At 73.1% G+C, this 57215-nt stretch carries 53 protein-coding genes and 1 riboswitch (2 of these 54 cut by a window edge); of the genes, 9 read left to right on the top strand and 44 right to left on the bottom strand.

From position 1 onward, the window contains the following. The 6 genes from BQ6202_RS03550 to ispG form a co-directional block, all read right to left on the bottom strand. Positions 1-867, bottom strand: partial view of a vWA domain-containing protein gene (locus BQ6202_RS03550; RefSeq protein WP_143143623.1) — the 5' portion only. It extends 123 nt beyond the left edge of the window; only the first 867 of its 990 coding nucleotides appear in the window; the start codon lies at positions 865-867; its stop codon lies beyond the left edge, outside the window. Next, complete coding sequence (locus tag BQ6202_RS03545; protein ID WP_072313066.1) at positions 858-1379, bottom strand: hypothetical protein; 522 nt, start codon at positions 1377-1379, stop codon at positions 858-860. Before BQ6202_RS03545 ends, BQ6202_RS03550 begins: the two co-directional genes overlap by 10 nt. Continuing rightward, entirely contained in the window at positions 1366-2232 is an 867-nt protein-coding gene (locus BQ6202_RS03540; protein ID WP_234946094.1) for a DUF58 domain-containing protein, read from the bottom strand. Before BQ6202_RS03540 ends, BQ6202_RS03545 begins: the two co-directional genes overlap by 14 nt. Positions 2233-2261: 29 nt before the next feature. Further along, positions 2262-3269: an AAA family ATPase gene (locus tag BQ6202_RS03535; RefSeq protein WP_072313064.1), complete on the bottom strand. Its 1008-nt coding sequence runs from the start codon at positions 3267-3269 to the stop codon at positions 2262-2264. A gap of 82 nt (positions 3270-3351) precedes the next feature. After that, the gene (locus BQ6202_RS03530) at positions 3352-4593 is read right to left on the bottom strand and encodes an MFS transporter (protein ID WP_234946093.1); all 1242 of its coding nucleotides are present in this window, start codon (positions 4591-4593) and stop codon (positions 3352-3354) included. Positions 4594-4598: 5 nt separating this feature from the next. Continuing rightward, positions 4599-5741, bottom strand: a complete 1143-nt coding sequence (ispG, locus tag BQ6202_RS03525) for a flavodoxin-dependent (E)-4-hydroxy-3-methylbut-2-enyl-diphosphate synthase (RefSeq protein ID WP_072313062.1) — start codon at positions 5739-5741, stop codon at positions 4599-4601. 174 nt (positions 5742-5915) lie between these two features. On the opposite strand from ispG, the gene BQ6202_RS03520 reads away from it, so the two are divergent. Then, the gene (locus tag BQ6202_RS03520) at positions 5916-6866 is read left to right on the top strand and encodes a ribonuclease HI family protein (protein ID WP_072313061.1); all 951 of its coding nucleotides are present in this window, start codon (positions 5916-5918) and stop codon (positions 6864-6866) included. Positions 6867-7080: 214 nt separating this feature from the next. On the opposite strand, the gene BQ6202_RS03515 is transcribed toward BQ6202_RS03520, so the two are convergent. Next, positions 7081-8409: a M50 family metallopeptidase gene (locus BQ6202_RS03515; RefSeq protein WP_072313196.1), complete on the bottom strand. Its 1329-nt coding sequence runs from the start codon at positions 8407-8409 to the stop codon at positions 7081-7083. A gap of 46 nt (positions 8410-8455) precedes the next feature. Here BQ6202_RS03515 and BQ6202_RS03510 point away from each other — a divergent pair, with 46 nt between their 5' ends. Beyond that, on the top strand, positions 8456-9049 hold the full coding sequence (locus BQ6202_RS03510) for a hypothetical protein (RefSeq protein ID WP_083586914.1): 594 nt from the start codon (positions 8456-8458) through the stop codon (positions 9047-9049). A gap of 7 nt (positions 9050-9056) precedes the next feature. Here BQ6202_RS03510 and dxr read toward each other — a convergent pair whose 3' ends face one another. Both dxr and BQ6202_RS03500 read right to left on the bottom strand, forming a co-directional pair. Beyond that, entirely contained in the window at positions 9057-10172 is a 1116-nt protein-coding gene (gene dxr / locus BQ6202_RS03505; RefSeq protein WP_083586913.1) for a 1-deoxy-D-xylulose-5-phosphate reductoisomerase, read from the bottom strand. Continuing rightward, positions 10169-10669: an OsmC family protein gene (locus tag BQ6202_RS03500; protein ID WP_072313060.1), complete on the bottom strand. Its 501-nt coding sequence runs from the start codon at positions 10667-10669 to the stop codon at positions 10169-10171. The genes dxr and BQ6202_RS03500 overlap by 4 nt, the downstream gene beginning before the upstream one ends. 47 nt (positions 10670-10716) lie before the next feature. Here BQ6202_RS03500 and BQ6202_RS03495 point away from each other — a divergent pair, with 47 nt between their 5' ends. Then, positions 10717-12051, top strand: coding sequence for an aminotransferase class III-fold pyridoxal phosphate-dependent enzyme (locus tag BQ6202_RS03495; protein ID WP_072313059.1), 1335 nt, complete (start codon positions 10717-10719; stop codon positions 12049-12051). Further along, complete coding sequence (gene ald / locus BQ6202_RS03490) at positions 12051-13163, top strand: alanine dehydrogenase (protein ID WP_072313058.1); 1113 nt, start codon at positions 12051-12053, stop codon at positions 13161-13163. The genes BQ6202_RS03495 and ald overlap by 1 nt, the downstream gene beginning before the upstream one ends. On the opposite strand, the gene BQ6202_RS14860 is transcribed toward ald, so the two are convergent. The 10 genes from BQ6202_RS14860 to BQ6202_RS03440 all read right to left on the bottom strand — a co-directional run bounded on the left by BQ6202_RS14860 (position 13130) and on the right by BQ6202_RS03440 (position 30538). Continuing rightward, positions 13130-13723, bottom strand: a complete 594-nt coding sequence (locus BQ6202_RS14860; RefSeq protein WP_072313057.1) for a hypothetical protein — start codon at positions 13721-13723, stop codon at positions 13130-13132. The two genes, ald and BQ6202_RS14860, sit on opposite strands and share 34 nt — an antisense overlap. A 44-nt stretch (positions 13724-13767) precedes the next feature. Then, entirely contained in the window at positions 13768-15819 is a 2052-nt protein-coding gene (locus tag BQ6202_RS03480) for an FtsK/SpoIIIE domain-containing protein (RefSeq protein WP_072313056.1), read from the bottom strand. A 106-nt stretch (positions 15820-15925) separates the two neighbouring features. Further along, positions 15926-18079, bottom strand: a complete 2154-nt coding sequence (locus BQ6202_RS03475) for a transglutaminase-like domain-containing protein (protein ID WP_072313055.1) — start codon at positions 18077-18079, stop codon at positions 15926-15928. Further along, positions 18076-19254, bottom strand: a complete 1179-nt coding sequence (locus tag BQ6202_RS03470; protein ID WP_072313054.1) for a DUF58 domain-containing protein — start codon at positions 19252-19254, stop codon at positions 18076-18078. The genes BQ6202_RS03475 and BQ6202_RS03470 overlap by 4 nt, the downstream gene beginning before the upstream one ends. A 60-nt stretch (positions 19255-19314) precedes the next feature. Continuing rightward, entirely contained in the window at positions 19315-20265 is a 951-nt protein-coding gene (locus tag BQ6202_RS03465; RefSeq protein ID WP_072313053.1) for an AAA family ATPase, read from the bottom strand. Between the two features lie 17 nt (positions 20266-20282). Beyond that, positions 20283-26003, bottom strand: coding sequence for an Ig-like domain-containing protein (locus BQ6202_RS03460; RefSeq protein WP_072313052.1), 5721 nt, complete (start codon positions 26001-26003; stop codon positions 20283-20285). Then, a complete protein-coding gene (locus tag BQ6202_RS03455; RefSeq protein ID WP_072313051.1) occupies positions 26000-27370 on the bottom strand; it encodes a serine/threonine-protein kinase in 1371 nt (456 codons plus the stop codon). Before BQ6202_RS03455 ends, BQ6202_RS03460 begins: the two co-directional genes overlap by 4 nt. Then, positions 27370-28212, bottom strand: coding sequence for a PP2C family protein-serine/threonine phosphatase (locus BQ6202_RS03450; RefSeq protein WP_072313050.1), 843 nt, complete (start codon positions 28210-28212; stop codon positions 27370-27372). Before BQ6202_RS03450 ends, BQ6202_RS03455 begins: the two co-directional genes overlap by 1 nt. A gap of 58 nt (positions 28213-28270) precedes the next feature. Next, complete coding sequence (locus BQ6202_RS03445) at positions 28271-29455, bottom strand: NAD(P)/FAD-dependent oxidoreductase (protein WP_072313049.1); 1185 nt, start codon at positions 29453-29455, stop codon at positions 28271-28273. A 9-nt stretch (positions 29456-29464) separates the two neighbouring features. Further along, positions 29465-30538 carry a DUF4192 family protein gene (locus BQ6202_RS03440; RefSeq protein ID WP_072313048.1) on the bottom strand — a complete coding sequence of 358 codons (1074 nt, stop codon included), beginning with the start codon at positions 30536-30538 and terminating at the stop codon, positions 29465-29467. Positions 30539-30683: 145 nt separating this feature from the next. On the opposite strand from BQ6202_RS03440, the gene BQ6202_RS03435 reads away from it, so the two are divergent. From BQ6202_RS03435 to BQ6202_RS03425, 3 genes are all read left to right on the top strand, one after another. Beyond that, entirely contained in the window at positions 30684-32423 is a 1740-nt protein-coding gene (locus BQ6202_RS03435; RefSeq protein WP_072313047.1) for a gamma-glutamyltransferase family protein, read from the top strand. A 194-nt stretch (positions 32424-32617) separates the two neighbouring features. Next, positions 32618-33535 carry an LCP family protein gene (locus BQ6202_RS03430; protein WP_159433608.1) on the top strand — a complete coding sequence of 306 codons (918 nt, stop codon included), beginning with the start codon at positions 32618-32620 and terminating at the stop codon, positions 33533-33535. A 111-nt stretch (positions 33536-33646) separates the two neighbouring features. After that, entirely contained in the window at positions 33647-34714 is a 1068-nt protein-coding gene (locus BQ6202_RS03425) for an LCP family protein (RefSeq protein WP_072313045.1), read from the top strand. 24 nt (positions 34715-34738) lie between these two features. Here the strand turns inward: BQ6202_RS03425 and BQ6202_RS03420 are convergent, their stop codons facing one another. The 15 genes from BQ6202_RS03420 to prmC form a co-directional block, all read right to left on the bottom strand. Further along, positions 34739-35692: an aldo/keto reductase gene (locus BQ6202_RS03420; RefSeq protein ID WP_072313044.1), complete on the bottom strand. Its 954-nt coding sequence runs from the start codon at positions 35690-35692 to the stop codon at positions 34739-34741. Between the two features lie 59 nt (positions 35693-35751). Continuing rightward, positions 35752-36111, bottom strand: a complete 360-nt coding sequence (locus tag BQ6202_RS03415) for a TfoX/Sxy family protein (RefSeq protein ID WP_072313043.1) — start codon at positions 36109-36111, stop codon at positions 35752-35754. Positions 36112-36163: 52 nt separating this feature from the next. Further along, positions 36164-36901, bottom strand: a complete 738-nt coding sequence (locus BQ6202_RS03410; protein ID WP_072313042.1) for a YaaA family protein — start codon at positions 36899-36901, stop codon at positions 36164-36166. After that, positions 36898-37158 (bottom strand): F0F1 ATP synthase subunit epsilon, encoded by a 261-nt coding sequence (locus tag BQ6202_RS03405; RefSeq protein WP_072313041.1) that lies wholly within the window; start codon positions 37156-37158, stop codon positions 36898-36900. The genes BQ6202_RS03410 and BQ6202_RS03405 overlap by 4 nt, the downstream gene beginning before the upstream one ends. Then, positions 37158-38615 (bottom strand): F0F1 ATP synthase subunit beta, encoded by a 1458-nt coding sequence (atpD, locus tag BQ6202_RS03400; RefSeq protein WP_442855756.1) that lies wholly within the window; start codon positions 38613-38615, stop codon positions 37158-37160. Before atpD ends, BQ6202_RS03405 begins: the two co-directional genes overlap by 1 nt. A gap of 24 nt (positions 38616-38639) precedes the next feature. Next, positions 38640-39524: a F0F1 ATP synthase subunit gamma gene (locus BQ6202_RS03395; protein WP_072313039.1), complete on the bottom strand. Its 885-nt coding sequence runs from the start codon at positions 39522-39524 to the stop codon at positions 38640-38642. Positions 39525-39547: 23 nt separating this feature from the next. After that, entirely contained in the window at positions 39548-41182 is a 1635-nt protein-coding gene (atpA, locus tag BQ6202_RS03390; protein ID WP_072313038.1) for a F0F1 ATP synthase subunit alpha, read from the bottom strand. Between the two features lie 26 nt (positions 41183-41208). Then, positions 41209-41994, bottom strand: coding sequence for a F0F1 ATP synthase subunit delta (locus tag BQ6202_RS03385; protein ID WP_072313037.1), 786 nt, complete (start codon positions 41992-41994; stop codon positions 41209-41211). Beyond that, the gene (locus tag BQ6202_RS03380) at positions 41994-42539 is read right to left on the bottom strand and encodes a F0F1 ATP synthase subunit B (protein WP_072313036.1); all 546 of its coding nucleotides are present in this window, start codon (positions 42537-42539) and stop codon (positions 41994-41996) included. Before BQ6202_RS03380 ends, BQ6202_RS03385 begins: the two co-directional genes overlap by 1 nt. Positions 42540-42546: 7 nt before the next feature. Next, positions 42547-42786, bottom strand: coding sequence for an ATP synthase F0 subunit C (gene atpE, locus BQ6202_RS03375; protein WP_072313035.1), 240 nt, complete (start codon positions 42784-42786; stop codon positions 42547-42549). A 40-nt stretch (positions 42787-42826) separates the two neighbouring features. After that, positions 42827-43654, bottom strand: coding sequence for a F0F1 ATP synthase subunit A (atpB, locus tag BQ6202_RS03370; RefSeq protein WP_072313034.1), 828 nt, complete (start codon positions 43652-43654; stop codon positions 42827-42829). 165 nt (positions 43655-43819) lie between these two features. Then, positions 43820-44281, bottom strand: a complete 462-nt coding sequence (locus BQ6202_RS03365) for a Cg1360 family ATP-synthase-associated protein (protein WP_083586905.1) — start codon at positions 44279-44281, stop codon at positions 43820-43822. Next, on the bottom strand, positions 44278-45486 hold the full coding sequence (locus tag BQ6202_RS14540; RefSeq protein WP_083586902.1) for a glycosyltransferase family 4 protein: 1209 nt from the start codon (positions 45484-45486) through the stop codon (positions 44278-44280). The genes BQ6202_RS03365 and BQ6202_RS14540 overlap by 4 nt, the downstream gene beginning before the upstream one ends. A 4-nt stretch (positions 45487-45490) precedes the next feature. After that, positions 45491-46177 (bottom strand): L-threonylcarbamoyladenylate synthase, encoded by a 687-nt coding sequence (locus BQ6202_RS03355; RefSeq protein ID WP_072313033.1) that lies wholly within the window; start codon positions 46175-46177, stop codon positions 45491-45493. A 25-nt stretch (positions 46178-46202) separates the two neighbouring features. Continuing rightward, positions 46203-47069, bottom strand: a complete 867-nt coding sequence (gene prmC / locus BQ6202_RS03350; RefSeq protein ID WP_072313032.1) for a peptide chain release factor N(5)-glutamine methyltransferase — start codon at positions 47067-47069, stop codon at positions 46203-46205. A gap of 275 nt (positions 47070-47344) precedes the next feature. On the opposite strand from prmC, the gene cysK reads away from it, so the two are divergent. Together cysK and epsC are read left to right on the top strand one after the other, a co-directional pair. Then, complete coding sequence (cysK, locus tag BQ6202_RS03345; RefSeq protein WP_072313031.1) at positions 47345-48274, top strand: cysteine synthase A; 930 nt, start codon at positions 47345-47347, stop codon at positions 48272-48274. A gap of 6 nt (positions 48275-48280) precedes the next feature. Continuing rightward, on the top strand, positions 48281-48835 hold the full coding sequence (gene epsC, locus BQ6202_RS03340) for a serine O-acetyltransferase EpsC (RefSeq protein WP_072313030.1): 555 nt from the start codon (positions 48281-48283) through the stop codon (positions 48833-48835). Between the two features lie 28 nt (positions 48836-48863). Here epsC and BQ6202_RS03335 read toward each other — a convergent pair whose 3' ends face one another. The 10 genes from BQ6202_RS03335 to thrC form a co-directional block, all read right to left on the bottom strand. Beyond that, a complete protein-coding gene (locus BQ6202_RS03335) occupies positions 48864-49244 on the bottom strand; it encodes a DMT family transporter (protein ID WP_072313029.1) in 381 nt (126 codons plus the stop codon). After that, complete coding sequence (locus tag BQ6202_RS03330; RefSeq protein ID WP_072313028.1) at positions 49241-49555, bottom strand: DMT family transporter; 315 nt, start codon at positions 49553-49555, stop codon at positions 49241-49243. Before BQ6202_RS03330 ends, BQ6202_RS03335 begins: the two co-directional genes overlap by 4 nt. Positions 49556-49565: 10 nt before the next feature. Further along, positions 49566-49629: riboswitch (guanidine-III (ykkC-III) riboswitch) on the bottom strand. 153 nt (positions 49630-49782) lie between these two features. Then, positions 49783-50265 (bottom strand): P-loop nucleotide/nucleoside kinase family protein, encoded by a 483-nt coding sequence (locus BQ6202_RS03325; protein ID WP_072313027.1) that lies wholly within the window; start codon positions 50263-50265, stop codon positions 49783-49785. A 29-nt stretch (positions 50266-50294) separates the two neighbouring features. Next, positions 50295-50540, bottom strand: coding sequence for a PLDc N-terminal domain-containing protein (locus BQ6202_RS03320; protein WP_072313026.1), 246 nt, complete (start codon positions 50538-50540; stop codon positions 50295-50297). A 9-nt stretch (positions 50541-50549) separates the two neighbouring features. Next, a complete protein-coding gene (locus BQ6202_RS03315; RefSeq protein WP_159433607.1) occupies positions 50550-51542 on the bottom strand; it encodes an MFS transporter in 993 nt (330 codons plus the stop codon). A gap of 5 nt (positions 51543-51547) precedes the next feature. Beyond that, complete coding sequence (locus BQ6202_RS14535; protein ID WP_143143620.1) at positions 51548-51817, bottom strand: hypothetical protein; 270 nt, start codon at positions 51815-51817, stop codon at positions 51548-51550. A 7-nt stretch (positions 51818-51824) separates the two neighbouring features. Further along, complete coding sequence (gene prfA / locus BQ6202_RS03310; protein ID WP_072313025.1) at positions 51825-52907, bottom strand: peptide chain release factor 1; 1083 nt, start codon at positions 52905-52907, stop codon at positions 51825-51827. A gap of 1 nt (position 52908) precedes the next feature. Next, positions 52909-55179 (bottom strand): transcription termination factor Rho, encoded by a 2271-nt coding sequence (rho, locus tag BQ6202_RS03305; RefSeq protein ID WP_083586890.1) that lies wholly within the window; start codon positions 55177-55179, stop codon positions 52909-52911. 156 nt (positions 55180-55335) lie between these two features. After that, entirely contained in the window at positions 55336-56295 is a 960-nt protein-coding gene (gene thrB / locus BQ6202_RS03300; RefSeq protein WP_072313024.1) for a homoserine kinase, read from the bottom strand. Continuing rightward, positions 56292-57215 carry the 3' portion of a threonine synthase gene (thrC, locus tag BQ6202_RS03295; RefSeq protein ID WP_072313023.1) on the bottom strand. It continues 153 nt past the right edge of the window, so only the last 924 of its 1077 coding nucleotides appear in the window; its start codon lies off the right edge, out of view; the stop codon is at positions 56292-56294. Before thrC ends, thrB begins: the two co-directional genes overlap by 4 nt.

The following is a 57215-nucleotide window of genomic DNA, read 5'->3' as shown; positions in this document are numbered from 1 at the left end:
GATCGCGTTCACGCGATCGACGATCTGCGGCACGGTCTGCGCGAAGTCGAGCGGGAAGTAGGCGCCGCCCGAGCCCTCGGCGACCTCGCGCAGCTCCTGCGACTCCATGTCGCCGCCCCAGTCGAAGGGGTTGATCGCGTAGACGCGCACCTCGTGGTCGACGGCGAGCTGCCCGGCCTGCGGCAGCGAGTAGATCTGCTGACCGTTCACGACGTTGTCGGTCGCGAGGATGATCGAGCGCGGCCGCTCGCTCGCCTCGAGGTCGGCGAAGTCGAGCACGCACGAGGCGAGCCCGTCGCCGACGAGCGATGCGCCGAGGCCGCTCGCGGTGCCGGCGAGGTAGTTGAACTGCTCGTCGGGGCCCAGCGTGCCCTCGAGCGCGCGCTGGTAGCGCCCGAGCTGCGCCGCGATGTAGTCGTAGTCGCTCGTGAGCGGGAAGGACATCACGCTCGACGCGTCGAAGATGCGCATGCCGATGCGCTCGCCGTCGAGCTCGGCGGCGATCTGCTGGTAGACGCCCAGGATCTCGGCGTCGACGTCGACCATGGAGCCGGAGACGTCGAGGCACAGCACGATGTCGCGCTTGTAGTCGTCCTCCTGGTTGGCGTGCACGCCCGAGGGCCGCGACGCGACGGTGCCCGCGATGCCGGCGCCGACGATGGAGAGCAGCAGCGCGCCGCCGATCCAGAGCCGATAGCGCAGGAGCGCCCCTCGGAACGCCGCGAGCCCCGTCATGCGGTCGACGTGCGCGACGGGGAGGCCGCGGTCGCGCCTGTGCCGCGGCAGCCAGAGGCCGAGCCCGGCGAGCACGAGGGCGACCACGACGACCGCGCCGAGCAGCCAGGGCCACAGCAGCGTCACATCCACGTCGACACCACCTGTCGGGCGGCGGCGATCGCGGCATCCGGGTCGTGCTTGGCCGCGCGTCGGAAGGAGGAGGGGTAGTACTGCGAGACCGCGCCCTCGACCGAGGGCAGGTCGGCCTCGCCGAGGTCGCGCAGCGTCATGACCTCGGCGACGACGCCGGTCGACTCGTGCGCGAAGAAGCGCAGCACGAGGCTCAGCCGCTGCGAGAGCCGTCGGGCGTCGAGGTCGCCCGCCTCGTGCTCGGCCGCGACCTCGTCGATCATCGCGAGGTACTTCTCCTTGACGCTGCGCACGTCGATCGGCACGGGCGGCGGCGGCGGGGGCGTGAGGATCCCGCGCGGGCGGGTCCACAGCCACGCGAAGGCGTAGGCAGCCGCCACGAGGAGGATGGCGGAGGCGCCGAGCACCCACCACGGCCAGTAGCCGAACGGGCCGTAGGTGTCGGGCGCCGGCAGCATCGCGAGCTCGGCGGCGAGCGAGGGCCGCGCGCCCGCGAGGTCAGCGCCGCGCACGTCGGTGCCTCTGCAGCAGCGCGAAGAGCGAGCCGATCGCGGTCTCGGAGGAGGAGATGCGAGCGGATGCGATGCCGAGCGACCGCAGGCCGGTCTCGAGCCGCTCCCGCCGCTCGGCGATCGCGCCGTCGAAGGCCCGCTGCAGGCCTCGGTCGCGGCGCAGGAATGCCGGCAGCCCGACACCCGTGTCGACGCCCACGAGCTCGTCGAGCGCTCGCCCGCGCGCCATGAGGTCGGCATCGCCGATCGACAGCCACAGCACCTCGTGCCGGGTGTGCAGGCGACCCAGGTGCACGTCGAGGTCGTGGGTGTACGCGACGTCGTCCGCCACGACGACGATCAACGACCGTCGGCGCATCCGCCGCACCGCGTGCTCGAGCACCGCCTCGAGGTCGGAGGGCGGGCCGTCGAGCGCGATGGCCTCGTCGATGCGCCGGAGCATCAGCTCGAGGTGCGACTCGGAGCCGCCCTCCGGCATGTCCTGCCGCCGATCGGCGTCGCCCATCAGCAGCGCGACGCGGTCGCCGTGCCGCGTGGCGAGGTAGCCGACGATGCCGCTCGCGAGGATCGCCAGATCGCGCTTCGACTCCCCCGATTCGGCCGTCGCCGCCATGTTGCGGCCGGAGTCGACGACGAGCAGCACGTTGTGCTGGCGGGCGGCGATGTAGCGCTTGATGAGCGGCACGTGGCTGCGGGCCGTCGCCTTCCAGTCGATGTCCTTGACCTCGTCGCCCGGCTGGTACTCGCGCAGGTCGTCGAAGTCGTGGCTGCGCCCGTGGTGGATCGAGGCGTACTCGCCGTCGAGCAGCTCGAGGGTGCGGCGGTGCGCGTGGATCGACATGGTCGTCTTCACCTTCCGCAGCCGTCGCTCCATCGTGCGCCCTACGGGGTCCGGACGGCGCCGAAGATGGCGTCGATGATCTGCTCGCTGTGCACGCCGTCGGCCTCGGCCTCGTAGCCGAGGATGATGCGGTGACGGAGGATCGCGTGCCGCAGGTCCTTGACGTCCTCGGGGATCACCCAGTCGCGCCCCTGCACGAGCGCCAGCGCGCGCGATGCCTGGGAGAAGGAGAGCGAGCCGCGCGGGCTCGCGCCGTACTCGATGTAGCCGGCGAGCTGCGCGCCGATGTACTCCTCCGCGTGCCGCGTCACGTACATCAGCTGCACGACGTAGTTGGTGATCGCCTGGTCGACGTAGACGCGCTTCACGAGCCCCTGCAGGAACCGCACGTCGTCGAGCGTGGCGACGGGCTCGCTGTGGCCCGCCTCGAACACCCCGGCCTCGGCGCGGCGCACGATCTCGGCCTCCTCGGTCGGCGAGGGGTAGTTGAGGATCTCCTTCAGCAGGAAGCGGTCGAGCTGAGCCTCCGGCAGCGTGTACGTGCCCTCCTGCTCGATCGGGTTCTGCGTCGCGAGCACCAGGAACGGCGAGGGCAGCGGGTGCGTCTCGCCGCCGATCGAGGTCTGGCGCTCCTGCATCGCCTCGAGCATGGCCGACTGCGTCTTCGCGCTCGAGCGGTTGATCTCGTCGAGCAGCACGAAGTTGGCGTGCACCGGGCCCAGCTGGGTGCGGAACTCGGCCGTGTGCTGGTCGTAGATCTGCGTGCCGACGATGTCGCTGGGCAGCAGGTCGGGGGTGCACTGGATGCGGTGGAACGACGCGTCGACGGCTCGCGCGAGCGTCGCGGCTGCGGTGGTCTTCGCGAGCCCGGGCACCGACTCCATGAGCACGTGGCCGCCGGTGAGCAGCGCGACGAGCAGCGAGCGCAGCAGCTGGTGCTGGCCGACGACCGTCGACTGGAAGGACTGCTCGATCGAGCGGATGATCGCCTTCGCCCGCTCCAGCTCCTCGGGGGTGATGGGATCCCTTCCGGGGACTGCAGTGATCACGCGTGGCTCCTTGCGCTCGGTCGCCGCACTCGCGGTCGCTGGTCGGTCTGGCGGTGCTCGATCTGGCGGGGTCTCGCCCCGGTCACGGTACCTGCTCCTGCGAGGCGCTCGCTGGAGGAGCACTGAGCACGACGGGCGCACGAGTGGCGAGGACGGCCGCCACGACGAGCGCCGCGATCACCGGCAGCATCGCCGCGTTCAGGCCCGCGTAGCCGACGAGCCCGAGCACCGGGCCCGCGAGCGCGCCGGCGCTCGCCCCGGCGAGCCCCATCGCGAGGTCGCTGCGCCCCTGCAGGGCCGGGCGGAGCTCTGCGGCGACCGCGCCGGCGACGAGCGTCGAGCCCGCCACCGTCGTGGCGCTCCAGCCGAGGCCCAGCAGCGCGAGCGGGATGGGCGCGAGGTGCGAGTCGAGCGACAGCCCCGTGAGCACGGCGGCGGTCAGCAGCGCGGCGCCGCCGATGGCCACCGTGCGCGCGCCGATGCGGTCGGTGAGCCAGCCGAAGACGGGCGAGAGCGCGTACATGCCGGCGGTGTGCGCGCTCATCGTCAGCCCGATCATCGTGAGCCCATGGCCGTGGTGGCCGAGGTGCACCGGGGTCAGCGCCATGACGCCGACCATGACCGCCTGCCCGCAGGCGATGGTCACGACGGCGGCGAGCGCCCGCGGATGCCGCAGGAGCCGCAGGCGCGGCACCGCGCGGTCTGTCGCGGCCACGAGGCCGCGCGCGGTCAGCAGCGGGTCGGGCCGCAGCCCGAGCCACAGCAGCAGGGCGGCGAGCACGAGCGCCGCGGCGGAGATCAGGTAGGCGCCGACGAGGTGCGGGAGCCCGAGCGCCGTGCCGAGCGCGTCTCCCGCCGGGATCAGGTTGGGGCCGACGATGACGCCGATGGTCGTCATCCACACCACGAGCGAGAGGTCGCGTCCGCGGCGCTCTGGCAGGGAGAGGTCGGTGGCGGCGAAGCGCGACTGCAGGTTGATGGCCGTGGACGCGCCGAGGATCAGGAAGCCCGGAAGCACGATCCAGGCGCTCCCGAGCGAGCCGCCGAGGGCGAGGGTGAGCGCGCCGACGAGCGCGATCAGGGCACCGGAGGTGAGCGAGATCCGACGACCGCGCCGGGCGGCCAGCCGCGCGAGCGGCACCGCGAGCAGCGCTCCGCCGAGCGTGAGCATCGTGGCCGCGAGGCCGGCGAGCGCCGGATCCCCCGTGACCTGCTCGACCAGGAGCGAGCCGACGCCGAGCGCCACGCCGTTCGAGAGGCCGCCGAGGGCCTGCCCGGCGGAGAGGACCGTGAGGGTGCGGCGCTGCACCGCCCGCAGATCCACGGGCGTCAGGCCGTCACGACCTCCGCCTCGCCGGCGGGGAGGCCCTCCTCGTCGGCGATGCGGCGGGCCTCTTCGATGAGCGTCGCGACGATCTCGGACTCCGGCACGGTCTTGACGACCTCGCCCTTGATGAAGATCTGCCCCTTGCCGTTGCCCGAGGCGACCCCGAGGTCAGCCTCGCGCGCCTCGCCGGGGCCGTTGACGACGCATCCCATGACCGCGACGCGCAGCGGCACCTGCACGTCCTTCAGGCCCTCGGTCACCGCATCCGCCAAGGAGTAGACATCGACCTGGGCGCGGCCGCAGGACGGGCACGAGACGATCTCGAGCTTGCGCTCCCGCAGGTTCAGCGACTGCAGGATCTGCATGCCGACCTTGATCTCCTCGACCGGCGGGGCCGAGAGCGAGACGCGGATGGTGTCGCCGATGCCCTCGGCCAGCAGGATCGCGAAGGCGGTCGTCGACTTGATGGTGCCCTGGAAGGCCGGCCCGGCCTCGGTGACGCCGAGGTGCAGGGGCCAGTCACCGCGCTCGGCGAGCATGCGGTAGGTCTTGACCATCACGACCGGGTCGTTGTGCTTGACCGAGATCTTGAAGTCGTGGAAGTCGTGCTCCTCGAACAGGCTCGCCTCCCAGACGGCCGACTCGACGAGCGCCTCCGGCGTCGCCTTGCCGTGCTTCTGCAGCAGGCGCGGGTCGAGGCTGCCCGCGTTGACGCCGATGCGGAGGCTCACGCCAGCCGCCTGCGCGGCCTTCGCGATCGCGCCGACCTGATCGTCGAACTTGCGGATGTTGCCCGGGTTGACGCGCACGGCGGCGCAGCCCGCGTCGATCGCCTGGAACACGTACTTCGGCTGGAAGTGGATGTCGGCGATCACCGGGATCTGGCTCTTCTTCGCGATGATGTGCAGCACATCCGCGTCGTCCTGGCTCGGCACCGCGACGCGCACGATGTCGCAGCCGGTGGCCGTGAGCTCGGCGATCTGCTGCAGCGTCGCGTTGATGTCGGTGGTCTTCGTCGTGGTCATCGACTGCACGGAGACCGGTGCGTCGCCGCCGACGAGGACCTTGCCGACCTTGATCTGCCGGCTCTTGCGACGGGGCGCGAGCGTGAGCGGCTCGGGCTTGCCGAGGTTGATGGCTGCCATGCCAGCAAGCCTACGCGGCGCGGCTATGGACCGGCGCCGGATCGCCGACCGCGAACCGTCGGGACGGCCCTCCGACCGGATGATCCGGTCGGACAGCGCTCTGACCGGTTGGCGGTCGGCGGCGCGCGTGCCACGAGGGGCGGCGGCGACGCGCCAGGCTGGCAGGATCGACGGGTGATCACCGCAGCGGCAGACGGCTCCTCCCTCGGCAACCCCGGACCGACGGGCTGGGGCTGGTACATCGACGACGAGCGCTGGGCGGCCGGCGGGCAGCGGCAGGGCACGAACAACATCGGCGAGCTCAAGGCCGTCGTCGACCTGCTGCAGCAGACCGAGGGGCTCGACGAGCTGCTCATCCTGTGCGACAGCCAGTACGTCATCAAGGCGATCACGCAGTGGATGCCCGGCTGGAAGCGCAAGGGCTGGAAGAAGGCCGACGGCAAGCCGGTCATGAACCGCGAGCTGATGCAGGAGCTCGACGCGCTCATGAGCGCGCGCAAGGCCTCTGGCTGCGTCGTGCGCTTCGAGTGGGTGAAGGGCCACGCCGGCCACCCTCTCAACGAGGCCGCCGATCGGCTCGCCAACGGCGCCGCCGCCGCCTACCAGCAGGGCAAGGTGCCGGATGCGGGGCCCGGCTTCGGCGGTGTCACGCGCGCGGGTGCGCCGGCCGCCGAGGCGGCCGCCGCCTCGCCGCTCCCCCCGACGGTCGAGGAGCGCTCGGCCGCAGGCCGAACGCGTCACGAGACCTCCGCGCCCGACCTCTTCGACGGCTTCGACTTCCTCACCGACGCACCGGTCGAGGCCGAGGTCGTCCGGCTCGAGCGCTCGCTGCTCACCGACGCGGTGCGCGGCGACCCGGCGTCGGTGGCTGCGCTGCTGCACCCCGAGTGGGAGGAGATCGGCGCATCCGGCCGCCGCTGGTCGCGCGACGACCTGCTCGCCGAGATCGCTCCCCTGCCGCAGCCGGTCGAGCTCGAGGTGCTCGCGACGCACGAGCTCTCGCCCGACGCGCTGCTGCTCGTCTGGCGCTCGGTGAGCGCGGAGCCGGCGCTGCGCTCGTCGCTCTGGGTGCGTGCCGGCGGCCGCTGGCGGCAGCGCTTCCACCAGGGCACGCGCGAGCAGTAGCGCGGCCGCGCACGGAGGGAGGCGCGGAGGCGCCACTCAGGTGCGGGAAGCGCCACTCAAGTGCCGGAAGCGCCACTCAGACGCGGGAGGCGCCACTCAGACGCCGGAAGCGCCACTCAGACGCCGGAAGCGCCACTCAGACGCGGGAAGCGCCACTCAGACGCGGGAGGCGCCACTCAAGTGCCGGAAGCGCCACTCAGAGGCGGGGGCGGGGTCAGCCGCCGAAGACGCTGATGGGCTTGACGATGTCGGCGTAGATCAGCAGGGCGCTCATGACGCCGAGCACCGCGGTCACGGCCAGCGTGACCGGCACCCACTTCGCGGTGTCGAGCGGCGTCGCCACCCGGCCGCGCAGGCGCGCCCAGCCGCGACGCACCGCATCCACCACCGCGCCGAGGATGTGGCCGCCGTCGAGCGGCATGAGCGGGATGAGGTTGAAGACGAACAGCGCCACGTTCAGGCTCGCGAGCAGCTGCACCATGGCGCTGATGCGCTCGAGGATCGGCACCTGGTCGAGGGCAGCGATCTCGCCCGCCATGCGGCCGACGCCGACGACCGACATCGGGCCGTTCGGGTCGCGCTCCTCGGTGCCGAAGGCGGCCTCGGCCACGTCGACGAGCCGCTGCGGCAGGCTCAGGATCATCTGCCCGACCCGCACGACGTTGTCGCCGACCGCGGGCAGCACGGCGCTCGCGGGCTGCTGCTCGACCACGTACTGCGGGCCGACGCCCACGAAGCCGACCGTCTCGGTCACGCGCTCACCGCCCGACTCGACGATCCGGCCCAGGTCGTCGACGACGTAGCGCTCGCTCGCGAGCGGCGTGATCTGCAGCGTCAGGCGCTCGCCGCCGCGCTCGACCACGACCGGCACCTGCTGCCCCGCGAGCTCGCGCACGGTGCTCTGGATGTCTGCCCACCGCTCGGTGGGCTGGCCGGCGATCGAGACGATGGCGTCGCCCGGCTCGATGCCGGCCTCGGCGGCGGGCGCGAGCGGGTCGCCGCTCTCGCAGTCGGTCCGGTCGGCGGATGCGGCGATCACGCACTCGGAGACGCTCGAGATGGTGGTCGAGGGCACCGCGATGCCGAAGCCGCAGAGCACCACCGCGTACAGCGCGACGGCGATCACGAGGTTCATGAACGGCCCGCCGAACATGATGATCACGCGCTTCCAGGTCGCGAGCCGCCAGAACGCCCGGTGCTCCTCGCCCTCATCGATGGTGTCGGCGCTGGAGTCCCGCGCATCCTGCACGAGCGTGTCCAGGAAGCCCGTGGACGCATCCCGCGACTCCCCGCCGGGCTTGAGCGGCGGGAACATGCCCGACATCGAGATGTAGCCGCCCAGCGGGATCCACTTCATGCCGTACTCGGTCTCGCCGCGGCGGAACGAGAAGATCGTCGGCCCGAAGCCGATCATCCACTGCCCGACGCGCACGCCGAAGAGCTTCGCGGGCCACAGGTGCCCGAGCTCGTGCAGGCCGATCGAGACGGCCAGGCCGACGACGACGACGAGCACGCCCGCGGTGAAGAGGAGGACGGCATCCATCAGCGGCAACAGTAGTGCCATAGGCGATGTGCCTACGCTGGCTGGCATGTCGACCACCCGTGAGCGCGTGCCGCGCACCGCCTCGAACGGGCGCGGCATCGTGCTCGGCGCCCTCGGCCTGCTGCTCGTCGTCGTGCTCGCGTGGGTGGTGACGCGGCCCGCGCCCGATCCCGTCGCGCAGACGGCGCACGTCGAGGGTGAGCTGCCGCGCGCTGTGGCCGGCTGGGATCGGGGGCAGCTCGCGAACGCCGCGATCGTCATGCAGGCCGGGCGCGACCTGGGGCTCGGCGAGCGCGACGTGCGCATCGGCGTGATGACCGCGATGGGCGAGTCGAGCCTGCGCGTCGTCGACCACGGCGACGATGCCGGGCCCGACTCGCGCGGGCTGTTCCAGCAGCGCACCGGATGGGGCGACTATGCGGTGCGCATGGATGCGTACGGCTCGGCCGTGCTCTTCTTCCGGGCGCTCGAGCGGCTCGAGGGCCGCGAGGCGCTCACGCCGACGCGCGTCGCGCACGGGGTGCAGATCAACCGGGACCCGGAGCACTACGCGCGCTGGTGGGAGGACGCCGGCGCCGTCGTCGCCGCCGTCGACCGCGCAGACGTCGAGGTCGTCGTGGAGCCGCGCCTGGGCCCCTGACCCGACCTCAGCGGTCGACGCCCGCGACCTCGTCGGCGATGCGGCGAGCCCAGCGCTCGGCGTCCAGCACGCGCTCGAGCGTCAGCTCGCCCGGCTCGTGCTGCTCGAGCACCCGCTCGATCGTGGGGATGATGTCGAGGTAGCCGATGTCGCCGCGGTGGAAGGCGTGCACGGCCTGCTCGTTCGCCGCGTTGAAGACGGCCGGGTAGGTCGAGCCCAGCTGGCCGACGCGCTTCGCGAGCGCCACGGCGGGGAACGCGCGGTCGTCGAGCGGCTCGAAGGTCCAGGACGACGCCGTGCTCCAGTCGAGCGGCGCGCCGACGCCCGCGACGCGGTGCGGCCAGTCGAGCCCGAGCGAGAGCGGCAGCCGCATGTCGGGCGGCGAGGCCTGCACGATCGTGGAGCCGTCGACGAACTCGACCATCGAGTGCACGATCGACTGGGGATGCACCGTCACCTCGATGCGGTCGAAGGGGATGTCGAACAGCAGGTGCGCCTCGATCACCTCGAGGCCCTTGTTGACCATGGTCGACGAGTTCGTGGTCACCATCACGCCCATGTCCCACGTGGGGTGGGCCAGCGCATCCGCCGGTGCCACATCGGCCATCCGCTCGCGGCTCCATCCCCGGAAGGGGCCGCCGGATGCGGTGAGCACGAGCCGTCGCACCTCGCGGTGGTCGCCGGCGCGCAGGCACTGCGCGATGGCGGAGTGCTCGGAGTCGACCGGCACGATCTGGCCGGGCGCCGCGCGCCGCATGACGAGGTCGCCGCCGGCGATGAGCGACTCCTTGTTGGCGAGCGCGAGGGTGCGGCCGGCGTCGAGGGCCGCGAGGGTCGGGGCGAGCCCGACGGAGCCGGTGATGCCGTTGACGACCACGTCGGCGTCGACCGACTCGATCATCGTGACCGCGGCCTCAGCGCCGAGACCGATCTCGCCGCCGAGCTCGGCCTGCTGCGCCTCGAGCCCCGCAAAGTCGCGCCCGGCGATGAGGCCGACCACCTCGAAGCGGTCGCGGTTGGCGCGGATCACGTCGAGCGTCTGCACGCCGACCGATCCCGTCGAGCCGAGCACGATGACGCGGCGGCGGCCGCCGTGCGCGCCTCCGCGCTGCACCGCGCTCACGCGTGCTCCCCACCGGTGGCGACGACCTCGCCGGCGACGACGATCGTCGGCTCGTGCAGCACCGGGAAGGCGACGCTGGCCGCGATGAAGCAGTCGGCGCTCGCCTGCACGTGCGCGTCCAGCGCGTCTGCTGCCTGCGAGGCATCCGCGATCGTCACCACCGGGTGCAGCACGGCGCTCGTGAAGCGCCCACCGCTGCCGGCCGTCTCCATGGTCGCCGTCGCCGCGTCGCGGTAGCCGGTGACGACGATGCCGCGGCTTGCCGCCTGGTGCAGGTAGCTGAGCATGTGGCACTGCGCGAGGGCGGTGAGCAGCAGCTGCTCGGGGTTGTGCCGGGCGGCGTCGCCGCGGAAGGTCTTGTCCGAGGAGCCCAGGATGTCGGGCAGCCCGTCGATGCGCACGACGTGATCGCGCGTGTAGGAGCGGTAGGTGGCGGTGCCGTGATCGCCCGCCCCGGTCCACTCGACCTCGACGGCGTAGGAGTGCTGCATCGGCATGCCTCCACCGTATGTGCTCCGGCGCGGCCCCGGCGTAGGATTCGTGCATGACTGACATCGCAGCTCCCGCCGTCTCCCGCTCCGTCGTCACCGAGATCCCCGGTCCGAACTCCAGGGCGCTCATCGAGCGAAAGGCACAGGCGGTCCCGCAGGCGATCCCGCACCAGCTGCCGGTCTTCGTCGCCTCGGCGCACGACGCCATCATCACCGACGTCGACGGCAACCGGTTCATCGACCTCGGATGCGGCATCGGCGTCACCACCGTCGGCCACACGAACGACGCGGTCGTCGAGGCCGTGCGCGAGCAGGTGGGCAAGCTCACGCACTCGCTCTTCGGCACCACGCCCTACGAGCCCTACGTGCGCGTCGCCGAGTACCTCGCCGCGCACACCCCCGGCGACCACCACAAGAAGTCGTTCTTCGTGAACTCCGGCTCGGAGGCCGTCGAGAACGGCGTCAAGATCGCGCGCAAGTTCACCGGGCGCCGCGCTGTCGCCGTCGTCGAGCACGGCTACCACGGCCGCACGAACCTCACGATGACGATGAACTACAAGCCGGCGCCCTACGCGACCGGCATGGGCCCGCTCGCCTCCGACATCTTCCACGCGCCGGGCTCCTACCCGCTGCAGGACGGCCTGAACGGCGCGGATGCCGCGGAGCGCACCCAGTACTACCTCGAGAAGCACGTCGGCGTCAGCGACCTCGCGTGCCTCGTGATCGAGCCCATCCAGGGCGAGGGCGGCTTCATCGTGCCGGCCGACGGCTACCTGCCGGCGATGCAGGAGTGGTGCACCGCGAACGGCGTCGTCATGATCGCCGACGAGGTGCAGTCGGGCATCTGCCGCACCGGCAGGACCTTCGCGTCGGAGCACTTCGACTGGGTGCCCGACATGGTGCTCTCGGCGAAGGGCATCGCGGGCGGCATGCCGCTCGCCGGCGTCACCGGTCGCGCCGAGATCATGGACTCCGTGCACGTCGGCGGCATCGGCGGCACCTTCGGCGGCAACCCCGTCTCGTGCGCTGCGGCGGTCGCCGTCTTCGAGCAGATCGAGTCGCGCGACCTCAACGCCGAGGCGCAGCGCATCGAGCGCGTGCTGCGGCCGCTGCTCGACGGGCTCGCGGAGCGCCACCCCGAGATCATCGAGGTGCGCGGCAAGGGCGCGATGCTCGCGCTCGAGTTCATCGACCCGGAGTCGGGCGCACCGATCGCCACCGGTCCCATCTCGGAGGCCGCCGGCCGCGACGGCGTGCTCGTGCTCACCGCCGGCACCGACTACAACGTCCTGCGCTTCCTGCCGAGCCTCGCGATCACCGACGAGCAGCTGCGCGAGGCGGTCGAGGTCATCGACCGCGCCATCGAGTCGGTGACGAGCGCAGCCTGATGCGCATCGGCGTGCCGCGCGAGATCAAGCCCGCCGAGCAGCGGGTCGCGCTGACCGCCGCCGGCGCGACCGAGCTGGCCGCGCGCGGCCACGAGGTCGTGATCGAGCGCGGGGCGGGAGAGGGCAGCGGCATCGCGGATGCCGCCTACGAGGCGGCGGGCGCACGGATCGTCGCGACCGCCGCGGAGGCGTGGGCCGCCGAGCTCGTGCTGAAGGTCAAGGAGCCCATCGCGCACGAGCTCGACCTGCTGCGCGAGGATCTGACGCTCTTCGCCTACCTGCACCTCGCCGCAGCGCCCGAGCTCGCGCGGGCGCTCATCGACCGCGGCACGACCGCCATCGCCTACGAGACCGTGCGCGCGCCCGACGGCTCGCTGCCGATGCTCGCGCCCATGAGCGAGGTCGCGGGTCGCCTCTCGGTGATCCAGGGCGCGCGCCTCCTGACCGCGCCCGCCGGCGGCGCTGGCCTGCTGCTCGGCGGTGTGCCGGGCACCCGCGCCGGCCACACGGTCGTGCTGGGCGGCGGCGTCGCCGGCACCGCGGCGGTCGAGATGGCCGTCGGCCTCGGCTCGCGGGTGACGGTGCTCGACGTCTCGCTCCCCCGCCTGCGGCAGTTCGACACGATCTACGGCGGCCGCGTGCAGACGCTGCACTCGAACCGGGTCACGGTCGAGGAGTCGGTGCGGGACGCCGACCTGGTGATCGGCTCCGTGCTGATCCCGGGTGCGAAGGCGCCGAAGCTCGTGACCAACGAGATGGTCGCCGGCATGCGGCCGGGCTCGGCGCTCGTCGACATCGCCATCGACCAGGGCGGCTGCTTCGCCGACTCGCGACCGACGACGCACGACGACCCCTCGTTCACCGTGCACGACACCGTGTTCGCGTGCGTCGCGAACCTGCCTGGCGCCGTGCCGCGCACCTCGACGCAGGCGCTCACGAACGCGACGCTGCACGCGACCACGCGCATCGCCGACCACGGCTGGCGCGCGGCGCTCTCGGCGGATGCCGGGCTCGCCGAGGGCCTGAACACGACCGGCGGGCAGGTGGCCAACGCCGCCGTCGCGTCGGCGCTCGACGCTCAGGCCGCACCGCTCGCCTCGCTGCTGGCGTAGCGCAGCCGCGCGAAGCGCCCGTCCTGGAGCACCCAGGCGGGCGCTTCGCGCATCGGCGGCGGTGCCGGCGCGTGCCGGAGCACCTGTCGCACCGCGCGCTCGTCGACGCCGAGCACGAGCACCGGGCGCTGCGCACGGAGCCGGTCGAGCTCGCCCCACGCGGCCTCCCACTCGGCGACTGCGCCGACGACGAGGCTGGCGCTCGTGTCGCTCCCCGGCCTCACCGCCGTGCCCTCCGCGGCCAGGCGGGCCAGCGCTGGCGGCAGCTCGGCACCGATCCCCAGCACGACGGCGAGCGGCCCGCGAGGCAGCGGCGCTGACTGCGGCTGGCGCCGCGGCGCTCTCGACGGCGGAAGGGCGAGCTGGATGCGCTCGTCCTGCAGCCACCCGGCCCCCGGCGGCAGGCCGGCGTCGTGCAACCGGCCGTCACCACCGGCGACCACGTGCTCCTGCCGGCTCGCGATGCGCAGCAGGATGCGGATCTCGGCGAGCGGCGCGACCTGCGCCATGGCCGTCGAGACGCGCCGCGCGGTGCATGCGACCGGCGCGCCCTCGCGCATGCGCCTCGCGATGCCGAGCGCGACGGCCGCCTGCTGCTCGTCGGTCAGGCGCGCGAGCTGGAGGTCGAGGTCGTCGATGACGAGCGGCCCGGGGCCGTCAGGGCATCCCAGAGCGCATCCTCTCGATCGATGACGGGCGTGCCGAGCTGGACGGCGATGAGCTCGGCGAGGCTCGAGCGACCGCTCGCCGCACCGCCGACCGCGAGCAGCGGGCCGTCGAGCGCCGGACGCCACACGACCGGCGCGATGCGCTGCTCGGCCGGCCGGTCGACCAGCCCGAGCCGCACGACGCCGGCATCCCCGGCATCCGGGCCGGGCTTCACCGCGGTGAGCGGCACCGCGCGCGCCAGCGGCTCGCGCCACGGCCGCGGCGCGCGCGGCTGCTGCGCCGCCGCCGCGACCAGCAGCGCCAGGTGCTCGGGGCTCGCGATCGCGGCCTGCGCCATCCGCGTCGCTCCCCCGCTCACGCGCACCACGCAGCGTCCCCGCGCCTCCAGCGGGATGGCCGCCGCTGCGGCGCTGCCCGTCACTGCCATCGCGTCGTGCTCGTCGGTGACCCGCAGCGAGATGCGGATGCCGCAGTTGGCGAGCAGCGAGTCGCGGACGGCCTCTGCGGGCCGCTGCGTGCAGAGCACCAGGTGCACGCCGAGCGAGCGGCCGCGCGCGGCGAGGTCGACGAAGAGCCGATGCAGGTCTGGCAGCTCGTGCAGCATGGCAGCGAACTCGTCGACGACGATCACCAGCCGCGCGATGCCCTGCGCCTCCTCGATCGATCGCGCTGCCTGCACCGCCAGCAGCTGCTCGCGCCGGCGCAGCTCTGCCTTCAGGCTCTCGATCGCCCGCAGCGCCCCCGACCGGTCGAGATCGGTCATGACCCCGACGCAGTGCGCGAGGCCGAGCAGCGGGGCGAACGAGGCTCCGCCCTTGAAGTCCACGAGCAGGAAGGACACCTCCGCGGTGGACCTGCCCGCGGCGATCGCCGCGACCCAGGCGATCAGCAGCTCGCTCTTGCCCGAACCGGTGGTGCCGCCCACGACGGCGTGCGGGCCGTCGCGCACGAGGTCGAGCTCGACGGGCGCACCCTCGACGAGGAAGACCGCAGTCAGCCCGCCGGTCGCGACCGGCAGCGCGTCGAGCTCGACGCGATCCGGCAGCCCGCCAGCGCGTCGGATGCCCGCGTGCGCCGCGGCCGCAGCGAGCGTCTCGATGGCGGCCTCGGCCTCGCGCTCGGTGAGCGCGCTCGGCATGCAGGAGCGACCGCCCACGTGCGCGCGGTCGAGCGCCGCATGCACCACGATGCGGCACTCGCGCGGCAGGGCTGCGGCATCCTCGGCCACGGCGACCGTCACCTCGACGCCGTCGCCCACGAGGCGCACCGCGTCGCACGGCTCGCGGTGCAGCGGGTGCGGCAGCGCCGCGAGCCACGCCCAGGCCGGGCTGTCGGGCACGATCGCCTCCGCGGCATCCGGCGCCACCGCATCCGCCACCTGCACGACGATCGCCCGCGCGAGGGCGATCGCCACCGGTCGAGGGCCGACGAGGCCGATGCCCTCGCGCGCGTCGACGACGATCGGGCCCTCGAGCACCGCGGCCGCCGATCGCAGGCGGTCGACCGCCTCGACGGCGCCCAGGCGCTGCACCGCGGGATCGGTCGCCGGCATCGCCCCCTCGAGCGCGATCCCGGAGGGAAGCGGACCGATGCCCAGCACCACGTGCACCGGCGCGTCGGGTGCGGCGCGCCACCGATGCGGGTCGTGCGGCGGCCGCGCGGCGACCGCTCGGGCGTCGGGATGCGCGGCGGCGAGCGCCGCGCGGCGCTCGTCGAGGGCGGCATCGACGCGGTCAGCGGCCTCCGAGAGCTCGACGCGCCACCGCTCGGCCTCGCGCGCGCGGCGCCGACGGCGCGTGCGCCGCCCGTCGCCCATGCTCGCGAGCGCGATGACCGGACCGAGCAGCGCGAAGACCAGCACCGTCGGGGTCTGCAGCAGCAGCCAGAGCGCGACGGCGCCGAGCACGGGGGCGAGGCTCGCCAGCAGCGGGAAGGAGGCGGGCTCGGGCTCGGTCGGGGGGCGTGGCAGGTCGATGCGCGTCTGCATGGGCACAGGATGCGCGAGGCGGCCGCCGCCGCGAGCGCCGGCGCACGACGGCTGTGGAGAGCGACCGCGCGGGAGCCGCGGGGGCACCCGCCGGGCGTCGGGCAGCTCAGCGGCGCGTGAGCGAGGCGGGGTTGAGACGGGCCAGCAGCGGCCGCAGCCGACCCTCGCCCTCGTCGCGCTCCGCGAGCACGAGCCGGCTGAGCCGCCAGGTGGCCGCCACCTCCGGCTCGGTCGGCGGTGTCGCCGCGAACACCGCCCGATCGACCCGGTGGGCGAGCTCGCGCATGCGCGCGCTCTCGCCGGCCTGCTCGAGGCGCGTGCTCGCCACCGGCGGCGCCTCACCGCGGTCGCGCAGCCCGTCCACGAGCTCTGCCCAGGCCCCCTCGGCGCGATCCTGCGGGGCGTCGGCGCGGCGACGGCGACGGCGGCGCACGACCTTCGCCACGAGCAGCCCGACGGGGATCGCGGCGATGAGCGCGATCAGGCCCAGCACCGCACCGATGGCCGCGAGCGTCTGCAGCAGGCGGGAGAGGCTGTCGTCGGTGTCGGCGGGCGCGCTCGGCGTCGCCGGATCGGGACCCTCGCGCTGGCCACCCGGCGCCGGTGCCGGCGCCTGCTGCAGCGGCGGCTCCTCGACGACCGTCGGCGAGCCGTCCTCCTGCTCGGGGATCGGGCGCATCTCGGGCGAGACGTCGAGCCCCACCCAGCCCGCCTGCGTGCGGACCTCGAGCCACGCATCCGCGTCGGCGCCGAGCACGCTCGTCGGCTGGCCCTGCACGATGCCGTCGGGCGTGAAGCCCACGACCACCCGCGCATCGAAGCCCAGCTGGCGGGCGAGCAGCATCGCCGCCGTCGCGTACTGCTCGGCATCCCCGACCATCGGCTCGGCGAAGAGCGCCTCGAGCCGCTCGAGCGAGTGGCCGGGCCGCGAGGGCACCTCGTCCTCGAGCACGCCGTGGCTGACGTAGCCATCGGCCCGCAGCCCCTCGAGCATGGCCGCGAGCCGAGGTCCCGCGCTCGTCTCGCCGCCCGTCCAGGCCGCGAGCGCCGCGAGCATGCCCTCCGGCAGCGTGACCGTCCCCTGGCGCGGCTCGGCCGGCTTGAGCTCGGCGATCCGCTCGGGCGGCACCACGGCCGGCACCTGCTGCGAGAGCATCTGATAGCCGTCGCCCTGCGCGATGCCGCCCTCGACGACGAGCGCCCGCAGCTCGTCGCTGCGATGCAGTCCGGACGCGAGCCGCTCGGCGCGATCGCCGACGAAGCGCACCGCCGATGGCTCGCCGACGATCGGCAGCCACGGGCTGGAGAGCTCGCCGATCGTCACGCCCACGACGCGGCCCTCGCCGGCCTCGGCGACCGCGACGCGCTCGAACGCCGACCGGCCAACGCCCAGCACCTCGCCGTCGTAGCTGTCGAGGGCGGCGAGGCGGATGCGGTCACCGGGTGAGAGGCCCGTGGCCGTGAGCTGCGTGGCCGAGCGCGCGTCGGCTGCCCAGAAGCCGCGGTAGGCGGCGAGCGGCGAGGCGCCCTGGAGCTCGATCGAGCTGGGGCTGTCCCCGCGCAGCACCGTCCGCTCCGGCAGCTCGGCGAGCGAGCCCGCGGCTGCGGCGCCGCCGAGCGCGACGAGGGTGACGAGCGCGCCGGCGCCGACCCGTCGCGCGAGCGACGAGAGCGCGCGCGGTGCGCGGCTGCGGCGGCGGGCCTGCCGCACGACGGCGACGTAGCCGGCGATCGGCACGAGGGCGACGAGGCCGGTCAGCCACGGCTCCGGCAGGTCGCGCGGGCCCCACAGGATCGACCAGACCCCGATCGTGGCGGGCACGAGCGCGGCGACCTCTGCGCGCGGCGAGCGCAGCGCGATCGAGACGCCGATCACCGTGCCGACGAGCACGAGCACGATGGGGGCCATGAGCAGCGCGTCGCCCGTGCCGACGGGCAGGCCGATGGTGAGCAGCCGCCGCCACGCGAGCACGATCGCGGCCATGGCGTCCGCGAAGGCCGGCAGCCACTCGCCCCGGGGGATGCGCTGCGGGCTCGCGAGCGGCACGGCCAGCAGCGCGAGCGCTGCTGCGCCCGTGCAGATGACCGGCAGCGCGCTCCAGCGCCGCACGGCCGCGAGGCTCGCGAGCGCCGCGCCCACCAGCAGCGCCACCGCGACGGCGACGACGAGCTGCATGGTGCCGAAGACCCACCACAGCGGGATGCACGCGGTGATGATCGCGAGCAGCAGGGCGCCGACGGCGGGAGCGCGCTGGATCATCGCTGCCTCGACTGCCCGATGCCGCGCGAGAGGTCCTCGATCGCCCCCACGGTGACGACGTCGGCATCGCCCAGGCGCGAGCGCGACGGCAGCGCGCCGACGGCGGCCCGCACGACGACCGAGACCACGCCCGCCGGCATGCCGTTCGCCGCGGTGCGGAGGGTGCGGGGCGGCACGGTGGAGCCGGTGATGAGCCACGCGAGGCTGCCGGGCGCGGCCCCGCGCGACGCGCGGGCCGCCGCGGCGATGCCGTGCTCGTGGCGCGGCTCGAGCACCGCGAGCGCGTCGAGCAGCCGCTCCCGGGTCGCGGCGTCGACCGCCTGCGCCTCGCCCCGCTCGGTGCCGGGGCTCTCGACGATGCGCAATCGGCGCCGGTCGGTCATCGCCGCGAGGCCGAGCGTGCCGACCAGCGAGAGGGCGAGCTCGAAGTCGTCGCCGTCGTACTCGTCGGCGCGGGTGGACAGCACGATCAGGGTGTCTGCGCGCCGGGATGGCTCGAACTGCCGCACGAGCAGCGTGCCGTGCTTCGCGCTCGAGCGCCAGTGCACGAGCCGCCGGTCGTCGCCGGGCGAGTACTCGCGGAGGCTGTGGAACGAGACGTCATCGGCCGTGCGCTCCGCTGCCGCCTCGCCGTCCAGATCGCGCACGATGCCGCCGGCGCCGCCGGGCAGGCGCACGACGCGCGGATGCACGACCAGGGTCCGTGACTCCGTCAGTCGGTGCCGCCGCTCGAGCGCGCCGAAGGGGTCGGTGCGCATGATGGTGGCGGGCCCGACCGTTCGCAGGCCGCGGCGCGAGGTGTCGAGGGGCACGGAGCGCACCAGGCGCCCGCCCACCTCGATGGGCGGGATCTCGAGCACGGCCTCCACCCCGCCCACGTCGAGGTCGACCTGGCTCGGGGTCGCCGCTCGCGTCGGCCGAGAGACCTCGACGAGCGCGAGGGCGTCGGCACCGACCGGCACGCGCTCGGCGCTCAGGCCGATCCGGGCTCGCGCCCAGCGCTCGCCGATGATCCACGGCACGGCGGCGAGCAGCACGACGGCAGCGGCGACCGCCGCGACGAGCCCCTCGGCCCAGCCGAGCGCGCCGGCCAGCACGAGGCCGGCTGCGACGGTCACGAGCAGCGTCCACCCCCAGGGGGTGATCGCGCTCAGCGCGGCTCGCAGCGTCGGCATGGCGGTGCCGCTCTCAGCGGCGGCTCGGCGGCGCGAGCATCGGGGCGACGGGCATCGCGATCAGCGCCGCGGCGGCGCGACGGTCAGCATGAGCTGCTGCACGATGCTCTCGGGGCGCACGTCGTCGAACTCCGCCTCGGGCTGCAGCACCAGCCGGTGCGCGAGCGCCGGCACGGCGAGCGCCTTGACGTCGTCGGGCGTGACGTAGTCGCGGCCGTGGATGGCCGCCCACGCTCGCGCGGTCCGCACGAGCGCGAGCGCGCCGCGCACCGAGACGCCCAGCCGCACCTCGTCGGCCTCGCGCGTGGCCTCGACCAGGCGCGCGACGTAGTCGACGATGGAAGCCTCGACGTGCACCGTGCGGATCGCGGCGGCCATCGCCTGGATCGCCGCCGCATCCGTCACCGGCTCGATGTCCTCCGGCAGCACCGCCGTGCCCGACTCGGTCAGGATGCGCAGCGTCGAGGCGTGGTCGGGGTAGCCGATGGACGCCTTGAGGGCGAAGCGGTCGAGCTGCGCCTCCGGCAGCTGGTAGGTGCCGGCGTGCTCGATGGGGTTCTGGGTGCCGATGACCATGAACGGCTTCGGCACCGGGTGCGCGACGCCGTCGACGGTGACCTGCCCCTCCTGCATCACCTCGAGCAGCGCCGACTGCGTCTTGGGGCTCGCGCGGTTGATCTCGTCGGCCAGCACGATGTTGGCGAAGACCGGTCCCTGCCGATACTCGAACTCGCCCCGGCCCTGGCTCCAGACGCTCATGCCCGTGATGTCGCCCGGCAGCAGGTCGGGGGTGAACTGGATGCGGCTCGCCGAGCCGTCGATCGTGGCGGCGAGCGCACGGGCGAGCGAGGTCTTCCCGGTGCCCGGGTTGTCCTCGATGAGCAGGTGGCCGTGGCTCAGCATCGCGGTGAGCGAGAGCTGCACCGCGAGAGGCTTGCCGACCAGCACGCGCTCGACCCGGTCGACGACGTGCTCGGCCAGCTCCTGGATGCTCGAGACATCGACGCTCACGGCGGGTTCCTCCCTGCTCACAGCCCGCACCCCGAGACGGTCGGGGTGGGGTCCCGGTGGGGCCCGGACTCCCGATAGGTTACGACGCCCGTCGCTCGCACCTGCGTCGCCCCCGCCGGTACGGGCTCGCTCGCCGGCTGCTCCGCGCTCCAGATCCCGCCGACGCGATACGAGGCCACGACCTCGCTGTCGATCGCTCCGGCGGCGTTCGTCGGGCTGGTCGCGCCGAGCGGTGCGAGCGGCACGCACGACTCGACCGCGGCGCGCAGGCGCAGCGGCATCGCTGTGCCGACGGCGGTCGGGTCCGAGCAGTTGGGGGTCGAGCCCGCACCTGCGGGCGCGCACACGCGCACGTCGACGGATGCGTCGCGGCCGTAGACGAAGGAGGTGGTCGTCGGTGTCAGGAAGTCCCCCTGGCCCACGCGCACCCACACCGGCTGCGTCGCCTGCGGCGACTGGCGCACGCGGGCCTCGAACCACTGGCCGGAGGGCAGCGCCGGGACCGCGGTCAGCTGCAGGTCCAGGGCGTCGTCGTGCACCTGTGCCGCACCGGCGCTGACCCGCACCTCCGCTGCGGCGACCGGCGACGGCTTGCCGAAGATGGGCTCGGAGGTGGAGACGGAGCAGTGCCAGCCGTTGTCGGCGATGACCGCGACGACCACTCGGGTCCCCTCCTCCACCGCCAGCGTTCCGGTGCGGGCCGCCGCGCCCGCGGGCGTGCCCGTCCCGGTGCTCGTGCACTGGAGGTCCGCGATGTCGGCGACCGGCACGATCCGCATCGTGTAGCCCACCGCCGCAGCGCCGCCGGCGTCGACGGCCGACCAGCTCGCCGTCACCGTGCCTGCGGTGCGACCGGTGAGCAGCACCGGGGTCGTCGAGGGCTCGCCGACCGCGGTGAAGGGCACGGGCGCGGCGGGCCAGCGCCAGCCCTCGTCGGGCACCCCGGCGTCGTTCACCGCCGCGACCGCGATGCCGTAGGCGCGGCCGGGCGTCAGCTCGCGCACCACCGCGGCACGCTCGCCCGCGCCGACCCGCACGATGCGGTCGGCGCCGTCGCCCGTGATGCGCACGAGGTAGCCCTCGACAGGGGTGCCGCCCTGGGGCTGCGGCACCGGCTGCCACGTCACGCGCACGGAGCCGGGCTCCGTCGCGGGCGCTGCTGCCACGCCGCGCACGGCGGCGGGGCGGCGGTCGGCGTGCACCGGCTCCGAGGGCGCGGACTGGTCGCTGTCCCCGAGCGCGTTGGTCGCGATCGCGCGCAGCCGCAGCTCGACGCCCGCGGGCAGACCCTCGATGCGGCAGCGCGGCTCGCTCCCGCACGGGTAGGAGACACCGTCGCCGACGAGGCGGTAGCCCGTGATCGGGCTGCCGTTCGCCGCGGGTGGGTCGATCGTCATGGTGACGACGCCGTCGACGTGCTCCCCGAACGCCTGCACGGGCGGGGCGGGTGGCTCGGGCCGGTCCTGCACCGTGACCGAGATCGGGCTCCAGACGCCGCGCGCGGGATCGAGGGTGGCGTCCAGCACGAGCACCCGCACGAAGGTCGTACCGATCTCCGCGTCGCTGGCGACCGAGACGGTGACGGCCTCGCCGCGCTGCTCCGCGCTGACGCCGCGGGCAGCGGCCCCCTCCTCGCTGAGCGCAGCGATGCGCAGCGGGGCGGGGAAGGGGTTGGATGCGGCGTCGTTCTCCAGCGGCAGCACCGTCGCGCTCGCGCCGCGCTGCACGGTCACCGCGTCGGGCAGCGGCGCGACCAGCGGCTTCGTGGAGGTGATGGTCGCGAGGCGCACGACGCCTCCTTCTCCCGCACCGGCCGCGTCGCGCACGCCGATCCGCAGGTCGGCGACCGTGCCGGCCGGCGTCCCCGGCAGCGCGGCCACCCGCAGCGTCGAGCCCTGCAGCGTCGCGCGGAACCCCGGCGGCGTGGCGCCCGCGATCGTCCAGGTGGCACCGGCCAGCCGTTCGGCGTCCGGTGTCCTCGTGATGCGCGTCAGGTCGATCTCCCGCTCCGCGCCGGACTCGAGCTGCACGAAGGTCCCCAGCACGCTGAGCGGCACGTCGCTGCCGGCGACGACGTCGATCGGCAGCACGATCGTGCCGACGCGCCCATCCTCGTCCGTCCGGCTGTCGCCGTCGGTGACCTCGAAGGTGATGGATGCCGGCCCGTAGTAGCCAGCCTGCGGGACGAAGCGGAGCGTGCGCTCGTCGATGACGGGGTTCGTGCCGTCGGTCGGGAAGGCGACGACGCTGCTGGCGTCGGTGATGATCGCGCCCTCGCCGTCGACCGTGACGACGACGTCGTCGATCGGGATCTCGAGCGCCTCACCCGACTGCACGACCAGCGGGGCGACGCCGGGTCGCAGCTGCGGGAGCGCATCGGCGCGGCCCGGCACGGCGATGACCGCCGTGCCGACCGCCGAGGGGTCGTCGGTGCGGGCGACCGCGTAGGGCACGAAGCGCGTGCGCTCCGTGACCGCGACCTCGATCGCGCCGTCCTCCCGCAGCTCGACGCCGTCGGTCGCGAGCGGCAGGGCGGCCTCGAGCACATCGGCGCGGCCGTCGCGGACCGAGGCCTGAGCGAGCGGATCGATCACGACGGTGCCCCCGTCGGCGATCGACTGGATGGCGACCTGCACGTCGGCGAGATCCGGCGGCGGCGGAGGCGCGGCTTCGTCGACATCGACGCGCAGCCAGCTGGTCGACTGCGTGCCGGCGGAGTTCTCGACCGTCACGAGCACGCCGATGTCGGTCGTCGCGGCGCCCGCCGTCACCAGCACCGCGTCGTCGCGCACCTCGGCCGTGGCTCCGGCCGTGGCGGCCTCCACGCCCACGATCTCGAGCGGGAGGCCCGCGGGGTCGCTGTCGTTGTCGAGCACCGGGACGACGAGCGTCGAGTCCGGCCGCATCCGCGCCTCATCGGCGCCGAGCACCGGGGGCAGCGCGGGCCCCTGCTCGACGACCGTGATGCGCACCACGCCCTCGGCGACCGCGCCCGGCTCGTCGACGATGCGATAGCGGAACTCGTCGCTGCCGGGCGACACCTCGCCCGCCTGGTAGCGCAGGGTCGAGCCCTGCTGGGTGACGAAGCCGCGAGCCGGCGCGGTCGAGGGCCCGAGCAGCTGCACGGGGTCGCCGTTGGGGTCGGCGTGCGAGAGCGGGATGGCGAGGTCGACGCTCGCGCCCGCCACCACGCGCGCCTCGACCGTCGGCGCGACCGGCGCCGCGTTCGTGCGCTCGGCGGCGTCGATCACCCGCAGGGTCACCTCGGCGCTGGCCGTCTGGCCGTCGGGGCCGCGCACGCTGTAGGCGGCCGTGAACGTGCCGGGCTCGCTGCCCGCGACGTAGCGCATCCGATCGCCGTCGACGAAGAGCAGCCCCGCCTCCGGCGCCGAGACCAGCTGCGGATCGAGCGCGATCGGGAGGCCGTCGGGCTGCTCGTCGTTCGCGAGCACCGGGATCTCGACCAGGCCGCCCGGCCGCACCGTGACGACGTCGTCGCGCGCGATGGGCGGCTGCACCGTCGCACCGCCCGCCTGCGACACCTGCAGCGAGCCGATCGAGGTCGCGATGCCGTTCGTGACGGTGTACTCGACGCTCGCCTCGCCGTCGAGGTCGTCGGCGAGCGCGAGGCGCAGCCGCTCGCCGTCGAGCACCTCGGCGCGGACCGCGTCGGAGTCGGCGGATGCGGTGGTGAGCGCGACGACGCCGCCGGCGGGGTCGAAGGCGAGGTCGTCGACGTCGAGCTCGACCGTGCTGATGGACGGCACCGAGGCGCGGAGCGGCCGGGTCACGGGTGCGGAGGAGGCGTCGGTGCCCTCGAGCACCTGCACGACGACGCGCCCGTCCATGGTGGAGGTGCCGTCCGTGACGACGTAGGTGAAGCGCAGGGTGCCGGGCTCGGTGGGCGTGACGCGGATGGTGCCGTCGGAGAAGTCGGGCTCGACCGGCAGGTCGTCGCGCACGACGTTGTGCAGGCTGAGCGCACCGGCGCCGCCGCGCGCGGCGAGCAGCGGCTCGAGCACGAGCTCCTGCCCGACCCTCGTCACGGCCGTGACGGGCTGTGCCGCGATCGGCACGGCACCGGCGTGCACGGTGAGCGCGATGGGCTCGGTGGTCTCCTCGGTGCCGTCCGTGACCGTCACGAGCACCTCGCGCTGGGCGCCGGCGAGCCCGTCCCTGAACTCGAGCCTGCCGTCGGAGCGCACCGTGACGCGGTCGGGCGCCTCCGCCTCTGCGCGCACCACCGCGAGCGCGTCGCCATCGGGGTCGACCCAGCCGTCGAGCGCGTCCAGCACGATCTCGCCGCCGGCCTCGAGCGTCGCCTGCAGCGGGCGCACGAGCTCCGGGGGCTCGTTGCCGGCGCGCGTGGAGACGTACGCGGTCGCGGTCGCGGTCTCGACGCCGTCGGAGATCTCGTAGCGGACGACAGCGTCGCCCTCCTCGGGCGCCTCGAAGCGGATGCCGCGCCCATCCGGCATGACCGAGACCGCTGCGTCCTGACGGTCGACGCTCGCATCCGTGATGACGATGGGGTCGCCGTTGGCGTCGCTGTCGTTCAGGAGCACGGGCAGCACCGTCACGGCGCCCGGTCTCGCGCCGAGGTCGTCGTCGACCGCGACCGGCGGCTGCGGGTCGGCCTCCACGGTCTCCTCGACGGTCTCGCCGTCGGCCGGTGCCTCGGGCTCCGGCACCTCCTCGTCGAGGCGCCAGCCCTCGATGCGGCTGCCGTCGCGGTCGATCGCCCAGGCCTCGCCACCGCCGACCGCGACCGCCGCGGTCGCGCTCCCCCGCTGCACGATGCGCAGCTCCGCGTCGCTCGCGACGCCGTCGAGGCCGAGCACGACAGGCTCCTCGCCGTCGCACGCCCGCCACGCCGCGCCGTCGCTCCAGGCCGCGAAGGCGCACCGCTCGCCGATGACGGGCTGCGCTGCGGCCCCGCGGGGCCCTGACGCGAGCACCGTCGAGCGCTCGACCCCCAGCTGCTGCCGCACGACCGAGTCCTCGGTCGCGTAGACCACCGAGGACTCGGCGGCGCCCGGCTGCTGCAGGCGGACGCCGGTCGCACCGACGCTGGTCTGCCACGTGCGCGTCGAGAGCACACCCGAGCCGGCGTCGTAGAGCACCCAGGTGTCCCCGAGCGCGGTCAGCTGCAGCTCGGGGGCCGTCGGTGACACCGGCGCGCGGTCGTTGGCGACGGTCTCGCCCGCCTGATCCACGCGCAGCACCCGACCGAGGCCGGGTGAGGCCGCCAGCAGGTCGTGCTCGCCGAGCACGGCGACGCCCCCGCGGCCGAGCGCCACCACCGGCTCGCCGAGCGGCGTGCCCTCGGCGAGCGCTCCGGTCGTCGTGCGCCAGACGTCGCCGGTCGCGGGCGAGGTGACGACGATGCGGTCGTCGCGCACCCCGACGACCGCCTCGGAGACGATCGGCACGGCCGGGCCGGGCTGCGTCGCCCCGTCGGGCACGACGCGCGCGGTGGAGGCGTCGCGGTCGATGACGACGGTGCCGCTGGCCGCCTGGTAGACCTCGTCCGCGCCGCCGACGCGCACGATCTGCTCGATCGTGCTGTTCGCGGTGTTCGCGAGGCCGATCGCGCCGGCCTCGGGGTTCGCGATCCAGACGCTCGAGCCGTCGAGCTGCGGCTCGAGCGCGGTGTAGCCGGGGGTCACCACCGCGCCGACGACGACGCCGGTCGCGAGGAGCCCCCCGAGGACCGCTCCGGCGATGCGGCGCTTCACGGCAGCGGCTCCGCGCAGGCCTCTGTCGGGGCGCCCGTCGAGCCGTCGCGATTGACCGCGACGGTGATGCAGAGCGCTTCTCCCGGCTCGCCGGCGAGCGTGAACTGCCTGCCGCCCTGGATGAGGGCGTCGCCCTCGGGCGTGCGCACGTGATAGCTGTCGGTGTCGACCAGGCCCGGGTCCGGCCACGTGAACACCACGCGTCCCGATTCGGGCGCCGCCTCGATGTCGTCCACGACGGGGATCTGCTGCGAGACGCTCGAGAGCGCCATCGCCGCGACGGCGACGATGCCCAGCACCACGACGCTCGCCACGCCGATGCCGATGCCGATCGCGAAGCGCTTGGGCTTCTGCGGCTGGCGCCGGCCGGTCGACTGCGAGATGTCGACGCGGCTGCCCGTGATGCCCGCGGACCGACGCGAGCGGCGTCGGCGCAGGCGCAGCGCATCCGCCGCCGCCTCGGCCTCGGCATCGGGCTCGGCGTCAGCGATCGGCTCGGCTGCCCACGCGTCGACCTCGACCTCGATGGCGGTCTCGTCGAAGCCGAGCTCGCGCTGCACGCGCTGCAGCTCGAGCAGCATCGCCTCGACGCTCGCGTATCGGTCTGCGGGCTTGGCCGCGAGCGCCTTGTCGAGCACCGAGCGCAGCGGCGCCGGGATCGCGCGCGAGGGCTGCAGCTCGTGCGCCATGATGCGGGCGCTGAGCGCGTCGTGGTCGTTGGCACGGCCGGGCTGCTCTGCCGGGCTCCGGCTGGCGATGAGCGAGAAGATGGTGGCGCCGAGCGACCACACCTCGGTCGCGATCGAGCCACCCGTCTCCCCGCGCAGCACCTCCGGTGCCGCCCACGGGATCGAGACGCCCGCAGCCTCGGTCGTGTCGTGCTGCAGGCCGGCGATGCCGAAGTCGCTGAGCACCGGATGCCCGAACGAGGTCGTCAGGATGTTCGCCGGCTTGATGTCGCGGTGCAGCACGCCCGCCCGGTGCGCGGTCTCGACCGCGGCTCCCACGCGGATGCCGATGCGGATCGCGGCCTCGGGCGCGAGCGGCTCGGTGCGGAAGCGCTCGCCCAGCTCGGGGCTGGCGAGCTCCATCACGAGGTACGGCCGCCCGTCGCTGGCGACGCTCGCGCCATAGACGGTCAGGATGCCCGGGTGCGAGGAGAGGCGGCCCATCAGGTTCACCTCGGTGCGGAAGGAGCGCCGCACCTCCTCGTCGACGAGCTCGGCGAGCAGCACCTTCACCGCGACGGGGCGGCGCGGCAGCGCCTGCTCGTAGAGGAAGACATCGGCGTACCCTCCCGTGCCCAGCACGTGGAGGTGCGAGTAGCCGGGCAGGACCGGCGGCGCGGAGGGGAGCCGCCTGGCCATCAGGACCGCCTGGTCTCCTCGTCGCGCAGCGTCGTCCGCGGCACCGTGCGGTCGACGTCGTCGACGACCGGCGCCTTCGTGACGTCCACGACGATGACGGTCACGTTGTCTCGGCCGCCGTTGTCGAGCGCGGCTGCGACGAGCGCACTGGCGGCATCCGCGGGGTCGTCGTGCTCCCACAGCAGCCGCTCGATGTCGATGTCGTGGACTTCCTTCGTCAAGCCGTCGGAGCACACGAGCAGTCGCAGCTGGGGCATGATCGGCAGCAGGAAGTAGTCGGGCACCGGGTCGATGCCGGCCCCGACGCCGCGCGTGACGACGTTGGACTCAGGGTGCGTCTCCGCCTCCTCCTCGGTGAGCAGGCCCGCGTCGATGAGCTCCTGCACGACCGAGTGGTCGACGGTGATGCGGGTGAGGCGCTCGCCGAGCATCGCGTAGGTGCGCGAGTCGCCGACGTTGAAGACCGCGAAGTGCGGGGCGTCGTCGTGCATCGCGAAGGCGCAGCCGGTGACGGTGGTGCCCGCGGCGCCCTCGCCGTCGCCGAGCTGCTCGATCGCGTCGGTCGCGCGCCGCAGCGCATCGACGACGTCGATCGGCTCCACCGCTTCGATCCCGCCGAGCCCGCCGAGCTCCTCAGCGACAGCCTTGCTCGCGAGATCGCCGTGCGAATGACCGCCCATGCCGTCAGCGACCGCGAAGATCGGCGGCTGCGTGACGAGGGAGTCCTCGTTGTGCTGGCGGCGGAAGCCGGTGTCGGTCAGACCGGCCCATCGCACCGCGAACCGACGCCCCTCCGGGCCCTGTGTCGCGTGCTCGCCGGTCGCCGCTCCGATGTGGGTCACGCCTTCCAGTCTCCCACGCCGCAGCGGCTCCGAGCGCATCGCGCGCCCGACGCCGCCATCAGAGCCTTCCCCGCAGGATGCGATGCCAGTACGCCTGCGGCAGCCCGAAGCGGTCGAGCACGTGCCACAGCGGGCTCGAGCGGATCTCGTCGGGCACCGGCAGCGACCGGCGCACGCGCAGCGCGCGGTCGTACTCGCCGAAGGAGAGGCTGCGACGCGAGGTGGCGATCGGCGCCACCGTGTAGCCGTCGTAGCGCTCGAGCGCCAGGCCGGCGCGCGAGCGCCGGATGTTCTCGACCACCACCTTCACCTGCTTGCGCAGGGCACCGCCCGTGCGTGCGTCACCGAGGTCGGCGCCGTCTCCGATCGCCCAGATGCGCGGATGCTCAGGATGGCGCAGCGTCTCGGGATCCACGGCGGCGAAGCCGCCGGTCGTAGGACCGTCGAGGCCGGAATCGGCGATGACGGCCGCCGCGGCGTACGGCGGGTGGAGCTGGATGAGATCGGCGCGTTCCCGCGTGCGCCCCGCGGGCCCGTCGAGCTCTGCGATGTCGCCCTCGATGCCGACGAGCCGCGTGCCGAGCCGAGCGTCGACGCCGTAGTCGTCGAGGTGCCTCCGGATCTCGCGCTCGATCGCGTCGACGCGGTGCAGGCGGGCGCCCTCGTGCACGAGCACGACCTCCGTGCGCTCGAGCACACCGGTCGACCGCCACAGGTCGCAGGCGATGAAGAGCGGCTTGAACGCCGTCTCGAGCCCCGAGGCCGGCTGGTCGTGCACGTGGAAGAGGGCGCGACCGCCGTCGAACGCCTCGAGCCGCTCGCGCGTGCGCTCGAGCTCCTCGACCACGAAGGTCGAGACCGCCGTGCCGTCGGCGATCGCGCGCGTGGCGCCCGGCAGCTGCTCCCAGTCGATGCGCATGCCGGGCGCGAGCACGATGTCGGCGGCGCGCAGCACGGTGCCGTCGGCACATCGCACGGTGCGCTGCACGGGGTCGATCTCGACCGCCGTCGTGCGATGGCGATCGACCCCCGCTGGCATCAGCGAGGCCTGCGACCGCGTCAGCTCGCGATCGCGGGCGATGCCGGTGCCGACGTAGTGCTGCAGCGGCTTGTAGACGTGCCGCTCCACCGGGTCGATGAGCGCGATGTCGCGGCATCCCCGGCGCTGCAGGTGCGCTGCCGCGGAGATGCCGCCGTTGCCGCCGCCGATGATCAGGACGTCGTGCCGATGCTCGCTCGCCATGGGCCGACGCTACCGCTCGCGATCGCGCGGCACCTGGGCGCGGCCGCGCTCGTCGAGCACCCAGTCGGGCGCCCGCTTCGCGTCGACGACCTCGCGCAGCAGCGGCGCCATCGTGAGCGCCGGATCGATGGCGCTCGCGAGCTCGGCGCATCGGCCCGCGGTGCGGCCCCGGCCCAGGAAGAAGTGGAGGAACCCGACGATGACGAGCAGTGGCGCGCGCGCCTCGAGCGGGGCCGCCACCGCGATCGCGCTCCACCGGCGCAGGCGCTCGTGCAGGCGCGGCACGTCTGGCGGTGGGCCGATGCCGAGGAAGCGGCTGGCTGCGGCATCGCTCGCAGGCGAGTGGGCGTCATCGAGCGCCGCGAGGGTGTCCGCCGCCGCGTCGACACCGTCGACGGCGACCTGGATCGCGAGGTCTCGCACCGCCGGCCGGGCGACGAGGGCGATCGCGAGCGCCGCTGCCCGCGCGGGCGCATCGCCGACGGCGCCCGGCGACTGCGCGAGCTGCGGGGCGAGCGCGACGGCGAGCTCGAGCGCGGCCAGCGGATCGGAGGCGGCGGCGGCGAGGTCGCCGGGACCGAGCGTGCCGAGCCAGCGCGCGACAGCCTCGCCGCCGTCGCCCTCCCCCTCGGGCACCGCGGGGATGCCGGCGCGCTCGGCGACGTGCGGCGCCGGGTCGTCGAGCAGGTCGAGCTCGGCGAGCGGGCCGCGCGCGGCGGCGGGATGCGCGTAGTCGCCCCACGCGTCGGGGCCGAGCGCCAGCAGCTCGAGCGTGCCGACGCCCAGGCCCTCGAGCTGCTCGACCACCCGCAGCAGCGGTGTGCGCAGCGGCAGCGGATCGGTGCCGAGCGCCCCCGCCAGGCACGCGACGAGCACCACCGCGTCGGCGCCGAGCGCGCCCTCGCGGATGGCCCGCGCGACGCCTGCCGCGCTGGCCTCATCGGGCAGGTCGAGCACCATGGGCATGCCGGAGCGGCCGTCGTCGAACGGCAGCGCGACGAGCGATGGTGCCCCGGGGTCGCCGACGAGCCTTGGCAGCAGGCGGAGCAGGGCTTGCGGTGTGCGGATGCGAACGGTCTCCATGGCGAGAGGATGCGACGTCGGGCCCACTGCCCGTCGCGCTGCGAGCCCAGGCTGTGGACAGCCCGTGCACGGCCGCCCGTCGAGGGCGCTCCGACGCGCACCACGCGAGCGCTGCACTCGCATCCGACGCCGGTAGCGTTGCCGCATGATGCGCACGCGACCGGAGCTCACGGGAACCTTCGGGGCGGTCGCCTCGACGCACTGGCTCGCCTCCTCGAGCGGCATGGCCGTGCTCGAGCGCGGCGGCAACGCAACCGACGCGGCGGCCGCCGCCGGCTTCGTGCTCCACGTGGTCGAGCCGCACCTCAACGGGCCCGGCGGCGACCTCCCCTTGATCCTGCGCGTGCCGGGCGCCGAGCCGGTCGTGCTCTGCGGCCAGGGCGTGACACCCGCGGCCGCGACGATCGAGCGGATGCGCGGCGAGGGCATCGCGCACATCCCCGGCACCGGCCTGCTCGCCGCCGTCGTGCCCGGTGCTGTGCCCGCGTGGCTTACGCTGCTGCGCGATCACGGCACGTGGGCGCCGGCCGAGGTGCTGGCGTTCGCGATCGAGCTCGCCGAGCGCGGCCACCGCGTGCTCCCGCGCGTCGCCCGCACCATCGCCGGCAGGGCCGACTACTTCCGCGAGCACTGGCCCGCCTCCGCAGCGCTCTGGGCCGACCCGGCGCCTGCCGACTGGGCCGTGATCCAGAACCCCGCCCTCGCAGCCACCTACCGCCGCCTCGCCGACGCCGGCAGCGGCCTCCCGCGCGAGGCCGCGTGCGACGCCGCGATCGCCGCCTGGAGCGAGGGCTTCGTCGCAGAGGCCATCGACCGCCACAGCCGCACTCCCGTGATGGACTCCTCCGGCGACGCGCATGCGGGCATGCTCACGGGCGACGACCTGGCGAGCTGGCGCCCCTCCTGGGAGCCCACCACCTCGATGCCGTGGCGAGGGACGACCGTGCACAAGGCGGGCGCGTGGACGCAGGGGCCCGCGCTGCTGGAGGCGCTCGGCATCCTCGACCCGCTGCTGCCGACGCAGCCGCCGGCGGCGGCGGCGGCGGTCTTCGACGCGGAGACCGTGCATCTGGCGGCCGAGGCCACGAAGCTCGCCTTCGCCGACCGCGACGCGTGGTTCGGCGACGGTGCCGACCTGACGCGCCTGCTGTCGCCCGACCACCTGGCAGAGCGGCGCGCGCTCATCGGCGACACCGCTTCGCTCGAGCTGCGCCCCGGCGCGCTGCGGGGCGAGCCGCGCCTCCCCCGCCTCAGCACGGCCGGCACGGTCGAGCGAGCCGCCGGTGCCGGCGAGCCCACGCGCGGCGACACCTGCCACATCGACGTCGTCGACCGGTACGGAATGGTGATCTCCGCCACGCCCTCCGGCGGCTGGCTGCAGTCGAGCCCCGCGATCGCCGAGCTGGGCTTCTGCCTCGGCACGCGGGCGCAGATGCTGTGGCTGGAGCCGGGGCTGCCCACGAGCCTCAGCCCGCGCATCCGCCCCCGCACCACCCTCTCGCCCACGATGCTCGTCGATGACGACGGCGCGGTCGCGGCCCTCGGCACGCCCGGCGGCGACCAGCAGGATCAGTGGCAGCTCTCGATGCTGCTCGGCATGCGCGTGCTCGGGCTCTCGCCGCAGGCGGCGATCGACGCGCCCGCCTGGCACATCACCCACCTCGTCTCGTCGTTCGAGCCGCGCGTGTGGGAGCCGGGCGGCCTACACGTCGAGTCGCGCCTCGGGGAGGCGACGATCGCCGAGCTGCGCCGCCGCGGTCACCTGGTGACGGACGCGGGGCCCTGGTCGCTCGGACGCCTCTCGTTCGCGTCGCGCGAGCCCGACGGCACGATCAGGGCGGCCTCGAACGCGCGCGGCGAGCAGGGCTACGCCGCCCTGCGCTGACCGGGCGCCCGCACCCGCCAGCCGCTAGCCTCGACGAGGCGGCACGGCGCAGCGAGCGACCCGGCCGCGGCAGCAGGGCGAACGAGGTGGCAGGGATGCGGACGAACACGAGACGACGAGCCGGGCGATCGGTGGGCCCGAGAGCACAGCTGACCGCGCTCGCGGTGGCCGCGGCGCTCGCTATCAGCGGCTGCGTGCCCCAGGCGCAGCCCCAGCCGACACCCACTGCGACGCCCGCGCCGACGATCGTCGCCCCGGCGCCGACGCCGACACCCACGCCCACGGGTCCGGTCGATCCGCTGCCAGAGGGCGCGGTCACCGCGCTGCTGCTGGGCACCGACTCCCGCACGCCCGGCAGCATGACCGGTCAGGCCGACGCGATCATGCTCGCCCAGATCTCCGCTGACCGTGAGACGCTCGCGCTCGTGTCGATCACTCGCGACTCCTGGGTGCCGCTCGCCGGCGGCTACGGCTCCGGCAAGATCAACTCCGCCTTCGCCCGCGGCGGCACCTCCGTCATGGTCGAGACGGTGTCGTCGATGTTCGGCGGGCTCGAGATCGACTACGTCGTGCAGGCCGACTTCGAGGGCTTCATCGCGCTGACGCGCGCGCTCGACGGCTTCGACGCCGAGAACCAGCACCCGACGCAGGTCACCGTCAGCAGCACGGGCCGCGTCGTCGACTTCACCGCCGACCCCGTGCACCTCTCCGGCACCGACGGCCTGATCTACGTGCGGCAGCGCAAGGGGCTGCCGCAGGGCGACCTCGACCGCACCGAGCGGCAGCGCGCGGCAGTCATCGGCATGCTCGAGCGCATCGACGAGATCGCCACCGAGGACCCGGCGCAGCTGCTGACCGTCTTCCAGCACTTCGCCGACCGGCTGAAGATCACCGGCGAGCTCTCGATCGAGGACATGGTCGCGCTCGCCTCCCTCAGCCAGAACCTCGAGCGCGACGACGTCGTCAGCCTGATGGCACCCCTGAACGGCTTCGGCGACCAGGGCGGGCAATCGGTCAACGTGGTCGACCAGGCGCAGACCGCCGAGCTCGGCGAGGCGCTCCGCGCGGGCGACATCCAGCCCTACGTCGACCAGCACGGCACTGACTACTGACGCCTGCGGCGCCGCGCGCGAGCGTCGGCGCCGCCGGTTCCCGGACGGTGTCCCGCTACGCCGAGATCCCCGTTAGCCTGAGCGCACACCAGCGAGGCAACGGGAGGCTCCATGCGCGCACCGGATCGGTCCGAGTCCTTCCGGCGCACACTCGGCCTCGCGGTCGTCATGGCGCTGCTCGCTGGCGCATCGCTCGCCGGCTGCGGCCCGCAGGCGCTCCCGGCGCCCTCGGCCTCGCCGATCGCGGCGACCTCGAGCGAGCCTGAGACCGGTGCCGGGGCCGGGGCGACACCGACCGCGACGCCCGCGACGACCCCCTCGCCCTCCCCCGCGCATCCACCCGACCCGCTGCCAGCGGGCACGGTGACGGCGCTGCTGATCGGCACCGACTCGCGCACGCCCGGCGACCTCACCGGCAACAGCGACGCGATCGTGATCGCGCAGCTCTCCGCCGACCGCGAGACGCTCTCGCTCGTGTCGGTCTCGCGCGACTCGTGGGTGACGATCCCGGGCCACGGCGAGGCCAAGCTCAACGCATCCTTCGCCCTCGGCGGCACCGATTCGCTCGTCGCGACCCTGTCGGCGCTGCTCGGCGGGCTCGAGTTCGACTACGTCGTGCAGACGACGTTCGACGGATTCGTGAGGCTGGTCGACGCGGTCGGCGGCGTCAGCGTCGACAACGCGACTCCGGCCGTCGCCTACTACGGTCGCAGCGGAGAGGTGAGCGACACCGGGATCGCCTACGACTTCACCGCCGACCCCGTGGAGCTCGTCGACGAGACGAGCATCTTCTTCGTGCGGCAGCGCTACGGCCTGCCCTACGGCGACCTCGACCGGGCCGAGCGCACGCGCGCGACCATCATCGGCCTGCTCGACCGGCTCGACGCGCTGGCCGCCGATCCGCCGGCGCTCACCGCGGCGCTCGTGCACATCGCTGGCGAGGTGCACGTCACGGGCGATCTCGAGGTGGCCGACATGGTCGCGCTCACCGCGCTGAGCCAGGAGCTCGAGCGCGACGACATCCTGAGCCTGATGGCACCCATCGAGGGCTTCACGGGGCGCGCCGGCGCCTCGGTCAACGTGGTCGACGTCGCGCAGACGGCTGAGCTCGGCGAGGCGCTGCGCGCGGGTGACGTGCGCGCGTACGTCGACGAGCACGGCACCGACTACCGCCCGTAGGCGGCGGCCGGCGCCGCGGCCCGGCTATGCGAACAGGTGCGAGATCTCCTCGACCGTCGCGGCGTCGAGCGAGGACCCGCCGGCCGCCGCGTTCTGCACGACCTGCTCCGGCCGGGTCGCGCCTGCGATCACGCTCGTCACGGCCGGCTGCGCCAGCAGCCACTGGAAGGTGGTGTCGAGCATCGAGCGGCCCGAATCGCGGGCGATGCGCTCGTACTCGTCGATGCGCGACCAGTCCACCTCGTCGAGCAGCTGCGGCTTCAGAGCCGTGAGCCGCGCATCCGCCGGCCCCGTGCCGCGCGAGTACTTGCCAGAGAGCAGGCCGTTGGCGAGCGGGAAGTAGGGCAGGAAGCCGATGCCCACCTCGAGCACCGCAGGCAGCACCTCCTTCTCGACGTCGCGAGCGACGAGCGAGTACTCGTCCTGCGCCGTGACGAAGCCGTTCGGCGTCTCGACCTCGGCAGCCTCGGCGATCTGCTCCGTGCTGAAGTTCGAGTGGCCGTAGGCGAGGATCTTGCCCTCGTCGACGAGCTCGTCGAGGGCGCGCACGGTCTCCTCGATCGGCGTCTCGGTGTCGGGGGTGTGCAGCTGGTAGAGCTCGATGCGGTCGGTCTGCAGGCGGCGCAGCGAGGCCTCGACCGCGCTGCGGATGTAGCCGCGGGCGCCCTTCGGTCCCCAGTCCTCGGTGCCCTCGATCGCGAACTGCTGGTGGCCCCACTTGGTCGCGAGCACGACCTTGTCGCGGGCGGCGCTGCCGGCCTTGGCGAGCGAGGCGCCCATGAGGGTCTCGGAGGCGGTGGCGGGGTTGCCGTAGATGTCGGCGGTGTCGAACAGGGTGATCCCGTGGTCGATCGCCGCGTGGATCACGGCGTCGGTGCCCGCCTGATCCTCGGTGCGAGTGCCCATGCGGCCGAAGTTGTTGCATCCGAGGCCGATGGGCGAGACCTCGATGCCGCTGTTCCCGAGTGTGCGCGTCATGCTGTCAGCCTAGGCGCGAGCCGGTGAGCGGCGGCTGACACGGTGCGAGCGGCTGCGGCCTAGTCCGCCGCCGGCCGCTTCGACCCCTGCCGAGCCGCGCCTCGCTCGCGCGCCGGCTTGCGCGGCTGCGTGGACGCGATCGTCTGGGCCACGTCGTGCAGCCAGTCGACGTCGTCCATCGCGTCGTCGTCCACGACGCCGTATGGCTTCGACCCCGGGTACGCCTCCGCCCTGGGTAGGTGTTCCGTCAGCTCGGCTGCCTCTGGCACGAGCTTCAGCAGCAGCGTGTCCTCGCAGACGAAGCCGAAGATGCGGTCGTCGCAGTAGATCGCGTGCTCTCCGAACATGGGCTGCAGCCTGATGGGCAGCGGCTCGAACGCCGCGCTGATCCGCTCCAGCGTCTCCGGCCGATTGCTCACGGCTCGATGGTAGGTCCTCGACGGGCGCCGCGCGTGCGGAGCGCGCGCTCGACTACCCGCGTGCGGCGACGAGCCGCGGATCCTGCACGACGAGACGCACGCCAGCCTCGCTGCGCACCAGCGGCACCTCGACCGACGCCGCCCACGCCACCAGCGCATCCGCCGACCCCACCCGGGCGCCCGCCCGCGCGAGCGATCGCACGAGCGCGCCCTTGCCGGCCTTGTTCCAGTGGTTGAGAGCCTTGCCCTCCGGCGAGACGATCTCGATCGGCACCGCCCCCGGGACCGGTGCGAGCTGCGCGTACGCCTTCGAGCGCAGGTCGAGCGCGAAGCCCTCGATCACGCGGCCGGCATCGCCCCAGAGCTCGCGCATCCGCTCGCCCGGCAGCTTCGTGTGCTCTGACACCTTGTATGCCGGAATGGGGTCGGATGCGCGCACGAAGCCGAGCAGCGCCGACTGGATCACGACGTGGTCCTCGACCCAGGCGCGGGCCTCGGGCTCGAGCGAGCGGGCGTCGAGCGCGTCGTAGAGCACGCCCGTGTAGCGGTCGATCGCCGGCATCGTGGGCGAGGTGCGGACGGCGGCGTTGTCGGCAGCGGCCCGGGCCTTCGCAGGCGTCGACGCATCCTGGCCCGCGGCGACCAGGCGATCGAGCGCGTCCAGCGCCCGCGAACGGGCGACGGCCAGCCCGGGGAATCCCAGCTGGGACTCACCCGACCTGGCCGTCGTGAGGCTCGCACCCGTCCCGCCTGCCGCCTTCGTCTCGCTGGGCGGCAGCAGGACGATCACGCGAGCTTGGCGTTCCGAGCGACGATCTCGACGCGATCGTGGTCGACCGAGAGGAAGCCGTCTGCGGCATCGACCGTGTGCACCGTGCCGGAGGCGTCGGTGACGCGCACCTGTCCCTCGTCGGCGAGCACGGCGAGCACCGGCTCGTGACCCGAGAGGATGCCGATCTCGCCTTCGGTGGTCTTGGCGATCACCTGCGAGGCGTCGCCCGACCACACCTCCTCGAGCGCGGACACGATGCTGACGGTCAGTGCCATCAGCCGTTGTCCTTCTGGATCTGCGCCCACTTCTCCTCGACGTCCGAGATCGCGCCGACGTTGAAGAAGGCCTGCTCGGCGACGTGGTCGAACTCGCCCTTGGCGATCGCGTCGAACGACTCGACGGTCTCCTTGAGCGGCACGGTCGAACCCTCGACACCCGTGAACTTCTTCGCCATGTAGGTGTTCTGCGAGAGGAACTGCTGGATGCGGCGCGCGCGGTTCACGACGATCTTGTCCTCCTCGGACAGCTCGTCGACACCGAGGATCGCGATGATCTCCTGCAGCTCCTTGTTCTTCTGGAGGATCTGCTTGACCGTCGTCGCGACGCGGTAGTGGTCCTCGCCCAGGTAGCGGGGGTCGAGGATGCGGCTGGTCGAGGTCAGCGGGTCGACGGCCGGGTAGAGGCCCTTCGACGCGATCTCTCGCGACAGCTCGGTCGTGGCGTCGAGGTGCGCGAACGTCGTCGCCGGGGCCGGGTCGGTGTAGTCGTCAGCAGGCACGTAGATGGCCTGGAGCGAGGTGATCGAGTGGCCGCGGGTCGAGGTGATGCGCTCCTGCAGGATGCCCATCTCGTCGGCGAGGTTCGGCTGGTAGCCGACGGCGCTGGGCATGCGGCCCAGCAGCGTCGAGACCTCGGAGCCGGCCTGCGTGAAGCGGAAGATGTTGTCGATGAACAGCAGCACGTCCTGCTGCTGCACGTCGCGGAAGTACTCCGCCATCGTCAGCGCGCTCAGCGCGACGCGGAGGCGCGTGCCCGGCGGCTCGTCCATCTGGCCGAAGACGAGAGCGGTCTTGTCGAACACGCCCGCCTCCTCCATCTCGTGGATGAGGTCGTTGCCCTCTCGCGTGCGCTCACCGACACCGGCGAACACCGAGACGCCACCGTGGTCCTGCGCGACGCGCTGGATCATCTCCTGGATGAGGACGGTCTTGCCGACACCGGCACCGCCGAAGAGGCCGATCTTGCCACCCTGCACGTACGGCGTCAGGAGGTCGATGACCTTGATGCCGGTCTCGAACAGCTGCGTCTTCGACTCGAGCTGGTCGAACGACGGCGCCTTGCGGTGGATCCCCCAGCGCTCGGAGACCTCGAGGGTCTCGCCCTCGGGGAGGTTCAGCGCCTCGCCGATGACGTTGAAGACCTTGCCCTTGGTGATGTCGCCGACGGGCACCATGATCGGCTCGCCGGTGTCGCGCACCTCCTGGCCGCGGACGAGGCCGTCCGTCGGCTTCAGCGCGATCGCGCGGACCAGGTCGTCGCCGAGGTGCTGCGCGACCTCGAGCGTGATCTCCTGCGTCTCGGTGCCGTCACCGAAGTCGACGGTCGTCTTGAGCGCGTTGTAGACGGACGGGATCGCGTCGTGGGGGAACTCGATGTCGACGACGGGACCGGTCACGCGAGCGATGCGGCCGACCCCGGCCTGCGCCTGCGGCGCCTCGTGGGTGTCTGTGATGGTCATGGTGGTTGCCTTTCGTGGCTACTTCGCCGAGGCGAGGGCGTCCGCGCCGCCCACGATCTCGGAGATCTGCGTCGTGATCTCGGCCTGGCGCGCGTTGTTGCGCAGGCGGGTGTAGTCGGTGATGAGCTTGTCGGCGTTGTCGGAGGCCGACTTCATCGCCTTCTGCGTGGCCGCCTGCTTCGCAGCGGCCGACTGCAGGAGCGCGTTGAAGATGCGGCTCTCGACGTACACCGGCAGCAGGGCGTCGAGCACGCGAGCCGGCTCCGGCTCGAACTCGTAGAGCGGGAGGTGCTCGGCGCTGTCGCCGTCCTCGGCCTCCACGACCTCGAGCGGCAGCAGGCGCACGGTCGTCGGGTCCTGCGTCATCATGCTGACGAAGCGGTTGTAGACGACGTGGATCTCGTCGACCTGCTCCGAGACGTAGGCCTCGAGCACCCGCTCGGCGATCTCCTGCGCGAGCTCCGGGCTCGGCACGTCAGACTGCCCCGTCCACTCCTGGATGTAGGGGCGCTGCCGGAACTTGAAGTAGCCGACGGCCTTGTTGCCGACCAGGTAGTGGTCGACCTCCTTGCCCTCCGACTCGAGCTTCGCCCGCAGCTCGCCCGTCTCGCGGATGATCTGCGAGTTGAACGCGCCGGCGAGGCCGCGGTCGCTCGTGACGACGACGATCGCCGCCCGCTTGAGCTCTGCGCGCTCCACGGTGAGCGGGTGCGCCTCGTTCGAGAACGTGGCGACCGCACTCACCGCGCGCGTCAGCGCCCGCGCGTACGGGTTCGATGCCTTCACGCGCACGAGTGCCTTCTGGATGCGCGATGCAGCGATGAGCTCCATCGCCTTCGTGATCTTCTTGGTCGACTGCGCAGACTTGATCTTCTGCGTGTAGACCCGGAGCTGGGCTCCCATTCCGCCTCCTCAGCGAGCTCGCGTCAGCGACGGCCCTTGACGATCTGCTCCTGGTTGACGTCCTCAACCATCGGGTTGTTCGACTCGGTGCCCGGGTCCGTGATGCTGGGGGTCGCGTTGCCCTGCCAGTTCCGCGTGAACTCGTCGACCTCGGACTCCAGCTGCGCCTTCACGTCGTCCTCGAGCCTGTTGCTCTCGCGGATCGTCGTCAGCACGGTGCTGTTGTTGCGCAGGTGCTCGAGCAGCTCGGACTCGAACTGCAGCACCTGGCTCACCTCGATCGTGTCGAGCTTGCCGTTCGTGCCTGCCCAGATCGAGACGACCTGCTCCTCGACCGGGTACGGCGAGTACTGCGGCTGCTTGAGCAGCTCGGTCAGTCGCGCACCGCGCTCGAGCTGACGACGCGAGGTGGCGTCGAGGTCGGATGCGAACATCGCGAAGGCCTGCAGCGAGCGGTACTGCGCGAGCTCGAGCTTGAGCGTGCCGGAGACCGACTTGATCGACTTGACCTGTGCGTCACCGCCGACTCGCGAGACCGAGATGCCGACGTCGACCGCGGGGCGCTGGTTGGCGTTGAACAGGTCGGACTGGAGGAAGATCTGGCCGTCGGTGATCGAGATCACGTTGGTCGGGATGTAGGCCGAGACGTCGTTGGCCTTGGTCTCGATGATCGGGAGGCCCGTCATCGAACCGGCGCCCAGCTCGTCCGAGAGCTTGGCGCAGCGCTCGAGCAGGCGGGAGTGCAGGTAGAAGACGTCACCCGGGTAGGCCTCGCGGCCCGGCGGGCGGCGCAGCAGCAGCGACACGGCGCGGTAGGCCTCCGCCTGCTTCGACAGGTCGTCGAAGATGATCAGGACGTGCTTGCCCTCGTACATCCACTGCTGGCCGATGGCCGAGCCGGAGTAGGGGGCGAGGTACTTGAAGCCGGCCGGGTCGGAGGCGGGCGAGGCGACGATCGTCGTGTAGGCCATGGCGCCGGCGTCCTCGAGCGCGCCCTTCACCGAGGCGATGGTCGAGCCCTTCTGGCCGATCGCGACGTAGATGCAGCGCACCTGCTTGTTGACGTCGCCAGAGTCCCAGTTGGCCTTCTGGTTGATGATCGTGTCGATCGCCAGGGCCGTCTTGCCGGTCTGGCGGTCACCGATGATCAGCTGGCGCTGACCACGGCCGACGGGGATCATCGCGTCGATGGCCTTGATGCCCGTCTGCAGCGGCTCGTGCACCGACTTGCGCTGCATGACGCCGGGAGCCTGGAGCTCGAGCGCGCGACGGCCGCTCGTGGCGACGTCGCCCAGGCCGTCGATCGGGTTGCCGAGCGGGTCGACGACACGGCCGAGGTAGCCCTCGCCGACGGGGACCGAGAGGACCTCACCCGTGCGGGTCACCTCCATGCCCGCCTCGATGCCGGCGAACTCACCGAGCACGACGACGCCGATCTCGGACTCGTCGAGGTTCTGCGCGAGGCCGAGCGTGCCGTCCGCGAAGCGGACGAGCTCGTTGGCCATGACGCCGGGGAGGCCCTCGACGTGCGCGATGCCGTCGGCTGCGTCGATGACGTGGCCGACCTCGGCGGTCGTCGAGGCCTGCGCCTCGTAGGACGAGACGAAGTCGGCGAGGGCGCCCTTGATCTCGTCGGGGCTGATGGTGAGCTCTGACATGTGTCTTCCTCTTCGGATGCTTCGACCTAGCCGAGCTTCAGGCGCAGGTCGGTGAACTTGGAACGGACGGTGCCGTCGATGATGTCGTCGCCGATCGAGACGCGGAGTCCGCCGAGGACTGCCGGGTCGACGATCTGCTGGAGCTGGAGCGAGCGGCCGTACTGCCGCTCGAGCCCGGCGCGGAGCCGGTCGAGCTGGTCAGCGGGGATCGCCCTCGCGGTGGTGACGGTGGCGAGCGAGTCGCCCGCTGCCGCCGCGACCTCGGCAGCAGCCCCACGGAGCAGCTGCCCGATGCGACGGCCGCGGGGCGTGCGGACGAGGTGGTCGAGGATCGCCAGCGTGGCGTCGTTCGAGCGCCCCGCGAGCAGCCGCTCGACGAGCCGCGCCTTGTCGTCAGCCGTGCCGCGCAGGCCGCCCATGGCCAGCTCGAGCTCGGGGTCGGAGCCCACGATGCGCTGGAACGAGGCGATCTCGCCGGCGACGTCGGCACCGCCCGCCGAGCGGACGGCGACGCGGATGCCCGCGCTGTCGATCGCGGCGAGGATGTCGTCGGCACTCGACCAGCGCTGGCGGGCCAGGTGCGCGACCACGGCCTTCGCCGGTGCACCGAGCTGCCCGAGCACGCGCTCGGCGAGCGCCGCGCGCGAGTCGGGCGTCGCCGTGGCATCGGTCAGCGAGGAGAGCACCTGCGAGCTGCGCTCGAGGGCACGCGAGGCTCGGAAGAGCTCCCGCGCGTCGTCGAGCCCCGCGAAGGGCTGCGCCCTGAGCGCCTCGTCGATGCCGGCTCGCGCCTGGCTGGTCGCGCTGCCCACTAGCGGTTCGCTCCCTCGCGCTCGAGGTCAGCGAGGAAGCGGTCGACGATGGCCGAGGAGCGCGAGTCGTCCATCGACTCGCCGACGACCTTCTCGCTGAGGTCGAGGGCGAGCGTGCCGACCTCGGACTTCAGCGACGAGAACGCCGCCTGGCGCTCCTGCTCGATGCGCTGCTGCGCCTGCGCGGTGATGCGCTCGGCATCCTCGACGGCGCGAGCCTTCAGGTCTGCCTCGATCTTGGAGGCGTCGGCGCGAGCCTTGTCCTTGATCTGGGCCGCCTCGGCGCGTGCCTCCGCGAGCTGCGTGTTGTATGACTCCAGAGCGGCAGCGGCCTCGGCCTGCGCCTCCTCCGCCTTCTTGATGCCGCCCTCGATCGCTGCGGAGCGCTCGTCGAGCAGCTTCTGCATGCGAGGCAGGACGACCTTCCAGAAGATCAGCAGGAGGACGAGGAAGACGACGGCCGACCACAGGATGTCGTAGAACTCGGGGAGGAGCGGGTTCTGGGAGGCCCCCTCTTCCGCCATGGTGAGTGGAAGGTTCAGCATGCGAACGTCAGTTCGTCATGAAGAAGTACGTGGCGATGCCGATGAAGGCCAGCGCCTCGGTGAACGCGATGCCGATGAACATCAGGACCGTGAGGCGGCCCTGCAGCTCGGGCTGGCGCGCGACACCCTCGATCGTCTTGCCGACGACGATGCCGACGCCGATGGCCGGGCCGATCGCGGCGAGGCCGTAGCCGACGGTGCCGATGTTGCCGTTGATCTCGGCGAGAATGGTCGTGGCGTTGTCCACGGTGTTTCCTTCCGTTGGGTTCCGGGAGTCCGGGGGTTGGTCAGTGCTCTTCAGCCAGCGCGAGCTGGATGTAGACGGTCGTGAGGATCGCGAAGACGTAGGCCTGCAGCACAGAGACGAGCAGCTCGAAGACCGTGAAGGCGAAGCCGAACGCCAGGGTGCCGACGCTCAGCAGCGGGAAGAGACCGCCGGCGCTGAGGAGGAAGAAGTGCGTCGCGGCGAAGAACAGCACGAGCATCAGGTGGCCGACGAGCAGGTTCATCATCAGTCGCAGCGTCAGGGTGATGGGGCGCAGGATGAAGGTCGAGAGGACCTCGATCGGCGTCACGATGACGTAGAGGGCCTTCGGCACGCCGGGCGGGAACAGCGCGTTCTTGAAGAAGGCGCCCGGGTGCTTCTTGATGCCGGCGTAGATGAACGCGATGTAGGCGACGAGTGCGAGCACGAGCGGCACGCCGATCACGGAGGTGCCTGCGATGTTCAGCCCCGGGATGATGCCCGTCAGGTTCATCGCCAGCACCATGAAGAAGATGGTGGTGATGAGCGGCAGGAAGCGCTTGCCGTCCTTCTCGCCCAGCAGGTCGATGGCGATGCCGTCGCGCACGAAGCCGAGGCCCATCTCGATCAGGCTCTGGCCGCGGGTCGGGATCAGGCGCAGCTTGCGCGTGCCGAGCACGAAGACCAGGATCAGCACCGCCGCCGCGAGCAGGCGCACGAGGATGATGCGGTTGATGCCGAAGATCGGCGACTCGCCGTCGAACCACGGGATGGTCGGCTCCGCGAAGAGGATGACCGGCGGGAAGAAGTCGGCCAGGCTCGGCGGATGGAACGGCTCAGGCTCGGTTCCTGCGGCGGCCAGCAGCGTCATCAAGGCGTTCAGCGTCTCTTCCTCAACCTCATGGCGCCTGGCGCCGGTTCGACGTCGGTGCGCCCCCTCGCGCGGACACGCTCGAAGATGAGCGATGCAGTGGGGGGAGCACTCACGACTCTAGCAGAGCGGCGCCCGCCGCCCGGCCAGTTCAGGCGCACGATCTCAGGCGCGAGCGCCGGATGCGGGGCGCCCCTGGGTCTCGTCGTCGGCGTCGCTGTCGATCGTCGGCTGACGGCTCGTGGCGATCACGACGCAGTCGATGACGAGCGAGCCGATGACGGCCACGAGCAGCGAGCCGAAGGCGACGCCGCGGTGCAGCCAGTCCTGCTCTCCGAGCACGAAGACGAGCACGATGAAGAGGGCGAACTTCAGCAGCCAGCCGCCGAGCACGACGCCGAAGAAGGCGCCGGAGACCATCTCACCCTTCGAGACCTTGAGCGCGAGCACGATGCTGCCGGCCGTGAGCATGCAGAAGACGATCGCGAGGGCCGTGCCGACCAGCGCGGACGCGACGCCCGCCCCCTCGGCCAGGAACCATCCGACCACCCCGCCGACGATGGCGACCGCTGCCGCCAGCATGCCGCCCCACAGCAGGATGCGCTGCATGATCTGGGTCGTGGTCACCGGGGATCCCCCTGAGGCTCGGCCTGGGTGTCGACGCGCGCGCCGACATCGGTCGCCCCCATCTTCCCATGCCCCGCGCGCCGCTCGCGCACCACCCGCAGGAAGGTGCGCCAGACCCGGCGGCTGACGGGCGCGGCCGTGAGGATGCCGCACAGCACGAAGCCGGCGAGCATGATGCCGACAGCGACCCACCAGGGCATCGGCAGCAGGAACAGCAGGCAGCCGACCGAGACGACCGTCGTCCAGGCGTAGAAGATCAGCACGGCGCCGAGGTGCGAGTGGCCCATGTCGAGCAGCCGGTGGTGCAGGTGCTTGCGATCGGCGGCGAAGGGGCTGTTGCCGTTCATCACGCGCCGCACGACGGCGAGCACGAAGTCGGTCATCGGCAGCAGCAGGATCGCGAGCGGCAGGAGCACGGGGATGAAGGCCGGCAGGATCTGGCTGCGGCCGCCCATGGTGCCGAGGTCGATCTGGCCGGTCACGGCGATCGCGCTCGCCGCCGTCAGCAGGCCCAGCATGAGCGCACCGCCGTCGCCCATGAACATGCGGGCCGGATGCCAGTTGACCGGCAGGAAGCCGAGGCAGACGCCCACGATGATGGCGGTGATGAGGCTCGCGAGGGAGAAGTAGGCGTTCTGCTGGCTGAAGTTCTGGCTGATGATCCAGATGTAGCCGAAGAACGCCGTCGAGCCGATGATCGTGGTGCCGGCGACGAGGCCGTCGAGGCCGTCGATGAAGTTCACGGCGTTCATCACCAGCACGATGATGAGCACCGTCAGCACGATCGCCATCGTCGACGACGGCACCGTGAGGCCGCCGATCGGCAGGCTCACGATCTGGACGCCGAAGAACGCCACTCCGGTGGCGACCAGGATCTGCGCGCCGAGCTTCAGCATCCAGTCGAGGTCGAAGAGGTCGTCGAGCACGCCGATGACGCAGATCGCCACCGCGCCGCCCAGCAGCGCCCAGATGCGCGTCGGCTCGGCGAAGACGCCCGCGAGCTCAGGGATCAGCGAGGCGATGCCGAAGGTCGCGAGCAGGCCGATGCACATCGCCACGCCGCCCAGGCGCGGGGTGGGGCGCGAGTGCACGTCGCGCTCGCGCACCGGGGGGTGGATGCCGTGCTTCAGCGCGAAGCGGAGCACCACCCGGCAGGCGACGAACGTGACGACCGCCGCCGTGAGCGTGATCAGGAGGAAGATCACGGCATCATCCGTCGGCGAGCATCGCGCCCAGCACCGCGGCGATGCTCGCGCGCGGCAGCACGCCCTGGCGCACGATGCGGAAGGGGCCGTCGGCCGAGCAGTCGAGGATCGTGGAGCCGTTGTTCGGCCGCCGCTCCCCCGCCTCAGCGGTGTCGCCGGCGCCGCCCACCGTGCCGGCGTCGAGCACGACCGCCACGCTGTCTCCGAGCATCTCGGCGGCAGCGGCGGCCTCGGTCGGCGCAGGCATGCCGTGCTTGTTCGCGCTCGAGACGGCGAGCGGGCCGGTCTCGCGCAGCAGCTCGATCGCGATGGGGTGGTCGGGCACCCGGACGGCGACGGTGCCGCCCGTGTCCCCGAGATCCCAGGTCAGGGACGGCTGGGCGCGCAGGATCACGGTGAGCGGGCCGGGCCAGTGCGCGTCGAGCAGCGGCTCGATCTCGGCCGGCACGCGCTCGGCGAGCGCGGTCGCCATGTGGCGGTCGGCGACGAGCACCGGCGGCGGGAAGCCGCGATCGCGACCCTTCGCCGCGAGCAGCCCGGCGACCGCGGTGTGCGAGAACGCGTCGGCAGCGATGCCGTAGACGGTGTCGGTCGGGATCACGATGCTCTGGCCGGCAGCGACCGCCGTGCGCGCCGCGCGCACCCCGGCGAGGAGGGAGGCGGGATCGGCGCAGTCGTGGATCGCGGGCACCCGCCCATGGTAGTCGTGCGGCTCGCTACCGGATGGCGGCGGTGACCCGGTCGCGGCCCGCGAGGTCGCGCCGCGTGCGGGCATGCAGGAACCCCGCATCCTCGAGCATCTGCACGATCGCCGGGCCCTGCTGCTCGGCATGCTCGAAGGCGACGAGGCCGCCGGGCTGCACGAGATCGGCAGCCAGCGAGACGAGGTCGCGCACGAGGTCGAGGCCATCCGCGCCGGAGTAGAGCGCGCCCTGCGGGTCGAAGCCGCGCACCTCGTGATCGGCGGGCACGGATGCGTGCGGCACGTAGGGCGGGTTGGACACGAGCGCCGCGAGCGCCCCGGGCAGGATGCCGACCGAGGCGAGGGCTGCCGCGTCCCGCGCATCGGCGTGCAGGAGCACCGTGGCGGGCGAGAGAGCCGCCAGGTTGCGGCGCGCCCAGACGTAAGCGGCCGGACTCGCCTCGACGGCGACGACGCGCGCATCGCTCTCGCGCGCGATCGCGATCGCCACTGCTCCGCTGCCGGTGCCGACGTCGAGCACGAGCGGCTCGGCGTCAGCGCGGTGCCGCAGGTGGTCGAGCGCCACGTCGACGAGCAGCTCGGTCTCCGGCCGCGGGGTGAAGACGCCGGGGCCGACGGCGAGCTCGATGTGGCGGAACGGAGCGAGCCCGGTGATGTGCTGCAGCGGCTCGCGCGCCGCGCGGCGCGCGACGGCCGCGCGGAACCGCGCCAGCGCATCCGCCCCGATGGCGCGGCCGAGGGTCATGTCGACGCGCAGCTCGCCGAGACTGCGGCCCGTCGCCCAGGCGGCGAGCAGCTCGGCGTCGGGGCCGTCGACGCCGACCGCCGCGAGGCGCGAGCGCGCGTCGTCGATGATGTCTGCCACAGCCGGTTGCACCACGGCACCACGGTAGCGGGGGCCGCCTGGTCCCTGAGCCGCTCCGCGCCGCAGGCGCTGAGCGTGTCGAAGGGCTTCGAGACGCGAGCGGCTGCGCCGCACGCTCCTCAGCCAGCGGGGGTGGGCTGCGCTGCGCGCTCCTCAGCCAGCGGGTGGGGCTGGCTGCGCCGCGCGCTCCTCAGCCAGCGGAGGTGCGCTGCGCCGCGCGCTCCTCAGCCAGCGGGGCGGCGCGGCCCCTAGGATAGAAGCCAGGCTTCCACCCGATGAAAGGAAACGGCATGGCGCGCATCTTCGATGACATCACGGCCACGATCGGCGGCACACCGCTCGTGCGACTGCAGCGGCTCGACGACACCGAGGCGACCGTGCTGCTCAAGCTCGAGTCCTTCAACCCGGCCGCGTCCGTGAAGGACCGCATCGGCAAGGCCATCATCGACGCCGCCGAGGCATCGGGCGAGCTGCAGCCCGGCGGTGCGATCGTCGAGGGCACGAGCGGCAACACCGGCATCGCGCTCGCGATGGTCGGCGCGGCCCGCGGCTACCGGGTGATCCTCGCGATGCCGGAGACGATGTCGGTCGAGCGCCGCGCGATCCTCAAGGCCTACGGTGCCGAGCTCGTGCTCACGCCCGGCCCCGACGGCATGCGCGGCGCGGTCGAGCGCGCGCAGCAGATCGTCGACGAGACGCCTGGCGCCATCCTCGCGCGCCAGTTCGCCAACGAGGCGAACGTTCGCGTGCACCGCGAGACCACCGCTGAGGAGATCTGGGCCGACACCGACGGCGACGTCGACATCTTCATCGCCGGCATCGGCACCGGCGGCACCATCACCGGTGCAGGCGGCCGCCTCAAGGAGCTGAACCCCGACATCCAACTCGTCGCCGTCGAGCCCGCGGACTCGCCGCTGCTGACGAAGGGACAGGCCGGCCCCCACAAGATCCAGGGGCTCGGCGCCAACTTCGTGCCAGAGATCCTCGACACCGAGGTCTACGACGAGGTCATCGACGTCGAGCTCGACGACGCCGTGCGCCTCGGTCGCCGCCTCGCCGCCGAGGAGGGCATCTTCGCCGGCATCTCCTCCGGCGCGATCCTGTGGGCAGCGCTCGAGGTCGCGAAGCGCCCCGAGTCGGCCGGCAAGACCATCGTCGCGATCGTGTGCGACACCGGCGAGCGCTACCTGTCGATGCCGATCTACGCCGACCTGGCCTGACGCTGCATGGGTCTGCTCAACATCCGCGAGGACATCGAGAGCGCGAAGCGGCACGACCCCGCCGCCCGCGGAGCGCTGACGATCGCGCTCACCTACTCGACCTTGCACGCGGTGTGGGCCCACCGCATCCATCACCGCCTCTGGCACGCCGGTGCGCGCTCGCTCGCGCGCGCCGGCAGCCAGTTCGCCCGCTTCATGACCGGCGTCGAGATCCACCCGGGGGCGCGCCTCGGCCGCCGCTTCTTCATCGACCACGGCATGGGCGTCGTGATCGGGGAGACCGCCGAGACGGGCGACGACGTGATGCTCTACCACGGCGTCACGCTCGGCGGCACGGCGAACGCCGCCATCAAGCGCCACCCCACGCTCGGCCACCGCGTGCTGGTGGGCGCGGGCGCGAAGATCCTCGGCCCGGTCGCCCTCGGCGACGACGTCAAGGTGGGGGCGAACGCGGTCGTGCTGCACGACGCGCCACCGGGTTCGACGCTCGTGGGGATCCCCGCGAAGCCAGTCGCGCACACTGCTGACGCGGAGCTGCCGCACATCGAGTACTCGATCTGAGCTCTCGCCCGGTCGAGGGGCGACCGGCTCAGCGCCCGAGCTGGGCCTCGCCCTCGCCGCGACGCTCGGGCTCGTCGTGGCCGCTGGTGAGCTTGAGGCCCACCACGGCGACGATGATCCCCGCGACGCACAGCACGACGGGCCAGCTGAGCGCCTGCGAGCCGGTGAGCATCGCCCAGCCGACCGTCAGCGCAGCGCCGATGCCCGCCCACACGGCGTAGGCAGTGCCGATGGGGATGGTGCGCGCCGCGATCGCGAGACCCACCATGCTGAGCGCGAGCGCGACGGCGAAGACGGCCGTCGGCAGCACGATCGTGAAGCCGGCCGATGCGGAGAGCGCGGTCGCCCAGACCGCCTCGAGCACCGCGGAGACGAGCAGGAGCGGCCACGCGAGGCCCGGGCGGGTCATGCGAACACCTTCAGCCCGACGACGGAGGCGATGAGCAGCGCGATGAGGCCGACGCGCACCCAGGTGGCGCGCTCGGCCTTGGTGACGATCGCCCAGAGCGCCGTGACGCCGGCGCCGATGCCGACCCAGACGGCGTACGCGGTGCCGGTCGGGATCTCCTGCATGGCGATGGCGAGCCCCGCCATCGAGAGCACGAGCGCGATCGCGAAGACCACGGTCGGCCTCCACTTCGAGAAGCCCTTCGAGCGCCCGAGCGCAGTCGCCCAGACGGCCTCGAGGAGGCCGGAGGCGACGAGGATCACCCAAGACATGACGAGTCCTTCCGGCCGTCTTGTCGCGATGCGGGTACGGCTCCCTCGTCCGCGGATCCGGCGTCGGATCCAGGGTCCAGCCTAGCAAGTCCGGCCGCGCTCGTCACAGGGTCGACCGGCATCCGTCAGCGAAGCGCCGACCCCTGCCGCCGATCCCGACCCGGTGCACCAGGTCGGGATCGGCGGCAGGGGTCGGCATCCGGAGAGCCGGAGCCCCGGGTGCCGGATCAGGGTCGCGCTGCGGGGCCCGCAGCGGTGTCGACGGTGCGGTGCGCCTCGTGCTCCCCCGGCCACTCGAACTCCGCGACATAGGCGGCGAGCGTCGCTTCCTCGAACGGCACGGACTCATCCCCGGGGGTCCTGGCGCGCACGCGCTCGAGCAGGACCTCGAACGGTGCCCGCACGACGACCAGCTCGACCGACACGCCCATGGCGCCGCAGCGCATCCGCCACCGGTCGCGCACCGCGCGCGTCGAGAGCGAGGCATCGAGCACGACGGAGCGATCCGCTGCGACCGCCTCAGCCAGCCGCTCGTGCAGGTCGACGTCGATCTCGTGCATGAGCTCGACCGAGGGGAGTCCGTCGCGCACGCCGCGCGCCCAGGACTCACGGTCGTAGGACAGCACCAGCGCTCCCGCCGCCTCGAGCTGGCGCGCGAGCGTCGACTTGCCAGCTCCTGCGGGGCCGCACAGCAGCGTCACCTGGGCCATGGCGCGAGCCTACGCCCGGGCGCCGCCCGTCAGGCGGAGGGGTTCGCTCGACGGCGCGGCCGACCGAGCGCGAACCAGCCGAGCGCGCCGACGACCGGCGCGACGATCACGATGAGCACCCAAAGCAGCACCTGCGTGCCGGAGAGGTCGCGAGCGCGAAGGATCTGCCACAACGCAGCGGCCGCCAGCGCGACCACCACGATGACGACCAGCGACCAGACGACGTCGTAGGCCGCGGGGAGCAGCGGGTTCGCGGCCTGCGCCAGGGCGATCATGCTGCGAGCCTAGCGGGCGGTGCGACCCCTGGCGAAGGGTGAGAGCGCCAGGCCGACCGCCGCGACCGCGAAGCCCGCGCAGACGATCGCGAGGGCCGGACCGATGCCGATCGCGTCGCCCAGCAGGCCGCCGAGCGGCGCGGCGATCACGATCATCGCCCGGTTGACCGTGCGCATCGTCGCGTTCATGCGCGCCTGCATCCGGTCGGGCGTGGCCCGCTGGCGCAGCGCCATCTCGCTCGGGTTCGAGAGGCCCATCACGACGCCGGCGACGGCGAGCCCCGCGAGCACGAGCGCCAGACCCGGCGCCGCAGGCAGCCGCAGCACGGCGGGCAGCGCCACGATGGCCCATGCGATCGGCAGCACCGAGCGCTCGAGCAGGATCGTGCGCGCGAGGCCGAGTCGACCTGCGACGGCACCGGCGAGCGCCGTCCCCGCCAGGGTCGCGGCACCCAGCGCACCGACCGCGAGGCCGAGGCCGGCCGGGCCGGCCTCGAGCTCCAGCAGCACGAGCGGCACGAGCAGCGTCATCGCGGCGCCGTTGCAGAGGAACCACACGTGCGTCCAGCGGGCTTGCGGCCCGAGGCGCGGATGCCGGTGCACGAAGCGCAGACCGTCGCCGATCGCGCGCCACAGGCCGTGGGGCCGGCGCCCTCCGCGCGCATCCTGCGGCAGTGTCCACAGGACGATCGCCGACACCAGGTGCGCGAGCGCTGCCAGCAGCAGCGAGACCGGCGCGCCGAGCCAGGCGATCACCGCACCAGAGACCGCCGGTCCCGCCGACTGAGCCGCGTTCGAGCCGGCGTCGAGGCGCTGGTGCGCCGGCAGCAGCCGATCGCGCTCGACGAGCCGCGGCACGAGGGCCTGCGAGGCGGCGTCGTTCAGGAGGCTCGCGGTGCCGAGCAGCGCGACGGCGAGCAGCAGCACCCACAGCGCGCCGCCGCCGACGAGCCACACCGCCGCGAGCCCGCCGAGCAGGAGCGCTCGAGCGAGATCGCTCACGATCATCACCGTGCGCCGCCGCATCCCTCGACGACAGCGCCGACGACCAGACCGAGCACCACGTACGGCAGGAAGCGCGCCGACGACAGCCAGCCGACCTCTGTCGCTCCCCCGCCGAGGTCCAGCAGCACCATCGTCTGCAGCGCGATGACGGCGAGGCCGAGCCCCGTCTCGGTCGCGACCTCGACGCTCCAGAACCGCCAGAACGCGGCCCCCATCGGTGCCGGCCGGGGACGCTCGCGCCCGGAGCGCATCCGCCCGGGCGCCCGGGGCATCAGCGGATCAGCCCTCGTCGCCCGCGAGCGCGGCCAGGCGCGCCTCTTCGTCGGCCGTGATGCAGGAGTCGATCACCGGCTGCAGCGCGCCGTCCATCACGGTGTCGAGGTTGTAGGCCTTGAAGCCCGTGCGGTGGTCGGCGATGCGGTTCTCGGGGAAGTTGTAGGTGCGGATGCGCTCGGAGCGATCCATGCCGCGGATCTGCGACCTCCTGGCGTCGGAGGCGGCCGCCTCGAGCTCCTCCTGCTGCCTCGCGAGCAGCCGGGCGCGCAGCACGCGCATGCCGGCCTCGCGGTTCTGCAGCTGGCTCTTCTCGTTCTGCATCGACACCGTGATGCCGGTCGGGACGTGCGTGATGCGCACCGCCGAGTCGGTCGTGTTCACGCTCTGGCCGCCGGGCCCCGACGAGCGGTAGACGTCGATCTTCAGGTCGTTCTGGTCGATCTGGATCTCGTCGGGCGCATCGACCTCCGGGAACACCAGCACGCCGGTGGTCGAGGTGTGGATGCGGCCCTGCGACTCGGTCGCGGGCACGCGCTGCACGCGGTGCACGCCGCCCTCGTACTTCAGCGACGCCCACACGCCCTGCGCCGGGTCGTTCGAGGATCCCTTGATGGCGATCTGCACGTCCTTGAAGCCACCCATGTCGCTCGCCGTCGACTCGAGCATCTCGACCTTCCAGCCGCGGCTGGTGGCGTAGTGGGAGTACATGCGCACGAGGTCGGCGGCGAACAGCGCCGACTCCTCGCCGCCCTCGCCGCCCTTGACCTCCATGATCACGTCGCGCCCGTCATCCGGGTCGCGCGGGATCAGCAGCCTGCGCAGCTTCTCCTCGGCCTCGTGGGCGGTCTGCTCGAGCGCCGGCACCTCCTCGGCGAAGGCGTCGTCCTCGCGGGCGAGCTCGCGCGCCGCCTCGAGGTCGTCGAGCGAGCCGCGCCAGCGCTCGTGCGCGGCCTTCACCTGGTTGAGCTCGGCGTAGCGCCGGTTGACCCGGCGCGCACGCACGGCGTCGGCGTGCAGCGCCGGGTCGGCGAGCTGCTGCTCGAGGTCGGCGTGCTCGGCCAGCAGCCCTGCGACCGACTCGAACATGTCAGTCCTTGTCGTGCTGGCCGGGCATCGACTTCGAGACCTTCATCAGGAACTCGACGTTCGACTGCGTCTCCTTGAGCTGCTTGAGCACGAGCTCCAGCGCCTGCTGGGTCTCGAGCCCGGCGAGCGCCCGGCGCAGCTTCCACATGACCTTCGTCTCCTCGACGCCCATCAGCATCTCCTCGCGACGGGTGCCGGATGCGTTGACGTCGACGGCGGGGAAGATGCGCTTGTCGGCCATGTGGCGCGAGAGGCGGAGCTCCATGTTCCCGGTGCCCTTGAACTCCTCGAAGATCACCTCGTCCATCTTCGAGCCGGTCTCGACGAGCGCGGTGGCGAGGATCGTCAGCGAGCCGCCGTGCTCGATGTTGCGCGCCGCGCCGAAGAACTTCTTCGGCGGGTAGAGCGCGCTCGAGTCGACGCCGCCGGAGAGGATGCGGCCAGAGGGCGGCGCCGACAGGTTGTAGGCGCGGCCCAGGCGCGTGATGCCGTCGAGCAGCACGACCACGTCGTGGCCGAGCTCGACCAGGCGCTTGGCGCGCTCGATCGCGAGCTCCGCGACGATCGTGTGATCCTCGGCGGGCCGGTCGAAGGTCGACGCGATGACCTCGCCCTTGACGGTGCGCTGGAAGTCGGTGACCTCCTCGGGGCGCTCGTCGACGAGCACGATCATCAGGTGCACCTCGGGGTTGTTCTCGGCGATGGCGTTCGCGATGGCCTGCATCACGAGCGTCTTGCCGGCCTTCGGCGGCGACACGATCAGGCCGCGCTGGCCCTTGCCGATCGGCGAGACGAGGTCGATCACGCGCGTCGAGAGCTTGTTCGGCGTCGTCTCGAGGCGGAGGCGCTCCTGCGGGTAGAGCGGCGTCAGCTTCGAGAACTCGACGCGGCTGAGCGACTCCTCCGTCGTCTGGCCGTTGATCGAGTCGACGCGCACGAGCGCGTTGTACTTCTGGCGGCCCGACTGCTGCTCGCCCTCGCGCGGCTGCTTGATGGCGCCGACGACCGCGTCGCCCTTGCGCAGGCCGTGCTTCTTGACCTGGGCGAGCGAGACGTAGACGTCGTTCGATCCCGGCAGGTAGCCGGAGGTGCGCACGAACGCGTAGTTGTCGAGCACGTCGAGGATGCCGGCCACCGGCAGCAGCACGTCGTCCTCGTGGATCTCGAGCTCGGCGTCCTGGCCGCGGGTGCGCGTGCGCTCGCGGCCGCGAGTGCGGCGCGATGCGGCATCCTGCTCGGCCTGCTGCTGCGCACCGCCCTGGCCACGGCCACGGCCGCGCGAGCGGCGCGAGCCGCCCTCGTCGTCGCCCTCGTCGTCCTGCTGCTGCTGCTGGCTGCGCTGCTGGTTGCCGCGCTGCTGCCCCGCGTCCTGCTGGTCGCCGCTCTGGCCGCCCTTGCCGCGGCTGCGGCGACGGCGCGAGCCGCCCTGCTGGTCGTCGTCGTCCTGCTCCTGGCCGCGCTGCGGCTGGCGGCCGCGGCGGTCGTCACCCGACTGCTCGGCGTCGTCACGGTCGTCGGATGCGCGGCCACGGCCGCGGCGCGAGCCGGACGAGCCGTTGTCGTCGCCACGCGCATCGCGAGCCGGCGCGCTGTCGCGGCCTCCACGCTCGCCCTGCGCCTGGTCGGCCTGGTCGGCCTGGTCGGCCTGACCCTGGTCGGCCTGACCCTGGTCGGCCCGACCCTGGTCTGCCTGGCCCTGGTCTGCCTGGCCCCCGTCTGCCTGGCCCCCGTCTGCGGCTTGCGCATCGTCGGCCTGGCCCTGGGCGGGCGCCTCGTCGGCGGTCGCGTCGGCCTGAGCCTCGGCGGGCGCCTCGTCGGCGACCTTGCGCGAGCGGCTCGCGCGGCGCTTGGCCGGCTTCTCGACCGGTGCCTCTGCGGCGGCCGAGCCGTCGGCGTCGGTGCCGGAGTCGGCGGGCTGCGCGTCGGAGGACTCCGCTGCTGCAGCCTCATCGGCGCGCTTCTCGGCCGCGGTGCGACGGGTGCTGGTGCGGCGCTTGGCGGGCTTGTCGGGGGTGGCCTCGTCGCTGGCGCCCGCTTCGGCGGGTGCCGCGTCAGCGGGTGCCGCGTCAGCTGCCGGCGCGGCAGCGGCCTGCTCGGCCACCGACGACGTCGTCGCGCGGCGCGAGCGGCGCTTGGGCGCTGCCGGCGCCTCGGCTGCAGCAGCCTGGTCGGCCGCGGGCCGGGCGTCGGCGGTCGCCGCGGGCTGCTCGGTGGCGGTGGGGTTGTCGGCTGCCTCGGCTGCCGGAGGGCTGTCGATCGTCTCGCTGGTCATAGCGCGAGTGCTCCTTATGAGTTGGCCCGCGCGCGATGCCGCGGGCATGGGACCTTGTCTCCCGCTGCGCCCACGGCCTGAGCAGCTGTCACAGCTGCTCGGCGGTCGAGCGCATCAGAGATGCAGAGAGTTGGAGTCTGGAACACCCCAGCCGGGCTACGCCGCGGCACTGGTGGGGATGGGCTCCACTGTACCACCGCGGATGTCGACGGCCAGCAGGCGCGCACTCCACGCATCCGGCGCGTCCTCGACGATCCGGGCGGCATCCAGCCGGGCTGCGGGGTCGCCCGCGAGCACGAGCACCGATGGCCCGGCGCCCGAGACGACGGCGGCGTGACCCGCGGCTCGGAGCGCCTGGACGAGCGCGCTCGTCTGCGGCATCGCGCTCGCGCGGTACGACTGGTGCAGGCGATCCTCTGTGGCGTCGAGCAGCAGCTCCGGGCTCTGGGTGAGCGCCGCGACGAGCAGCGCGGATCGCGAGACGTTGAAGACGGCGTCGGCGTGCGGCACGGCCTCGGGCTGGAGGCTGCGCGCGAGCTGGGTCGACATCGTGCCCTCCGGCACCGCCACGAGCAGGGAGACCCCGCGGTGCACGGCGAGCTGCTTCTGGCGCGGCCCCGTCTCGTCGACCCACGCGATCGTGAGGCCGCCGAAGATGGCGGGCGCCACGTTGTCGGGGTGGCCCTCGAGCTCGGTCGCGAAGCGCAGCACGGCGTCGTCGTCGACCGGGGCGATGCCCTCGAGCAGGCCCTTGGCGGCGAGCACGCCCGACACGATCGCGGCACCGGAGGAGCCCATGCCGCGCCCGTGCGGGATGCTGTTGCGCGCCTCGAGCACGAGGCCCGGCGCCTGGACGCCGACCCGGTCGAAGACGTGGAGGATCGAGCGGGCCACGAGGTTCGTCTCGTCGGTGGGCACGCTGAGCTCGGTGCCCGCCTCCCCCACGCCCGTCACCGCGACGCGCACGCCCTCGGCGACGGCCTCCACCTCGAGCTCGTCGTGCACGTTGAGCGCCAGCCCGAGCGTGTCGAAGCCCGGGCCGAGGTTCGCGCTCGTCGCCGGGACGCGCACGCGCACGCGTCGACCGAGCGGCACGGTCGCCGCCGCGCCCGTCATGCCAGTCCCAGCAGCTGAGCGACCTGCGTGGTGTCGGCGTCCGCCGACTCGGGGGTGGCGTCGGAGCCGTCCTCGAGCCGCAGGCCCCACTGCGCGTCCTTGAGGCCGTGCCCGGTCACCGTGAGCGCGACCGTCGACCCCGCGGGGATCTCGCCGGCAGCGTGGCGCTCGAGCAGGCCGGCGACCGAGATGGCCGAGGCAGGCTCGACGAAGACGCCGGTCGAGGAGGCGAGCAGCCGCTGCGCGCGCAGGATGCCCGCGTCGTCGATCGCGCCGATGAAGCCGCCGGACTCGTCGCGCGCGTCGAGCGCCTGCTGCCACGAGGCCGGGTTGCCGATGCGGATCGCGGTCGCGACCGTGTCGGGCTGCCGCACCACCTCGCCGTGCACGATCGGCGCCGCGCCCGCGGCCTGGAACCCGAGCATCCGCGGCCTCCTGGTGGCCATGCCGGAGGTCTCGGCGAGCGAGTAGCCGCGCCAGTAGCTCGTGATGTTGCCCGCGTTGCCCACCGGGATGCAGTGGATGTCGGGGGCGTCGCCCAGCACGTCGACGATCTCGAGGGCCGCGGTCTTCTGCCCCTCGATGCGGTCGTCGTTCACCGAGTTGACGAGGTGCACCGGGTAGCGGTCGGCGAGCTCCTTCGAGATCTCGAGGCAGTCGTCGAAGTTGCCGCGCACCTGCACGATGCGCGCGCCGTGCACGACCGACTGCGCGAGCTTGCCCATCGAGATCTTGCCCTCCGGCACGAGCACGATCGCCTGGATCCCCGCGGCGGCCGCGTAGGCGGCGGCCGACGCAGAGGTGTTGCCGGTCGACGCGCAGGCGATGGCCTTCGCGCCGCGCTCGACGGCGCGCGAGAGCGCCACCGTCATGCCGCGGTCCTTGAACGAGCCCGTGGGGTTCAGCCCCTCGAACTTCAC

The sequence above is a fragment of the Agrococcus sp. Marseille-P2731 genome (genome assembly GCF_900117395.1).
In the GTDB taxonomy this organism is placed as follows: Bacteria; Actinomycetota; Actinomycetes; order Actinomycetales; family Microbacteriaceae; genus Agrococcus.
The sequence above is the reverse complement of the archived record's forward strand: the minus strand, read 5'-3'. Positions and strand labels throughout refer to the sequence as shown.

Coding starts and splice junctions, on each gene's coding strand:
- ispG (WP_072313062.1), bottom strand. CDS start 5,741: ATGGCAGCCATCAACCTCGGCAAGCCCGAGCCGCTCACGCTCGCGCCC.
- BQ6202_RS03515 (WP_072313196.1), bottom strand. CDS start 8,409: ATGGATGCCGTCCTCCTCTTCACCGCGGGCGTGCTCGTCGTCGTCGTC.
- BQ6202_RS03510 (WP_083586914.1), top strand. CDS start 8,456: ATGTCGACCACCCGTGAGCGCGTGCCGCGCACCGCCTCGAACGGGCGC.
- BQ6202_RS03500 (WP_072313060.1), bottom strand. CDS start 10,669: ATGCCGATGCAGCACTCCTACGCCGTCGAGGTCGAGTGGACCGGGGCG.
- BQ6202_RS03495 (WP_072313059.1), top strand. CDS start 10,717: ATGACTGACATCGCAGCTCCCGCCGTCTCCCGCTCCGTCGTCACCGAG.
- ald (WP_072313058.1), top strand. CDS start 12,051: ATGCGCATCGGCGTGCCGCGCGAGATCAAGCCCGCCGAGCAGCGGGTC.
- BQ6202_RS14860 (WP_072313057.1), bottom strand. CDS start 13,723: ATGCGCGAGGGCGCGCCGGTCGCATGCACCGCGCGGCGCGTCTCGACG.
- BQ6202_RS03480 (WP_072313056.1), bottom strand. CDS start 15,819: ATGCAGACGCGCATCGACCTGCCACGCCCCCCGACCGAGCCCGAGCCC.
- BQ6202_RS03475 (WP_072313055.1), bottom strand. CDS start 18,079: ATGATCCAGCGCGCTCCCGCCGTCGGCGCCCTGCTGCTCGCGATCATC.
- BQ6202_RS03470 (WP_072313054.1), bottom strand. CDS start 19,254: ATGCCGACGCTGCGAGCCGCGCTGAGCGCGATCACCCCCTGGGGGTGG.
- BQ6202_RS03455 (WP_072313051.1), bottom strand. CDS start 27,370: ATGGCCAGGCGGCTCCCCTCCGCGCCGCCGGTCCTGCCCGGCTACTCG.
- BQ6202_RS03445 (WP_072313049.1), bottom strand. CDS start 29,455: ATGGCGAGCGAGCATCGGCACGACGTCCTGATCATCGGCGGCGGCAAC.
- BQ6202_RS03440 (WP_072313048.1), bottom strand. CDS start 30,538: ATGGAGACCGTTCGCATCCGCACACCGCAAGCCCTGCTCCGCCTGCTG.
- BQ6202_RS03435 (WP_072313047.1), top strand. CDS start 30,684: ATGATGCGCACGCGACCGGAGCTCACGGGAACCTTCGGGGCGGTCGCC.
- BQ6202_RS03425 (WP_072313045.1), top strand. CDS start 33,647: ATGCGCGCACCGGATCGGTCCGAGTCCTTCCGGCGCACACTCGGCCTC.
- BQ6202_RS03420 (WP_072313044.1), bottom strand. CDS start 35,692: ATGACGCGCACACTCGGGAACAGCGGCATCGAGGTCTCGCCCATCGGC.
- BQ6202_RS03405 (WP_072313041.1), bottom strand. CDS start 37,158: ATGGCACTGACCGTCAGCATCGTGTCCGCGCTCGAGGAGGTGTGGTCG.
- BQ6202_RS03395 (WP_072313039.1), bottom strand. CDS start 39,524: ATGGGAGCCCAGCTCCGGGTCTACACGCAGAAGATCAAGTCTGCGCAG.
- atpA (WP_072313038.1), bottom strand. CDS start 41,182: ATGTCAGAGCTCACCATCAGCCCCGACGAGATCAAGGGCGCCCTCGCC.
- BQ6202_RS03380 (WP_072313036.1), bottom strand. CDS start 42,539: ATGCTGAACCTTCCACTCACCATGGCGGAAGAGGGGGCCTCCCAGAAC.
- atpB (WP_072313034.1), bottom strand. CDS start 43,654: ATGACGCTGCTGGCCGCCGCAGGAACCGAGCCTGAGCCGTTCCATCCG.
- cysK (WP_072313031.1), top strand. CDS start 47,345: ATGGCGCGCATCTTCGATGACATCACGGCCACGATCGGCGGCACACCG.
- epsC (WP_072313030.1), top strand. CDS start 48,281: ATGGGTCTGCTCAACATCCGCGAGGACATCGAGAGCGCGAAGCGGCAC.
- BQ6202_RS03335 (WP_072313029.1), bottom strand. CDS start 49,244: ATGACCCGCCCGGGCCTCGCGTGGCCGCTCCTGCTCGTCTCCGCGGTG.
- BQ6202_RS03330 (WP_072313028.1), bottom strand. CDS start 49,555: ATGTCTTGGGTGATCCTCGTCGCCTCCGGCCTCCTCGAGGCCGTCTGG.
- BQ6202_RS03325 (WP_072313027.1), bottom strand. CDS start 50,265: ATGGCCCAGGTGACGCTGCTGTGCGGCCCCGCAGGAGCTGGCAAGTCG.
- BQ6202_RS03320 (WP_072313026.1), bottom strand. CDS start 50,540: ATGATCGCCCTGGCGCAGGCCGCGAACCCGCTGCTCCCCGCGGCCTAC.
- BQ6202_RS14535 (WP_143143620.1), bottom strand. CDS start 51,817: ATGCCCCGGGCGCCCGGGCGGATGCGCTCCGGGCGCGAGCGTCCCCGG.
- prfA (WP_072313025.1), bottom strand. CDS start 52,907: ATGTTCGAGTCGGTCGCAGGGCTGCTGGCCGAGCACGCCGACCTCGAG.
- rho (WP_083586890.1), bottom strand. CDS start 55,179: ATGACCAGCGAGACGATCGACAGCCCTCCGGCAGCCGAGGCAGCCGAC.
- thrB (WP_072313024.1), bottom strand. CDS start 56,295: ATGACGGGCGCGGCGGCGACCGTGCCGCTCGGTCGACGCGTGCGCGTG.